This is a genomic window from Streptomyces sp. NPDC051677, assembly GCF_044453465.1.
Classification (GTDB): Bacteria; Actinomycetota; Actinomycetes; order Streptomycetales; family Streptomycetaceae; genus Streptomyces.
In genome coordinates, this window is record NZ_JBITCT010000005.1 from 195,609 (window position 1) to 250,164 (window position 54,556).

Below are 54,556 nucleotides of genomic sequence, written 5' to 3' on the forward strand. Positions count from 1 at the left end.
GCGTCGCGAGCCGGTGTCGCGGGCCCGCGTGGCCAGCCGGTGCCGCGAGCCCGCGTGGCCAGCCGGTGCCGCGAGCCGGTGTCGCGGGGGCGGTGTCGCGAGCCGGTGTCGCGAGCCGGTGTCGCGAGCCGGCGTGGCGAACCGGTGTCGTAGGCCGGTGTGGCGAACCGGTGTCGCAGGCCGCGTCGCGGGACGGCGTGACGAGCAGGCGTCGCAGGACGGCGTCGCAGGACGGCGTCGCGAGCCGGTGTCGCGGGCCCGCGTGGCCAGCCGGTGCCGCGAGCCCGCGTGGCCAGCCGGTGCCGCGAGCCGGTGTCGCGGGGGCGGTGTGGTGGACGCCTCATGGGGTGGTTGGCGGGGTTCGTCGTCGCAGGTCATGCGCGGCCGGGGGGCCGTGGCGGGCAGGCGGGGCCGGGGTTCGGGCCGCTGTCGGGGGGTGGGCCGGAACCGATCGTGCCGGGGGGCGCGTCTTGGGGGGCGTGCAGCGTCAAGGCTCCATCGGCGGCAGCGCCGCGATCCGCATCCGCGCGACCGGGATTGTTCTCCTGGCCGCCCACCTCGTGTTCGTCGCCTGGGTCGCGCTGCGCCCGCTGAACGTCCCTTGGGTGATGCCCGCCAACCTGCACCCGTTCGACGGTATCCGCGCCGACCTGAAGCTGGGCTGGCCCGAGGCGGCCCGGCGGATCGGCGAGGGGCTGGGGCTGCTCGCCCCGCTGGGCGTCCTGCTGCCGCTGGCGCACGGCAGGCTCCGGGTCTCGCCGCTCGCCTCCCTGGTCCGTACGGTCACCGCGGGCGCCCTGCTGTCGCTGTGCATCGAGCTGTTGCAGACCGGGGTGCCGGGGCAGGTCGTGGACGTCGACTCGATGCTGCTGAACACCGTGGGCGTGGCCCTCGCGCACGTCGCCGTGGTGCCGGCGGCACGTGCGTGGCTGCGGCGCAGGGCGGAGCACCAGGGGTGGGGCGCGGTGCGCCAGGAGGAGACGGCTCAGGGTCGGACCCCGAGGATTCCCAGGGTCGGGATCGCCCCGTAGAGCGACGCTTCGTCCCCCTTCGTCACCGTAGCGTTGACGTCAGACGGGGCAGCCGCCAAGGGGCCGCCTCCAACAGACGCTCGCGAAGGAGCCGCAGATGTCCAGCCTCGCCCGCCCCACCCACGGCCGCATGATCGGCGGAGTGTGCGCCGCGCTGGCCGGCCGCTTCCGCACTTCCCCGACCACGATGCGCGTGCTCTTCGTGCTCTCCTGCCTGCTGCCCGGCCCGCAGTTCCTGCTCTACATAGCGCTGTGGATCCTGCTCCCCTCGGAGGACAAGGCCCGCACCGCCTGGTGACGCCCGGTCCGGCGGCGGCCTGCCCGGTGGCGGCCGTGGCGCGGCAACGCCGTTGGGGCGCGCCCGGTGGTTCCGGGTGCGCCCCAACGGCGTGGTGTGTGACGGGAGGGGGCGGGCGGCGCCGCTCAGCCCACCGGGAGACCGTTCACCGGCAGGCCGTGCGTGGGCAGGCCCTGCAGCGGCAGACCGCCGAGGAGACCGGCGACGGGCGCGGTCGGGCCCTCGGCGAGCAGCTTCTCGGCGACCAGCTTCTCGGCGACCGGCTGGGCGGCGGCCAGACCCGCGCCGACCGCCGGCTGGGCCTGCGACCGGGCCTCACCGGCACCGGGCAGCGCCTGGGCGACGTTCTCCGCCGGCAGCGTCCTGGTGATGCCGTCCAGAGCCTGCGTGGCGTCCGGAACGGCGGGGGCGGCGTTCGCGGCGCCCGCACCGACGGCGGCGAAGGCGGCACCGAGAGCGGCGACACCGAGGGTCTTGGCAGCAGACTGCTTCATGATGAATGCGTCCTCGAATGGGATAACGGTGAGCTGAGCGGTTCTCGACCGTAAACACGTGGAGGGGTCGGCGGCAAACATCGAAATGCGGACGGATTGTGAACACCCGCCCGCATTCCGCACCCCCGAAATCTCTGCGCTCAGCCTTCCCTGACCACAGAACCGCTGGTGGAAGCGGTCTGCTGGAACAGCCATTCGGACTTCAGTTCCGCATAGCCGGGCTTGATCACGTCATTGATCATGGCGAGTCGTTCATCGAAAGGAATGAATGCTGACTTCATAGCATTGACCGAGAACCACTGCACATCGTCGAGCGTATAGCCGAACGCGTCGACAAGGTGCTCGAATTCCCGGCTCATGCTGGTGCCGGACATCAGCCGGTTGTCGGTGTTCACGGTGGCCCGGAAGTGCAGCCGGCGCAGCAGTCCGATGGGGTGCTCGGCGTAGGAGGCGGCGGCGCCGGTCTGGAGGTTGGAGCTGGGGCACATCTCCAACGGGATGCGCTTGTCGCGGACGTAGGAGGCGAGCCGCCCGAGCTTCACGCTGCCGTCCGCGGCGACCTCGATGTCGTCGATGATGCGCACGCCGTGCCCGAGCCGGTCGGCGCCGCACCACTGCAGGGCCTGCCAGATCGACGGCAGCCCGAAGGCCTCACCGGCGTGAATGGTGAAATGGTTGTTCTCCCGCTTCAGGTACTCGAAGGCGTCGAGGTGCCGGGTGGGCGGGTAACCGGCCTCCGCGCCCGCGATGTCGAAGCCGACGACGCCCAAGTCCCGGTAGCGGTTGGCGAGTTCGGCGATCTCCAGGGCGCGGGCCGCGTGCCGCATCGCGGTGAGCAGGGCGCCGACGCGGATGCGGCGACCGTTCTCGCGGGCCGTCCGCTCCCCTTCCCGGAAGCCCTCGTTGACGGCCTCGACGACCTCTTCGAGGCTCAGCCCGCCGTCGAGGTGCTGCTCGGGGGCGTAGCGCACCTCGGCGTAGACGACGCCGTCCTCTGCCAGGTCTTCGGCGCACTCGCGGGCGACCCGGACGAGCGCCGCACGGGTCTGCATCACTCCGACGGTGTGCGAGAAGGTCTCCAAGTACCGTTCCAGGGAACCGGAGTCGGCGGCCTCCCGGAACCAGATGCCGAGCTTGTCGGCGTCGGTCTCGGGGAGTTGGGCGTACCCGGTGTCCCGGGCGAGGTCGACGATCGTGCCGGGGCGCAGCCCGCCGTCGAGATGGTCGTGCAGCAGAACCTTGGGCGCCCGCCGGATCTGGTCCGAGCTCGGGGTCATGCCCACCTGGATGCTCTGGCTCGTCATGCCCGCACCCTAACTCCTACGCGCGTAGATCACCTGTTGCCCCACGCCGCCGATACCCAACGGTGACCGCACGGACGGGTGGAGTACACGCGTGCTTCTGACACTGTTCTGTCATGGGACAGGAAGTATGGGACAGGAAGTGACGCCGGTTCGGACTCCCCGGCTGGGAAGGGCGCTCGGCCCGGAGCCGACGGCGGTGAGCGGGGCGGTGGTGCTGCTCCCGGGGGGCGAGGAGGTCTCCAGTCGCAGGCCGGCCCCCGTCTGGCCGGCCGCCTCCGTCCGCGGCCTCGGCCGAAGACTCGAGCGCGCCGGTCGTGCGCAGGGCGGTCTGGCCATCCACGCCGTGCACTACCGCTACCGGGGCTGGAACGGCAGCGAGGCACACCTCGCGGCCGACGCGACCTGGGCGGCCGACGAGGTCGTACGGCGTTACGGAGACGTTCCCGTGTGTCTGGCCGGCGTCGGCATGGGGGCGCGGGCCGCGCTGCGCGCCGGGGGGCACGAGGCCGTCAACTCCGTGCTGGCGGTGGCTCCCTGGCTGCCGGAGGAGGACATGGCCGCGCCACCCGAACCGGTGAAGCAGCTCGCGGGGCGGCGGGTGCTGATCGTGCACGGCACGAACGACGAGCGCTGCGACCCCGAGCTGTCGTTCCGGCTCGCGGCGCGGGCGAAGAAGGCGAACCGGGACGTGTGCCGGTTCGAGGTGCACTCCGACGGACATCGGCTGCACCAGTACCGGGGTGAAGTCCTCGCGCTGGCCGAGGACTTCGTGATGGGCGCGTTGTTCGGGCGGACGCTTTCCCGGCCGGTGGAGGACGCGTTGGCGGCTCCGCCGCCGTTGGGACTGCGGATGCCGTTGGCCGCGGGGTTCGGCAAGTCGTTACGCCGGTGAGGCGGGGGCCTGGGTGCCTGGGAGGCCTGGGGGGGCGGGGGCCTTCAGGTCGGCAGCAGGTTCCCGCGCCTCGACAGCAGGAACTTCTTGAAGGCGGCCACCGGCGGGGTGTCCGGGTGGCCGTCCAGCCAGGCGACGCCGATCTCGCGGGCCGCTCTCGGGGCCGTGACCGTCAGTTCCACCACGCCGGGGCGGGCGAATGCCGGCGGCGGGAGGAGGGCCACCCCGAGGCCCGCCGCCACCAGCCCCCGCAGCGTCTCCGCCTCCTCGCCCTCGAAGGCGATCCGGGGGCGGAAACCCGCTTCCTTGCAGAGGTCGTCGGTGATGCGGCGCAGGCCGTAGCCGGGTTCCAGGGTCACGAAGGTCTCGTCGGCGGCCTCGGCGAGCCGGACGCGTCTGCGGGCGGCGAGGCGATGGTCGGCGGGGACGACCAGCCGCAGCTTCTGCTCGTCGAGGCGGCGGGCGACGAGGTCGGGGGCGTCCGGCACCGGAGAGGTCAGACACAGGTCCAGCTCGCCCGCCCGCAGCCGCTCGATCATGGCCTCGCCGTAGTTCTGGACAAGGCTGAAGCGGACGCGCGGATGCTCGGCGCGGAAGGCGTGGATCAGGCCGGGGACGGTCTCGGCGCCCATCGTGTGCAGGAAGCCGAAGGCGACCTTGCCGGTGGCCGCGTCGGCGTCCGCCCGGACCTCGTCGGCGGCCCGCTCGATCTCGGCGAGGGCGCGTTCGACCGAGGCGAGGAAGGTGCGGCCGGCCGGGGTGAGGGAGACCGTGCGGCCGCGGCGGGCGAACAGGTCGACGCCCAGGTCCTGTTCGAGGCGGACCATGGCCCGGGACAGCGTGGACTGGGGGACGTTCATCTCCTGCGCGGCCCGCGTGACGTGCTCGGTACGGGCGACGCCGGCGAAGTACGCGAGCCGTGGGGCCAACGACATCGCCATGTCTTCTGTGTCACTGGACGGTGACAGGTGAGCCTGTGACCTCTGTTGATGCACCATGGGAACGATTATGACGATTCCATGCATTGGACGGATGAGCGGGCCGTACGTAGGTTCGAGGCATGTCTCCCGCCAGTACCGGGGCGTCCACGATCGTGGGCGCCGCACCCTCCGTCCCCGTCTCCTCCGCCTCCTCCGCCTCCTCCGCCTCCTCCGATTCCCGTATGGCGCCCGGCGGTCCCGGCTACCGCCGGATGAGCTTCGCGCTCTTCCTCGCCGGGGTGGCGACCTTCGCCCTGCTGTACTCCACGCAGGCGCTGCTGCCGCTGATCTCCAGTGACTTCGGGGTGGCGGCGAGCCAGGCGAGCTGGACCGTGGCGGCGGCGACCGGCGGACTGGCGCTGTTCGTCCTGCCGATGAGCGCCCTCTCCGAGCGCTACGGCCGCCGTACGGTGATGACGGCCTCGCTGGCGGTCGCGGTGGGCGTGGGCCTGCTGGTCCCCTTCGCCCCCTCCCTGGGCACGCTGGTCGTGCTGCGGGCGGTGCAGGGCGCGGCACTGGCCGGGCTCCCGGCGTCGGCGACGGCGTATCTCGCGGAGGAGGTCCGGCCGAAGGCGCTGGTCACCGCGATCGGTCTGTTCGTCGCGGGCAACAGCGTCGGCGGGATGAGCGGCCGGGTCATCACCGGCTGGGTCGCGCAGGAGTGGGGCTGGCGGGTCGCGGTCGGCGTGATCGGCGCGCTGGCGGTGGCCTGCGCGATCGCCTTCCGGCTGCTGCTCCCGGCGCCGAAGCACTTCAGGACGGGTTCGCTGGCGCCCCGCGTCCTGGCCCGCACCGTCCGCGACCACCTCGCGAACCCGCTGCTGCGTCGGCTGTACGCGATCGGCGCGCTGTTCATGACCGTCTTCGGCGGCGTGTACACGGTCATCGGCTACCGGCTGACGGAGGCGCCGTTCTCCCTCCCGCAGGGCATCGTCGGCTCGATCTTCCTGGTGTACCTGGTGGGCACGGTGTCGGCGTCGACGGCGGGCCGGCTGGTCGGCCGGCTGGGACGGCGCGGGGCGCTGTACCTGGCGGGCGGCACTACGGCCGCGGGCCTGCTGCTGTCGCTCGCGGACTCGCTTGCCCTGGTGCTCCTGGGCCTGGTCCTGATCACGGCCGGCTTCTTCGCGGGGCACGCGGTGGCGTCCTCGGCGGTCAGCAAGACGGCGACGACCGGCCGCGCCCAGGCCTCCGCCCTCTACCAGTCCGCGTACTACATCGGCTCCAGCACCGGCTCCACGGTCGGCGCGATGGCCTTCCACTCGGGCGGCTGGGCCGGCACGGTCGGCGTGGGCGTCCTGGCGGTGCTCGGCGTCGTGACGATCACGGTGTTCGGGACGCGGGCGGCCCGCCGGGAGACGCTGGTCGCGGCCTGATTCGTCTGGCGCATTCCCCCTGCTCAGGGCCGGTTGTCAGTGGTGGCGCGTAGCCTCCGCGCGACAACTGGTGCGAGCAGGGGGTTTGTTGATGGAGTTCCGGATCGACCGCGGTGACCTCGTCGAGGCGGTGGGCTGGGCGGCCCGCGCACTGCCCGCCCGTACGCCGGTGCCGGTGCTGGGCGGGCTGCTGCTGGACGCGGCGGCCGGACGGCTGAGCGTGGCGGGGTTCGACTTCGAGACGGCGGCGCGGATCGAGACGGACGCGGAGGTCGGCGTCGACGGGCAGGTCCTCGTCCTCGGACGCAGGCTTCTCGACATCTGCAAGGTGCTGCCGGACGGGCCGGTGAGCTGTTCCCTGGAGGGGACGCGGTTCACGGTCGAGGCGGGCGGCACCAGCTTCGGCCTGTCGACCCTCCCGCGCGAGGAGTACCCCGCCCCGCCCGCACCGCCCCAGGCCTACGGCACCGTGGACGCGGCCGCGTTCGCCACCGCCGTCGCCCAGGTCGCGCCGGCGGCGGGCCGCGACGACACGCTGCCGGTACTGACGGGCGTCCAACTGCGCCTGGACGGCGAGGAGATGACGCTGTCGGCGTCGGACCGCTACCGGTATGCGGTACGCCGACTGGAGTGGAAGCCGGAGACGGGCGCGGGGGATGCGGCGGAGGCGCTCGTGCCGGCGCGGCGGCTGCTGGACGTGGCCCGGTCGCTGGCGCGCTGCGGGGTCGTGCGGATCGGTCTGGACGGGGCCCAGGGGGCCTCGGGGGGCGGGCCGATCGGGTTCGAGGGCGGGCGGATGCGGTCGGTGGTACGGCCGCTGGACGGGCGGCTGCCGTCGTACGGGAAGCTGTTCGACATGGCGGGGGCCGCGGTCGCCGAGGTGGAGTGCGGGGCGCTGACGGAGGCCGTGCGCAGGGTCGCGGTGGTGGCGGAGGCGAACAGTCCGGTGCGGCTGGACTTCTCGGCGGAGTCCGTCCTGCTGCGCGCCGGGTACGGCGACGACGTGGCCACGCAGCGGCTGCCCGCCGGGCTGACCGGCGCCGACGAGGTGAGCGTGGCGTTCAACCCGGCGTACCTGCTGGACGCGCTGGCCTCCTTCGAGGCGCCGAGGCTGCGGGTGGACCTGCTGGGGACGGGGCAGCGGGCGCTGCTGGGCGCGGCGGACGCGCCCGAGACGCACCGGCATCTGCTGATGTCCGTGAAGCAACTGGTGTGAGAGATGCCTGAGCAGGCGTGTGACCTGCGCGTTTGCTGACTCGGCGGGCCATTGTCAGTGGGCTGCGGTAGCTTCCGAAGTGCTGGGCGCAAAGGCGCGTGACAGGACGGCCACAGGGGTGGGTGGACGATGGGCAACAGCACGGCGACGACGACGGATCTCGACGTCGCACTGGAGAAACACCGGACAGAACTGACCGGCTACTGCTACCGCATGCTGGGCTCCTCATTCGAGGCGGAGGACGCGGTGCAGGACACCCTGGTGCGCGCCTGGCGGAGCTACGACAAGTTCGAGGGCCGCTCCAGCCTGCGCTCGTGGCTGTACCGGATCGCGACGAACGTGTGTCTGGACATGCTGACGGCCGGCAACAAGCGGGCCAGGCCCATGGACCTGTCCGACTCCACCCCCCTCGCTCAGGCGGCGCTCTCCCCCCGCCCCGACAACACCTGGCTGGAGCCGATGCCGGACGCCCGTGTGCTGCCGACGGTGGAGGACCCCGCGGAGGCGGCGGTCGCGAAGGAGTCGGTGCGCCTGGCCTTCATGGCCGCGCTGCAGCAGCTCCCGCCGAAGCAGCGGGCGGTGCTGATCCTGCGGGAGGTGCTGGCGTGGAAGGCGAGCGAGGTCGCCGAGCTGCTCGGCACGACGGTCGCCTCGGTCAACAGCGCGCTGCAGCGGGCGCGGGCGACGCTCTCCGAGCGGGAGGCGTCCGGGGCGGACGCGGCGGTGTCGGACCCGCTGGACGAGGAGCAGAAGAAGCTCCTCGACCGCTATGTGGCGGCCTTCGAGGGCTACGACATGACGGCGCTGACGGCCCTCCTCCACGAGGACGCGGTCATGACGATGCCGCCGTTCGACCTGTGGCTGACCGGGCACGACGACATCACCGGCTTCATGACCACGCTCGGCTCCGCCTGCGAGGGCTCGCGCCTGCTGCCGGTCCAGGTCAACGGCCTGCCGGGCTTCGCCCAGTACAAGCCGGACCCGGAGAAGGGCGGCTACACCCCCTGGGCGATCCAGATACTGGAGATCTCAGACGGCCGTCTCACCGGATTCCACTTCTACCTCGACACGCAACGCTGGTTCCCCCTCTTCGACCTCCCCCTCCACCTCGACGGGCACGCCGACGAGGTCGAGCAGGGCGCGTAGGGCAGGGTCGGGGGCGCGCAGCCGTATCCGTCCCCCGGCCCGCCGTGCGGCCAGCTGAAGCCGCGCCAGCAGTTCGACGGCGGCCAGCCCCGGCGGCCCGATTCCGGCGCAGTCACAGACGACGATCCCGGCGCCGCCGGCCTCCAGCAGCCTGCGCACATCGTCGGCCGGCCCTGCCACCTGCTCCCGGGTGACGGGGCCGATCAGGGTGAGTACGGGGGGTGTCGTCGCTTCCACGATCGGTAGACCGTGCGGACGGGCGCAACTCATCGGGACGGCGAGGCAGGTGTCTACTCGGCCGGGAACTCGCTGGTGTCGATGACGAGGTCGAAGGGCGCAGGGAGCTTGAGGGCCTCGCCGAACTTCGCGGTACTGAGCGGACGGTAGACATCGCCCTTCGGCTCTCCGTAGAGCGTCGCGGTGGGGCCTTCGGGGGCCCACCTGTCGACGAGGAGGTAGAGCGAGATGCCCGCTGTGGCGTAGGCGGCGGGTTTGCTGACGCGGTCGTGCCGAGCGTTGGACTTCGAGGTGACCTCGACGACGAGTTCGGCCAGTGCGGCCGGAATGTAGGTATCCGCCTCCGTGTCTTCTCGCACGGGGGCCACCACGATGTCCGGGATGAGCATGCCCAGGCGGGAGGGCACCGCGATGGCCAGTGTCTGGAAGATTTCCCAGTCTTCTGGGATCACGGAGTAAAGGCGACGCTGAATACGTGCCGCGATCAGGTTGTGGCGGAACGCGGGAGCAGGTGACACGGTGATGATCCCCTCAATGATCTCCACCTTGCTGCCCTCGGGCCATTCCATCTCCTCCCAGAACCGGACGAGGTCGTCCCAGCTCTGCTCGGGGTCCTGGCTCACGGTGAGTGCGCTCATGCCGGTCTCCTATCGGTGCGTCGCCGAGTCCAGCATGCCGAACGGGACCGGCGGCGGTCCACCGATCCCGTTCACCCGAAAGGGGAAAGTGCAGGTCAGGCGATACGTTCCAGCACCACGGGCGACGCCGTGAAGGTCGTGCCCGGGGCGCTGACGTCGTACGAGCCCTCCAGCGCCTGCAGGGCGTAGTCGAAGCGCTCCGGGGTGTCCGTGTGGAGGGTGAGGAGGGGCTGGCCCTCGGTCACCGTGTCGCCGGGCTTGGCGTGCAGTTCCACGCCCGCGCCCGCCTGCACCGGGTCCTCCTTGCGGGCGCGGCCCGCGCCCAGGCGCCAGGCGGCGATGCCGATGTCGTAGGCGTCGAGGCGGGTCAGGACGCCGGAGGCGCCCGCCTTCACCACGTGCTGTTCCTTCGCCGTCGGAAGCGCCGCGTCCGGGTCGCCGCCCTGGGCCGTGATCATGCGGCGCCAGACGTCCATGGCCGAGCCGTCGGCCAGGGCCTTCGCCGGGTCGGCGTCCTTCACGCCCGCCGCGTCCAGCATCTCGCGGGCCAGGGCGAGGGTCAGTTCCACCACGTCGGAGGGGCCTCCGCCCGCCAGGACCTCCACCGACTCCCGGACCTCCAGGGCGTTGCCCGCCGTCAGGCCCAGGGGGGTCGACATGTCGGTCAGCAGCGCGACCGTCTTCACGCCGTGGTCGGTGCCGAGGCCCACCATCGTGGACGCCAGCTCGCGCGCGTCCTCGATCGTCTTCATGAAGGCGCCCGTGCCCACCTTCACGTCCAGGACGAGGGAGCCGGTGCCCTCCGCGATCTTCTTCGACATGATCGAGGACGCGATCAGGGGGATCGCCTCGACCGTGCCCGTCACGTCCCGGAGCGCGTACAGCTCCTTGTCGGCGGGGGCCAGACCGTCGCCCGCCGCGCAGATCACCGCGCCGGTGCCGTCCAGCACCGACAGCATCTCCTCGTTCGACAACAGCGCGCGCCAGCCCGGGATCGACTCCAGCTTGTCCAGGGTGCCGCCGGTGTGGCCGAGGCCGCGGCCCGACAACTGCGGGACGGCCGCGCCGCAGGCCGCCACCAGGGGGGCCAGCGGCAGGGTGATCTTGTCGCCGACGCCGCCCGTGGAGTGCTTGTCGGCCGTCGGGCGGGACAGCGACGAGAAGTCCATGCGCTCGCCTGAGGCGATCATCGCGGCCGTCCAGCGGGCGATCTCGCGGCGGTTCATGCCGTTGAGCAGGATGGCCATGTTGAGGGCGGCCATCTGGTAGTCGGCGACCTCGCCGCGGGTGTACGCGTCGATGACCCAGTCGATCTGCTCGTCGCTGAGCTGACCGCGGTCCCGCTTGGTGCGGATGACGGAGACGGCGTCCATGGCCATGGCTTTCCTTCCGACGTTCACAAAGTGCGCGGCCCCTCTGCGCCAGTCAGAGGGGCCTCGCGGGAGTCACTTGTTCAGATGGTCCGGGCCGAAGGCCTGCGGGAGCATCTCCGACAGGGGGAGGATCCCCTCCGGGGTCTCCAGCAGCAGCTCCGGGCCGCCGAACTCGTACAGCAGCTGGCGGCAGCGGCCGCACGGGACGAGGATCTCGCCCCGGCCGTCCACACAGGTGAAGTGGGTGAGCCGGCCGCCGCCGGTCCGCTGCAGCTCCGAGACCAGCCCGCACTCGGCGCACAGGCCGAGCCCGTAGGAGGCGTTCTCGACGTTGCAGCCGGAGATCGTGCGGCCGTCGTCCACCAGGGCCGCGACCCCGACCGGGTAGCCCGAGTAGGGGGCGTACGCGTGGGACATGGCCTCGCGGGCCAGCTCGCGCAGCGCGTCCCAGTCGGCCGTGGCGGCCGACGCCGCGGCCGGGGTCACTTGCCCTGCCCCTTCCGGTACGGCATGCCGTCCGCCTTCGGCATCCGCAGGGACTGCGCGGACAGCGACAGCACCAGCAGGGTGACGACGTACGGCGCGGCCGTCACGACCTGGCGCGGGACCTCGTCCGTGCCGACGTACCAGATGAACATCAGGGCCGAGACGAGCGCGGTGACGACGGCGGGGACGTACTTCTTCTGCCACGCCAGGTAGGCCGCGCCGAACACCAGCAGTATCGCCAGCAGCAGGATCAGCGCGTGGACGTTGGTGGTGCCGCCGCGCAGGTTGAGGCTGTCGGTGTAGCCGAACAGGCCCGCGCCCAGCGCCAGTCCGCCCGGCATCCAGTTGCCGAAGATCATCGCGGCGAGGCCGATGTAGCCGCGGCCGGCCGTCTGGCCGTCCAGGTACACGTTGGACGCCACGATGGACAGGAACGCGCCGCCGAGGCCGGCGAAGCCGCCGCTGATGATCACGGCGATGTACTTGTACTTGTAGACGTTGACGCCGAGGGACTCGGCGGCGATCGGGTTCTCGCCGCAGGAGCGCAGCCGCAGACCGAACGCGGTGCGCCACAGCACCCACCAGGTGGCCGGGACGAGGGCGACGGCGACGACGGTCAGCGGCGACAGGTCGGTGATCAGACCGCCGACCAGGCCGGCGAGGTCGGAGATCAGGAACCAGTGCTTCTCGTTGAGCGTGTCCAGCCAGCTGGACAGCCCGGGGACGTCGAAGGTGCCCAGCGAGTCGATCGGCGGGGACTGCTTGGAGGAGCCGCCCTGGACTCCCTCGAAGGTGAACTTCGACAGATAGCGGGTGGTGCCCAGCGCCAGGATGTTGATGGCCACACCGGAGACGATGTGGTTCACGTTGAAGGTGACGGTCGCGATGGCGTGCAGGACGGCGCCGAGCGCGCCGCCGATGATGCCGAAGACGACGCCCGTCCACGGGCCCCACTGGTAGCCGGCCCAGGCGCCGAACCAGGTGCCGAGGATCATCATGCCTTCGAGGCCGATGTTGACGACGCCCGCGCGCTCCGCCCACAGGCCGCCGAGACCGGCGAGGCCGATCGGGACGGCGAGGCGCAGTGCCGTGGACATCTGGCCGGTGGAGGTGATGCCGTCCGCGCCGGTGATGAGGCGGACGATCGAGGTCAGCACCAGGACGCCCGCGATGATCAGCAGGAGGACCGGGAGCGAGAAACGGCGGCCGCCCTTGCCGGGCTGCTTCGCCTTCGGCTTGGCGATGGTCGTGGTGCTCATCAGACCGTCACCTCCTTCTTGGTGTTCTGGGCGGCTGCGGCGAGCTCGGCGCCGACGCGCTTCTGCTGGCGGCGCAGACCCCACTGGCGTACGGCCTCGTACGAGATGACGACCGCGAAGACGATCAGGCCCTGCATGATCGTGGCGATCTCCTTCTCGTACGCCACCGGGGTCGCGTAGTCGAGGGCGGGAGAGGCCTTGTCGAGGAAGGCGATCAGGAGCGCGGCGAAGGCGATGCCGACCGGGTTGTTGCGGCCGAGCAGGGCGATGGTGATGCCGGTGAAGCCGAGACCGGTGGGGAAGCTCAGGCTGTAGGTGTGGGCGTCGCCGAGCAGCAGGGGCAGGCCGGAGAGGCCCGCGATGCCGCCGGAGATCAGCATGGCGGTGAGGACCATCTTCTTCGCGTCGACGCCGGAGGCCGCGGCGGCGGTCTCGGACTCGCCGGTGGCGCGCAGGTCGAAGCCGAACCGGGTGCGGTTGAGGACGACCCAGTAGACGACGCCGAGGGCGACGGCGAGGAAGACCAGGCCGTAGATCTCGCCGACGTCGGAGCCCAGATCGATGCCGGGGACCCAGCCGGAGTCCTTCATGATGCCGGTCGTGTTGTTGTTGCCGACCTGCACGCCCCAGATGTTGTCGAGGGTGAGGTAGCCGATGACGCTGGTGGCGATCGCGTTCAGCATGATCGTCGCGACGACCTCGCTGACGCCCCGGGTGACCTTCAGGACGCCCGCGATGCCGGCCCAGAAGGCGCCGGTGAGAACGCCGACGAGGAGCAGCAGCGGGATCTGCAGGCCGGCCGGCAGGGCGACGTGGGCGCCGACGACGGCGGTCATCATCGCGGCGAGGCGGTACTGGCCGTCGACGCCGATGTTGAACAGGTTCATGCGGAAGCCGATGGCGACCGCGAGGGCGGCGACGTAGTACATCGAGGCCTGGTTGAGGATCAGGACCTGGACGTCGGAGTAGCCGGCCTGCTCCAGCATGAGCGTGTACGGCTCGATCGGGCTCTTGCCGGAGGCGACCAGCACGACCGAGGTCAGCAGGATCGCCGCGACGAGCGCGATGACCGGGCCGGCCACCGCGAGGAGCACGCGCTCCTTGTCGAACTTCTTCATCGGGCCTCGTCCTCCGGACCGGCGGCTGCGTCGTTGTCGGCAGGCGTCTCTACGTGTTCCAGGTGACCGGTCGCGGCGCCGGTCATGGCGGAGCCGAGCTCCTCCGGGGTGACGGTGGCGGGGTCGGCGTCCGCGACCAGCCTGCCGTTGTAGATCACGCGCAGGGTGTCCGACAGGCCGATGAGCTCGTCGAGGTCGGCGGAGATCAGCAGCACGGCCAGGCCCTCGCGGCGGGCCTCGCGGATGCGGTCCCAGATCTGGGCCTGCGCGCCGACGTCCACACCGCGGGTGGGGTGGGCGGCGATCAGGAACTTCGGGTTGTGGCTCATCTCGCGGCCGACGATCAGCTTCTGCTGGTTGCCGCCGGAGAGGGAGGCGGCGGTGACGTCGATGCCGGGGGTGCGGACGTCGAACTCCTCGACGATCCGGCGGGTGTCGGCCTGCGCGCCCTTGGGGTTGAGCCAGAAGCCCTTGGCGTTGGGGGCCTCGGTGACATGGCCGAGGATGCGGTTCTCCCAGAGGGGGGCCTCCAGGAGCAGTCCCTGGCGGTGGCGGTCCTCGGGGATGTAGCCGACGCCGGACTCGCGCCGCCTGCGGGTGGGCCAGGGGGTGATGTCCTCGCCGAGGAAGGCGATGGCGCCGGAGTCGGCGTTCTTGGTGCCGATCAGCGCGTCGATGAGCTCGGTCTGGCCGTTGCCCTCGACGCCGGCGATGCCCATGACCTCACCGGCGTGGATGGTGAAGCTGACGTCGTCGAGGACCCTCTTGACCTCGCCGCTCTCCGGGGCGAGCGTGATGCCGCCGGTGGGCTCGGCGTCGGCGCCCAGGGACGCGCCGCCGGTGGCGTAGACGGTGAGGTTCGAGACCTGGATCACCGGCTTGTCGGTGACCGTGGACTCGGCGGTCTCCGGGGTGGGCAGCTCGCTGCCGACCATCATCTCGGCGAGCTGACGCGGGGTGGTCTTGGAGGGCACCGCGGTGCCGACGGTGGTTCCGCGCCGGATGACCGTGATCTCGTCGGCGACGGAGAGGACCTCGCCCAGCTTGTGGGAGATGAAGATGACGGACAGGCCCTCGGACTTCAGCTCACGCAGGTTGTCGAAGAGCGCGTCGACCTCCTGCGGGACGAGGACGGCGGTCGGCTCGTCGAGGATGAGGGTGCGGGCGCCGCGGAAGAGGACCTTGAGGATCTCCACGCGCTGCCGTTCGGCGACACCGAGGTCCTCGACCAGGGCGTCCGGGCGGACGTTCAGGCCGTACCGGTCGGAGATCTCCTTGATCTTCTTACGGGCGTTGCCGCCGATGCCGTACAGCTTCTCGCTGCCCAGCACCACGTTCTCCAGGACGGTCAGGTTGTCGGCCAGCATGAAGTGCTGGTGGACCATGCCGATGCCGCGGGCGATGGCGTCGGCGGGGCTGGAGAAGCTCACCTGTTCGCCGTCGATCGCGATGGTGCCCTCGTCCGGCTTCTGCATGCCGTAGAGGATCTTCATCAGGGTCGACTTGCCGGCGCCGTTCTCGCCGACGAGGGCGTGCACGGTGCCCTTGCGGACCGCGAGGTGGATGTCGTGGTTGGCGACGACACCGGGGAAGCGCTTGGTGATCCCCGCCAGCTCTACCGCGATCGTCGACTGTGCGGTGAGCGGAGGGCTGCTGGACGCGTCGATGGCGCACTCTCCTTGGGAAAGGGGCCGCTCTACGCGCGTAGCGCCCCTGCTTTAAATAGTGCCCGGATCGAATCGACTTTGATGATCTTGAACGCCGTTCTGTGAGCGATCCCGATCAAGTCCCGATCCGTTCCGAGCATTCTGCCGCGCGAACGGGGCGCGGGGAGGACATCCTTCCCGCGCCCGGTTCCGTGGCCGTAACGCTGCCATTACAGCGCTTCCTTGGCCAAGGCTTCTGACCGGTTCAGCACCGCGGGGTCAGGAGGTCTTCACCTTGATGGTGCCGCTCTTGATGCCCTCTTCGGCCTTCTTGATCGCGGCCTGGATGTCGGCGTTGCCCGCGAAGGCCGGGTTGGAGTTCGACACGCTCACGCCGCCGTTGGCGAGGGAGCCGCGGACGACGCCGGTGGCCGGCTTGCCGTCGTGGACGGACTTGGCCAGCGTGTAGACCGCGCCCTCGACGTTCTTCATCGCCGAGGTCAGGATCGACGCCTTGTACGCCTTCAGCGCGTCCTGCTTGTACTGGTCGGAGTCGACGCCGATGGCCCAGATCTTGTGGGCGTTGGCGGCCTTGATGACGCCCTGGCCGGACAGGCCGGCGGCGGCGTAGACGACGTCCGCGCCGGCGTCGATCTGGCCCTCGGCGGCGCTCTCGCCCTTGTCGGGGCTGGAGAAGCCGCCCTCGGCGGCGGTCTCGGTCAGGTACTGCGACTTGACCGTGACGCCCTTCTTGGTGTCCGTGACGCCCTGCTTGAAGCCGGCCTCGAACTTGTGGATCAGCGGCACGTCCACGCCGCCGACGAAGCCGACGGTGTTGGTCTTGGTGGCCTTGGCGGCGGCGACGCCGGCGAGGTAGGAGGCCTCCTCCTCGTGGAAGACGAGGTCGGCGACGTTGGCGGCCTTGATCTGCTCGTCGTCCACGATGCCGAAGGTGGTCTTCGGGTACTTGGCCGCGACCTCCTTGACGGCCGGCGCGTAGGCGAAGCCGACGCCGATCACCGGGTTGTAGCCCTGCTTGGCCAGGCTCTCCAGGCGCTGCACCTTGTCCGCGTCGGACTCGCCGTCCTGCGGCTCGACGGCGGTCGACTTGTAGCCGAACTCCTTGTCGGCCTTGGTGAGGCCGGCGGTCGCGGCGTCGTTGAAGGACTGGTCGCCCTTGCCGCCGACGTCGTACGCGAGCGCGAGGCCCAGGTTCTTGTCGCTGCTGTTGGAGGAGGAGGACGACGTGGACGAGCTTCCACAAGCGGAAACGGTCACGGCGAGAGCTGCGGTGGCTACACCCGCAGCCGCGATTCGGGACACCCGGCGCATGGAACTTGACTCCTTTGTGCAAGCGCCCAAACCAGGCGCTGGTTCCGCCGCAGCGTAACGCGCGTAGACCAGACGGAAAAACCCTTCTGTCCGGTCCGTTACCGAGCTGTGGCCACAGATGGATCCCAGGTTACGGACAGCGAAACGCCCCTTGCGGGAAGCGGGCCCGGTCGCCGAGCACCCGGCGTCCGCCCGGAGGGCGGGCCCCGCGGCGGCGATGGGGGTCCCCCGCGCGAGCGAAGTCGAGCGTGGGGGAGCGTGCGATCGCAAGGCACCGGAAGGCCCTGGTAGCGGAGCTACCAGGGCCTTCCGGCAACGCAGCGAGCGTGCGTGCCAGGCGTCGCGGGGCAGGCGGGTGTTCGGCGACCGGGCCCCGGGCGCTTGCCCGTAAGGGCGCAGCCCGGGGCCGCCGGGGGCCCGGGAGGGGCGTTACTCGTCCCTTCCGGCAACGCAGCGAGCGTGCGTGCCAGGCGTCGCGGGGCAGGCGGGTGCTCGGCGACCGGGCCCCGGGCGCTTGCCCGTAAGGGCGCAGCCCGGGGCCGCCGGGGGCCCGGGAGGGGCGTTACTCGTCGGTTACTTGGTGTTGACCGTGATCGTGCCGGCGATGATGTCCTTCTTGGCCTTGTCGACGGCCGCGACGACATCGGTCATCGCCTTGTACTTCGGGTTGGTGTCGGCGAAGCCGACGCCGTCGTTGGAGAGGCTGCCGCGGACCACGCCGGACAGGGGCTTGCCCTGGTAGACGGACTTCACGAGGTCGTAGACGGCGCCGCCGACGTTCTTCAGCGCCGAACCGAGGATGTAGTCCTTGTACGCCTTCAGCGCGCTCTGGCTGTACTGGTCGGAGTCGACGCCGATGGCCCACACCTTCTTGGCGGCGGCCTCGGTGATGACGCCCTGCCCGGAGAGGCCGGCCGCGTGGTAGATGACGTCGGCGCCGGCCTCGATCTGGCCGCTGGCCGCGTCCTTGCCCTTGTCGGGGCTGGAGAAGCCGCCCTCCTGGGCCGTCTCCGTCAGGTACTGCGACTCGATCTTGATGTTCGGGTTGATCGACTTGGCGCCCTGGACGTACCCGGCCTCGAACTTGTGGATCAGCGGGATGTCCACGCCGCCGATGAAGCCGATGTGCGCCTTCTTGGAGGCCTTGGCGGCGGCGACGCCGGCCAGGTACGAGGCCTGCTCCTCGTGGAAGACCAGGTCGGCGACGTTCTTGGCCTGGACCTGCTCGTCGTCGATGATCCCGAAGGTGATCTTCGGGAACTTGGCGGCGACCTCCTTGACGGCCGGCGCGTAGACGAAGCCGACGCCTATCACCGGGTTGTAGCCGGCCTGGGCGAGCTGGGTCAGGCGCTGCACCTTGTCCGCGTCGGACTCGCCGTCCTGCGGCTCGATGTCCTGGCCGCCGAGCTTGAACTCCTTCTCGGCCTTCTGGAAACCGGCGTAGGCGGCGTCGTTGAAGGACTGGTCGCCCTTGCCGCCGATGTCGTACGCGAGGCCGATGCCCTTGCCCGTGTAGCTGCCGGACTCCGTGTCACCGGAGGACTTGGAGTCGCTGCTGGACTTGCCGCAGCCGGCGGCGGCGAGTGCGACGACCGCGACGGTCACCGCTGCCCGGGAGAATCTCGTCCTTCGAGAGATAAGACGCATAGCAAGCACCCCTTCGTCCCCACGGCGCCGTGACCGGCCCGCTTTCCCCTTGGTGGCGCCGTTCCGGAAGGGCTTCCCCGACGAGCCGTTCCGGTGGCGATTCCGGCGCACAGTAACGCGCGTAGAAGGGGAGGGGAACGGGGTTTCTCGCGGCCGTTATCGATTCGTGCCGGGGTTGGGTTACAAGCGCGGCCTGGGCGTTACAGGTGGGTGACACAAGGGGACGAAGGGGTGCCTTTCGGCCACCCCTTCGTCCCCTTGTGCGGGGCCTTCTCAGCCGGCGCGGGTCGCCGCGTCGAGCAGGGCGGCCGCCGTGAACAGCTCCACGCCGACCGTGATCGCCGACTCGTCGGCGTCGAAGTCGCCCTGGTGCAGATCGCGCACGGTGCGCTCGCCGGGCGTGCGGACGCCGAGCCGGGCCATCGCGCCGGGCACCCGCTCCAGGTACCAGGAGAAGTCCTCGCCGCCGAGGCTCTGCTCGGTGCCCTCCACGGCCGCCTCGCCGCGCCGGGCGACCATGGCGTCCCGCAGCAGCCCGGTCACGTCGGCGTCGTTGACGACGGGCGGGACGCCGCGCACGTAGTTGATCTCCGACTTGGCCCGGTGCAGGTTGGCGACCTCGTCGATCGCCGCGACGACGATGTCCGGGGCCTGCCGCCAGGCGTCGATGTCCAGGCAGCGGACGGTGCCGGACAGCTCGGCGTGCTGCGGGATGACGTTCGGCGCGTGCCCGCTCTCGATCCGGCCCCAGGTGACGGCGAGCCCGGCGCGCGTGTCCACCCGCCGGCCGACCAGCGCGGGCACGTCGGTGACGACCCGGGCGGCGGCGGTGACGAGGTCGGTGGTCAGGTGCGGGCGGGCGGTGTGGCCGCCGGGCCCGTCCAGCGCGATCTCCAGCCGGTCGCAGGCGGAGGTGATGGCGCCTTCGCGCAGCCCGACCCGGCCCGCGTCGACGCGGGGGTCGCAGTGCACGGCGATGATCCGGCCGACGCCGTCCAGCGCCCCGCACTCGATGGCGTCGGCGGCGCCGCCGGGCAGCACCTCCTCGGCGGGCTGGAAGATCAGCCGCACGGGCCGCGGCAGGCGCCCCTGACGGTGCAGTTCCGCGAGGACGAGACCGGCGCCGAGGACGACGGTGGTGTGCACGTCGTGGCCGCAGGCGTGCGCGCGGTCGGGCACGGTCGAGCGGTAGGCGCACTCGGTCTTCATGTCCGGGATGGGCAGCGCGTCGATGTCGGCGCGCATCGCGAGGACGGGAACGCCGTCGCTCTCTCCGTCCGCCGCCCCGATGTCGCAGATGAGGCCGGTCCCGATGGCGAGCACGCGGGGCCTCAGCCCCGCCTTCTCCAGCCGGGCCTTGATCGCGGCCGTCGTACGGAACTCCTGGTTGCCGAGCTCGGGGTGCATGTGCAGGTCGCGGCGGAAGGCCACGAGCTCTGCGCGCAGCGCCTCCGGCAGGGCGCCGGGAAGGACCTCCGGCTCGGCGGCGGGGAGCGCGTCTTCCCCAGAAGGATCGGCCTCGGACTCTCGGGACATCAGTTGCTTCACCCTCTGAAGGGTAGGACGCCGAAGCGGTCAACCGACCTACGATCAACAAAACTTCAACCCGTCAGGCGAAGAAAAGTCGGCCGCGCGGCGCATGGCTGCTGTGGGGGGTGGGTAAACTCCGCCGTTTTCACGGTCGGCGCCCACCTTTCTTCCTTCCTTTCACGGATACCACGGACCACTCATGGCACGCCGTGCCTGTCCACGAAGCGGACCGATCCCGGACGATCCCGGAATCATCACCGCCACGCGGCGATTCCGCCACGCAGCGCGACGAACGGGCGTACGACGGGCACGGTGCCCCCATGGAGACCATGACGTGCGGCTGTGGCGAGGAGCACATCCCGGGGCTTCTCGCGAAGGGCATGGCGGCGCTGGTGCTGACCGGGCTCGCGGTGATGGCCGTCACGGCGTGTGTGCTCGTGGGTGTGGTCTGGGCGTTCCTCCGGTGGCGGGACCGGGGGCGCGCCGAGAGTGAGCAGAGCTTCTTCGACGGGTTCGGCCGTTGGGAGGAGGAGGAAGACGGCGAGCTGTAGCGGCAAGGGGTGGGGGTGGTGCGTGGGGGGGGTGCGGGCAGGGGTCGCCGCCTGCTCTCAGATGGGGGTCACCGCCGCCAGTCGGTGGACGTCCGTCGCCGTGCCCGTCACGCCGGACAGGAAGTCCTGGGCTCTCGGTGAGGCGTGTTCCGTCAGCCAGGTCGGGTGGATGTCGCAGACCGCCACCCGTACGGGAGTCCCGGAGAGGGCCAGGGGCAGCGTGTGGACGACCGTGGACGGGAAGCTGAGCACCGTCCGGCCTATCGGGCCTCTGCGGGCGATCAGCTCCAGGGGGAGATCGGGGCGGACCACCTCCAGGCCCGTCTCGACCGCCAGTCGGTGGAGTTTCTCCGCGCTCTCGCGGCGGTGCGCGAAGTAGCGGGTGGCGCCGTGGGCTCCGGCCAGGGCCTTGACCGCCGACAGGTAGCGGTCGGCGTCCACCACTCCGGTCTCGACCAGCGAGGTGCCCACCAGGTCCGCGGTCTTCGTCACGCGGGGCGGGCCGAAGCGGTCGCGGGTCCAGGCGAAGTCGTTGGCCGTGATCGTGACGCCGTCGGGGGCGTCCTTGATCGGCATGGCGGAGAAGACCTCGACGCGGTGGTCCGCGCTCGGGGTGAGGCGGCGGCGGGCCGCGCCGGAGACCGGGGCGAACAGCACGTCGCGGAAGCCGGACCGGCCGCCCTTGCGATGCCAGCGCACGAGGCGTTCCCCGCGGGCGAGCTGGCCGACGAACTCCATCGTGGCCGTGCCGTCGTCCACCACGACCAGCTCGTCGGCCCGGGTGATCGTCAGCAGCAGTTGGACGTAACGGGAGAACGGGTCGCCCATCACCATGCGTTCCGCGCGCCGCAGCAGCCGGGTGAGGCCGCCGATCGTGCGGAAGGGGGCCATGGGGCCGCCGCGGGCCTCCTCCCAGCGGACGGTGTGGCCCTCCCGGCGGGCCAGTTCCGCCATGCGGCGCAGCTGGCCGCGGGTCATCGGATCGGTCGGGGACAGGACGACGAGCGTGAACCCCGCGCCGGGCTCCTTCCGGTGGAGTTGCCGGGCGTGCGCCCACTCCAGGACGTTCAGGAGCTGCACCGGGCTCTCGACGAAGGCGAGGGTGTGCGGAGTGGGGCCGGGGTTCTTCCCGGCGCGAGGACTCATCGTCGGACGACCATCCCGTAGGGCATCGGAGGGGTACTTCAGGTCACACCGCGATCGGTTCGCCCGCCGCCGCCGCGATCTCCGCCTCTGCGACGACGCCCGACACGCGGCGCAGCTTCTTCATGGGGCCGAGCTCGGAGTCGTAGACCTTCTTGACGCCGTCGCCGAGGGAGGCCTCGATGGTGCGGATGTCGCGGACGAGGCGGTTGAGGCCGCCCGGCTCGACGGAGGCCGCCTGGTCGGAGCCCCACATCGCGCGGTCGAGGGTGATGTGGCGCTCGACGAAGACGGCGCCGAGGGCGACGGCGGCGAGGGAGGTCTGCAGGCCCGTCTCGTGGCCGGAGTAGCCGATCGGGACGTTGGGGTACTCCCGCTCCAGCGTGTTGATCACGCGGAGGTTGAGCTCCTCGGCCTTCGCCGGGTAGGTGGAGGTGGCGTGGCAGAGCAGGATGTTCTCCGAGCCGAGGACCTCGACGGCGTGACGGATCTGCTTCGGGGTGGACATGCCGGTGGAGAGGATGATCGTGCGGCCCGTGCCGCGCAGGGCGCGCAGCAGTTCGTCGTCCGTGAGGGAGGCGGAGGCCACCTTGTGGGCGGGGACGTCGAACTTCTCCAGGAAGGCGACCGCCTCGGTGTCCCACGGGGACGCGAACCAGGCGAGGCCCTTCTCCTTGCAGTACGCGTCGATCTGCCGGTACTCGTGCTCGCCGAACTCGACGCGGTGGCGGTAGTCGATGTACGTCATCCGGCCCCAGGGCGTGTCGCGCTCGATGTCCCACTGGTCGCGCGGGGTGCAGATCTCAGGGGTGCGCTTCTGGAACTTGACGGCGTCGCATCCGGCGTCGGCCGCGGCGTCGATCAGCTTGAAGGCGTTGTCGAGGTCGCCGTTGTGGTTGATGCCGATCTCGCCGGTGACGTAGACGGGGTGACCGGGGCCGACGGGGCGCGAACCGAGGAACCGCAGGCGGGAGTTGATGCTGGTGGGGGTGCTGACGGGGGTGTGGGCACTGGTGCTCATGGCGGGACGTTCCTTACCGGGTGAGGGGAGCGGGAGAGGCGAGGGAGGGGCCGAGGATCCAGCCGGCGATCTCCCGGATCGCGCCGTCGCCACCGGGGACGGTGGTGACCGCGCGGGCGGCGCCGCGTACGACGTCGTGGGCGCTCGCGACCGCCACCGGCCAGCCGACGAGGGCGAAGCAGGGGAGGTCGTTGACGTCGTTGCCGACGTAGAGCACGCGTTCGGGCGCGACGCCCTGTTCCTCGCACCACTGCTTGAGGGCGAGGTCCTTGCGGTCGATGCCGTGCAGGACCGGGAGCTTGAGCTTCCGGGCGCGGGCGGCGACGACGGGGTTCTGCTCGGTGGACAGGATCAGCATCCGCAGGCCGCTGCGGCGCAGGGCGGCGATGCCGAGGCCGTCGCCGCGGTGGACGGAGACGAACTCCCGTCCGTCGGAGTCGATCAGCACCCGGTCGTCGGTCTGGGTGCCGTCGAAGTCGAGGACGACGGCGTCGATGTCGTCGGCGGTGGGCAGGGCGCCGGGCCGGTCGGCGTCGAAGTGGGGCGCCAACGCCCTGGCGCGGGCCAGGTCGTGCGGGTCGTCGATCTCCAGCACGCGGGCGGGGTCGGTGCGGACGAGTTCGGTGCGGCCGAAGAAGCGGTGCCTGTGCTTGCGGAAGCCGGCCGCGTCCATCGCGTAGGCCGCGCCGGTCTCCAGGAAGTCCTGGGGGCGGTCCTGGCGGCGGGGGCGGTAGGACTTGTCGTGGTTGACGCCGAAGCCGCCCTCGCTCACCTCGTCCGAGTGGCGCCAGACGAAGCCGTGGAAGGGGGCGACGGTGACGGCGGTGTCCGCGCCCTGCTCGACGACGGCGCCGGCGACCTCGTCGACGTCCTCGCGGACGAGGAAGGGGCTGGTGCACTGGACGAGCAGGACGACGTCGACGGGCGCCCCGTGCAGGGCCTCGTGGACGTCCAGGGCGTGCAGGACGGCGGCCTCGGAGGTGGCGGTGTCGCCGGCGATGGCGGCCGGGCGCAGCACGACCTCGGCGCCGGCCTCGCGCGCCGCGGCGGCGATGGCGTGGTCGTCGGTGGAGACGACCACGTCCGTGACGAGCCGGGCGGCCCGGCACTCGCGGACCGCCCGGGCGACCAGCGGTACACCGCCCACGGGGGCGAGGTTCTTCGCGGGGACGCCCTTGGAGCCGCCGCGCGCGGGGATCACGGCGAGGACGCGGCGCGCCCGCACGGGTGAGTCGGACATGGACACTTCTCCTTGAACGGTCGCAGCGGTCACGGAGGGCGCAGCCGTCACCGAGGTCACAGCTCCCCCATGCGTCGGATCACCGGGGCGACGCGCTGGACTCCGTGCCGGTAGGCGCCGCGGGCGGCTCGGCGGACCATCTGGCGGACCGGGCCCGGGGCCTCGTCGGTGGACGGGGCGCCGGGGAGGGGGCTGCCGTCGGGGCCGAGGTGGTGGCGGGCGAGGATGCCGGGGAGGTAGCCGGGGGCGGTGACGGGTGTGTAGTAGGGGGTCAGGGGCGGGAGGCCGCCGGGCTGGTCGAGCAGCTCGGCGATGCGGTCGCGGGCCGGGGCGAAGGCGGTCGCGTAGGAGCCTCCCCCAGCGGGGGCGCCCCCGGGGACGACGCCCTGGCGGGCCACCCAGTCCTCGTCGGGGGCGGGGCGGTGCCCGGCGTCGAGCTGGTCCCAGGAGGCGAGGCAGCCGGAGCCGACGAAGTGGTGGTTGCCGAGCGCCTCGCGCACCCCGAGGTCGGTGAGGACGACGGTGGGGATGCGGCGGTGCAGGGACTCCAGGGCGGCCGTCGAGCTGACGGTGACCATGAGGTCGGTGCGGTCGAGGACCTCGCCCATGTTTCCGTACACCAGGCGGAAGTTGGGCGGCAGGCCGTGCTTCTGCGCCAGCTTCTGGTAGGGCAACTCCTCGATGTGGGTGGTGTGTTCACCCGGCTTCGAGCGGAGCTTCAGCAACACCTCGCGCCCGGGGTGCAGCCGCGCGTGCTGCACCAGCCGGTTCAGCAGGTAGGCGCGGTCCCCGCGGTGCTCCGGCACGGAGGGCTGCGCGGCGAAGACGACGGTGTAGGGGTCGTGTTCGCCCGGGTACGGGGCGCCGCCCAGGAAGGGCAGGGCGACCTCGGTCACGGCTGAGGCGTCGGCGCCGACCCCCTCGTACACGGCGCGGAAACGCTCCGCGTCCTGGCGTGAGTTGGCGAGGACGAGGTCGGCGCCGTGTCGCAGCAGCAGACCGTCGGCGAGCTTCTCGTAGACGACGCCGACATAGCCGGTGACGACGACGGGGCGCGCGCGAGAGTCCTGTGCGTCGTCCTCCCAGATCCGCTTGAGGCCGTGCAGGATCGCCTGGACGCCGCCGCCGACGAGCGCGAGGACGAGGACGTCGTACGAGGTCCGCGTCATCGCGCGCAGGAACTCGACGGCGGTGACCTCGCGCAGGGAGTCGGCGTGCACGCCCACTTCGGCCAGCTGGCGCGGGGTGGGGGTGGCCCGGCCGCGCAGCAGGAAACCGTCGAGGACGGGGGCGGGTCGCGCCTGGCTTCCGGCTCCGGTTCCGGTTTCGGTTCCAGTTCCGGTTCCGGTTCCGGTTCCGGTTCCGGTGGACGGTGCGATACGGGTCGCGGTCAGCGCACCCCATTTCCATCGGGTGTCGGAGTCCGCGAGGACGGCAATCCGTGGAGGGTTCGCAGTACTTGCTGGCACGGCGACGACGCTAGAAAGCAAATCCCTGGCTTTGCCCAACCTCTACTCAACGAGAAGTTAACAACGCACCACCGAACACCGAACTGGCCCGTCAACCGCCCTTGAGAACATGGGGTGCACTATTCCGACACATTCAGTTCACCCCCTGTCTCCGCGACGGAAAGTTGCGCCGCCGCAGGCCCTTCTAGGGTTTCTCAGGTGCCAAAGCTTTCTGTGATCGTGCCGTTCTACAACGTCCGCCAATACGCTCCGGACATGCTGAGAAGTCTCCATCTGAACGCCCGTCATGATTTCGAGTTCGTACTGGTCGATGATCATTCTAAAGATGAGACTCCCGCTATTCTCGAACAGGCTGTCGAGGGACTTTCGAAGGTCGCCCAGGTGCGTTATGTCCGCCACGAGGAGAACGGCGGTCTGGCCACCGCACGCAATACTGGACTCGACGCCTCCCAGGGCGAATACCTGACTTTTCTGGACGGCGACGACTGGCTCGCCCGAGGTCACCTGGGCCGGCTGGTCGCCGCGATCGAGGAGCTGGGCTGCGACTTCGTGCGCACGGACCACGTCCAGGCCACCGGCCGCACCCGCACGGTCGTCCGCCACCCGCACGGGCTGCGCGGCGAGGTCCTCGACCCGCGCGCGGCGATCCTGCCCGCCGACCGCTCCACGTCCGTCGACTACGCCTACGCCTGGGCCGGCGCCTACCACCGCCGCCTCCTCGACCGCGGTCTGCTGCACTTCACCGACGGGCTGCGCACCGCCGAGGACCGGCCCTGGATCTGGAAGCTGCACCGGCAGGCGGAGTCCTTCGCCGTGGTGAACCTGCACGGCGTCTTCTACCGCCGCGGCGTCGCCTCCTCCCTCACCCAGATCGGCGACGTCCGCCAACTGGACTTCATCCGCGCCTTCGACCAGGTCATCGAGGAGACGGCCGCCGACCCGGACGCGGAGAGGCTGCTGCCGAAGGCGGTGCGCACGTACTGCGCGATCATCGCCCACCACCTCGCGGAGACCGACAAGTTCGAGCCGGCCGTCGCCAAGCAGCTGCGCACGATGAGCGCGGCCGCGATCAAGCGGATGCCGCAGGAACTCCTCACGGACGTCCTCGGCCGCATGGACCTGCGCCGTTCCTCCAAGCTGCGGCGACTGCGCCGTCAGATCACCTCCGCCAAGGCGGCCGCCTGATGACCCTCAAGCCCTCCACCGCGCCCTCCCTCACGTCCTCCATCACGCCCTCCACCGCGAGCCGTACGACCCAGCTCTTCTGCGCCTCGACCCTCTACGGCGCAGCCACCCTCGCCGCCGCGCTCGACGCGGGCTGCTTCCCGGCGGCGGACCGGCGGCTGCTGCTGGTGTGCAACACCGCGACGACGCCGGAGACCGCCCCGGCGCTCGACGAGATGGCCGGCTTCGAGCCGCTGCGGGACCGCTTCGACGAGGTGCTCTCCTGGAACGAGGCCATCAGCCCCTTCCATCCGAGCGCCTGGTCGCCGCGCCCCGACGACGTCCCCCTCCTGGAGCGCTACCTGCGGCTGCTGTGGGGCCTGGGCGACGACCGGGTCGAGATCGTCCTGGAGTCCGTCCAGGTCAACCCCGCCCAGGCCGTCGCCCAGCTGTTCCCGGGAGCGCCCGTCGAGGTCTACGCCGACGGACTGATGAGCTACGGGCCCACCCGCAACAAGCTCGACCCGCTGATCGGCACCCGGGTGCGGCGGCTGCTCCACCTGGACCTGGTGCCGGGCCTCGTGCCGCTGCTGCTCACCGAGTTCGGGACGCCCGCGCGGATCGTGCCGGCGGCCGCGTTCCTGAAGGTGCTGGGCCAGGTCGCCGACGCCGTGCCCGACCTGCCGCCGCTGCCCGACGACTGCGCGCTGCTGCTCGGCCAGTACCTGTCCGCGCTGGAGATCCTCTCCCCGAAGGAGGAGGAGGACCTGCATGTGCGGATGCTGCGGGGCGCCGTGGCCCGCGGTCACCGCGCGGTCGTCTTCAAACCGCATCCGAGCGCCCCGGCCCGCTACAGCCGCGCCCTGGAGACCGAGGCGGAGCGGCTCGGCGTGCGGCTGACGGTCCTGGAGCTGCCGGTGCTCGCCGAGGTGCTGTTCGTCAGGGCGCGGCCCGCACTGGTCGTCGGCTGCTTCTCCACCGCCCTGTTCACCGCGTCCGCCCTGTACGAGCTTCCGGTCGCCCGCACGGGCACCGAGTCGCTGCTGGAGCGGCTCACCCCGTATCAGAACAGCAACCGGGTGCCGCTCGTGCTGGCCGACGCGCTGCTGGCCGACCTGGAGGACCGCGAGGACGAGCTGCCCGTGCCGCCGCAGACGCTGACCGAGCTGGTCCAGGCGGTGGGCTTCGTGATGCAGGCTCAGCTCCACCCCGGTCTGCGCCCGGTCGCCGAGCGGTACCTGCGCTCCCAGCTGGGGCCGCGCACCAAGCGGTACTTCAAGCGCAGGCGGCTGACCTCGCTGGGACTGCCGGGCGGCATCCCGGAACGGCTCGCTTTCCTGCCGCACAACTCCACCGCGCGCCGGGTGGCGCAGCGGGCGAGAGCCCTGCGCAGGACTGTCCGTCGGATGAAATGACATCTACGCGGGACGTTCATCGGGTGTTCTTTTTGGATTCCACGCTTTGGGTACACGGTCGTATTTCATTCACAAAAGAAGGGCGTCTTCCCGCTGCCCCAAGTACCCGGAGTGGACTGGTAGATCGATGCGCATCGCCGTGTTTGTCGAGAACCGAAACGGTGTCGGCCTCGCCTCTGAGATCATGCGTGCTCAGGGGGCCGATGCCCACTCGTTCCTGCTGGTCACCGCCGACCGGGACGGAAACGTCGCGGGATGGATCGAAGAGGAGGCCAGGGCCCGTTTCGACGATCTTCCGGCACACAATCTCTTCACGGTGGACGAGCCGCTCAGCGACGCGGAGTTCCTGGAGGAACTCGGGCGCCGAATACGAGCGTTCGCAGCTGCAGAGGGCATCGACCGGCTGGTGTTCTTCAACGACCAGTCGCAGCGCGGCCGCCGGGTCGCCGCCACGCTCGGCCGCACCGTGCCGCTGGTCCTCGTCCAGGACGGCCACCTCGACTTCCACTTCAAGAAGACCGACGCCGGACTCCACGACCAGAACTGGTACTACGGCTCCTCCTCCCCCGCCGCCGTCTGCGTCTGGGGCCCGGCGACCGCGCACCACCTGCTGTTCCGCTCCGCCGACGCCGACCCGCCCGTCCACATCACCGGCGCCCTCGGACACAGCGACGACCCGGCCCTGCTGCGGGCGGCCCGCTCCACCACCCACCGGCACGCCAAGGACCCCGGCGAGCCGCTGCGCGTCGTGGTGCTCGACCAGCCGCTGAGCAACCAGAACAAGCTCTCCCGCGACGACCACCGCGAACAGCTCACCGAACTGTGCGCCGCGCTCACCGCGTTCGGCGAGGTGGAGATCAAGCCCCACCCCTCCACCCTCGACGGCCACCTCGCCTGGCTGCGCACCCTCCCGGACGTGACGGTCCTGGACGAGAAGGCGCTGCTGGACGCCGAGGGGCTCGACGGCTACGACCTCGCCGTCACCTTCTTCTCCACGACCTACCTGCAGACCCTGCGCGCGGGCACCCCGCTGATCCTGTTCAGCCCGCCCCCGCTCAACATCGTCTTCCCGACGGTCAACCACCCGCTGCTGCGCAACGTGGGCACGGTCGGAGAACTCGTCGACGTGGTCGCCGACCTCCAGCGCTCGGGCAAGTTCCCGGCCAACGTGCACGGTGAGCCCGTCGAGCACTTCATCGCCTTCCAGGACGACGTCCCCGAGCGCGTCCTGCGCCTCGTCGAGCGGGCCGCCGTGCCCGCCGAACCGCCCGCCCCGCGCTGGGCGTCCGCCGACGACGGCGGACGCGCCGGCCTCACCCGGGCCGAGCGGGCGCTGCGCGCCGTGCAGGGCCGCATGGACCGGCCGCGCTCGCTGGCCGTACTGGGCCTCGGCTTCTCCTACGTCACCGGCGTGGCGATCCCCGTCCTCACCTACACGCAGGCGCTGCTCGCGCAGAGCCCGGTCGACGTCCGCTACTTCGACCTCGGGGCCTACAGCCGCGCCGAGGACGTCCTGGCGGACCTGGCGGGCGCCGAGGTCGTCCTGGTCAACAGCCTGGCCCCGTTCTGGCGTTCCGCGCTCGCGAACGAGCTGGTGCAGGCGCTGCAGGACCAGGGGAAGTCCGTGGTGCTGTACGCCCACGAGACCGAGTACGTCATGAACTTCGAGGGCGGGCAGCACACGCTGCGCCACCAGGAGATGCTCAGCCTGCTGCCGCGGCTGAAGGTGCTGTGCGTCTCGACCGCGCAGGCCGACATGTTCCGCCAGCTGGGCGTGAGCGATCCGGTCGTGGTCTACAACACGGTCCCGCGCGACACCCACCGCGCGCGGGCGAGACGCACGCCCGGTGAGCGGCCGCGGATCGTGATGGTCGGCTCCATGCAGGACCGCAAGGGCCTCGACCTGTTCTCCCGGGTCGCCGAACTGGCCTACGGGCAGGGCCTGCCGTGGCGGTTCGCCTGGATCGGCCACAAGACCTGGCGCATCGGCGCCTCCACCCTCCTGTCGGACCGCGTCGAGTGGATGGGCGCGCTCTCCCGCGACCGGGTGCGCGAGGAGCTGGCCGCCTCCGACGTCTTCTTCCTGTCCAGCGTCGACGACCCGATGCCGCTGTCGGTGGTCGAGGCCGTGCAGCAACGGCTGCGTACCGTCACCTACCACCGGGTCGGGTCCCGGGAGGTGCTGGAGGGCGTCCCCGGCTACCGCTCCTTCGCCGAGTACACGCCCGACGCCGCGCTCGACGCGCTGCGCCGGGTGCTGGACGAGGAGATCTCGGAGACCGAGTACGCGGACGTCGAGGAGCTGTTCGACATCCCCGCCTTCGCCGCCCGGATGACGACCGCGCTGGGCCTGCCCGGGCCGGGCGAGCCCGTGCGGCGCGCGGACGCCGACGGCGAGGAGGCCGGGGACGGTTCACCCGAGGCGCGGTTCTCCGCCGTACTCGCCCGGCACGGCAGGTACCTCGCCGAGGACTTCGCCCGGCACTTCGACGCGGGCAGGCACGACGACGCGCTGCGCGTGGGCACCGAGATCCTGCGCCGCAGACAGCCGGTGGACGTCCTCATCGGCATGGCGGAGATACAGGCCGGGCGCGGCGAGCCGGAGGAGGCGTGCCGGCTGCTGTCCGCCGCGGCGATCGCGGGCGGCGACCGCGCCCGGGTCTGGAGCGAGGTCGCGCGGGTCGCGAACCTGCTCGGCCCGCGCGGCCGGTCGATCCGGCAGCTCGCCCGCAAGGAAGCCGTCCGCGTCCAGCTCGGCAACCAGTCGGCCCGGCTCCTGAAGTCGGACTGAGCACACAAGACGGCCCACGGGCCACTGCGAGGGGTACCCAGCATGACCGAGACGGTCGTGACCACGTCCGAGACACAGGCACGACCCGCCGCGGCCGTGCCGTCGCCGAGGCGCCGGGAAGGCCCGGAAGGCCCGGAAGGCAGGGCAGGCCGGGAAGGCAGGCTCCGGGCCCTGGACGGGCTGCGGCTGGTCGCCGCGCTGATGGTGGCGGTGTACCACTACGCGGGGCGCGGCGGTGACGTCACCCGGGCGTGGGGGAGCTCGCCGAAGCTGCAGTTCCCCACGCTGCACCAGTTCGCCGCCTACGGCTGCCTCGGCGTCCAGGTCTTCTTCGTGATCAGCGGGTTCGTGATCTGCATGAGCGGCTGGGGCCGGCCCCTGCAGTCGTTCGTCGCCTCCCGGGTGTCCCGGCTGATGCCGGCGTACTGGGTCGCCGTCCTGCTGGTGACGGCGGTGTTCGCCCTGCCGTCGGTCGTCTACGAGGCCGTCTCGCCGAGCGACGCGCTGGTCAACCTGACCCTGCTGCAGCAGCCGCTGGGCGTCGACCGGGTGCTCGGCGTGTGCTGGACGCTGTGGGTGGAGGTCCGCTTCTACGCGCTGTTCGCGGTGTGCGTCGTCCTGCCGGGGGCGAACCGGCGGCGCGTCGTGACGTTCTGCGCGGGCTGGACGCTGGCCGTCGCGCTCGCGCAGGCGGCGCACCAGCCGCTGCTCGACCTGGTGGTGATGCCCGAGTACGCGGCGTTCTTCGTCGGCGGCATCGGCCTCTACCTCGTCCACCGCGACCGGCGGGACGCCTACGCCTGGGGCATCGTCGCCGTCGGCTTCCTGATCGGCCAGCACTACGCGGTGCGCGCGCTGTGGAACGCCTCGGACCCGAACGCCTTCGCCCACCGCACCACGGCCGGCATCGTCCTCGTGGTCGCCTTCGGCTTCGTGGCCGTCGCGGCGATCGCGCTGGGCCTGCTGAACTGGGCGAACTGGCGCTGGCTGACGGTGGCCGGGGCGCTGACGTACCCGTTCTACCTGGTCCACGAGCATCTCGGCTGGGTGGTCATCCGCTTCCTGCACCGCGGGCTGCACGTGCCGTCGGCGGCGACCTTCGCGCTGACCCTCGCCTCGATGCTGGTCCTGGCCTGGCTGCTGAACCGCTTCGTCGAGAAGCCGCTGACGCCGAGGCTGCGCACGGCGTTGGCCAAGGCTCGCTGAGAGGTTGTCGAGCTTGTTCACCGGACGTTCAGCGCGGGGAAAGTTGGCCGCGCGAGCACCGAGCAAGCATGTCTCATGGCCAACGCACAGCAGACGCAGACCCCCGCACACCCCGGTGTGCTCGAGGACGTACGGGGCTGGTTCCCGCCCCTCGACCAGGTCCTGTTCACCTGGTTCCTCGACCGGCAGCGGACGAAGGGGGTACGCGGCGACCTGCTGGAACTCGGCGCGTACCTGGGCAAGAGCGCGATCCTCCTGGGCCGGCACCTCGGGGACGGCGAGCGGTTCACCGTCTGCGACCTGTTCGGGAGCGAGGCCCCCGACGGGGCCAACCGGGCCGAGACGGCGAAGTCGTACGCGTCCCTGACCCGGCAGGCCTTCGAGCGGAACTATCTCTCCTTCCACGACACCCTGCCGAGGGTGATCGAGGCCCCGAGCTCCGTCATCTCCACCGAGGTGGACCCCGGCAGCTGCCGCTTCGTCCACATCGACGCCTCGCACCTGTACGAGCACGTCCGCGACGACATCGCGGCGGCGCGCGAGCTCCTGCGGCCCGACGGCATCGTGGTCCTCGACGACTTCCGGTCCGAGCACACGCCGGGCGTCTCCGTCGCCGTATGGGAGGCGGTGCTCAACGGCGGGCTGCGCCCGGTCTGCCTCAGCACCCAGAAGCTGTACGGCACCTGGGGCGACCCCGAGCTCCTCCAGGAGGAGCTGATCGACCTGCTCACGGAGCGCGCGGACTGCGGGCTGAGCGTGCAGTCGGCCGCCGGTCACCGCCTGGTCCGCGCCCGCGCCCAGGGCATGAAGCCGCCGCCCTTCCCCCACTCCCGGCACTACATGGAGCCCGCGCCGCGCCCCGCCGCCGCGGCCCCCGCGCGCCGGTCCTCCCGCGCCCGCCGGCTCGCCGCGGACCTGCTGCCGCCGATCGTCGCCCGCGCCGTACGACGGCGTCTGCGGGCCGCGTCCTAGCGACGGGCGCACCGGACGGCTCAGTCGGCTCTCAGTCGGCTCTCAGTCGGCTCTCAATCGACTCCGTAGCGCGCCTCGATGCCCGCGATCACCAGCGTCAGGCCCTCCTCGAAGTGCCGGTCGTAGTCGGCGAAGATCTCCGCGCCCGCCTGGGCCGCCAGCGGGAAGTCGGCCATCAGGCGTGCGCGTTCCCCGACGTCGTATCCCTCGCGCCGCTCGTCCGGCAGCGGCTCGACGCCCTGCTCCTCGGTGACGAAGCCGAGCGTGTACAGGTACGTCGTCGAGGTCGCGCGGACCGCCTGGGCGAGGGTGAAGCCGGCGGCCGTGAACAGGCGCAGGGTGTCCTCCATCTGCTCGGCGTGCTCGATGCCGGTGAAGCGTGAGCCGCTGAAGACCTTCGCGCCGTCGCGGTAGCCGAGCAGCGCGGCGCGCAGTCCGCGGTTGGACTCCAGCAGCCGTGCCTGCCAGGTGTCGCCGGGATCGAGGGCGGTCCCGGCGACCATCCGCCGGTACATCTCCGTCGCCATCTCGTCGAGCAGCGCCTGCTTGTCCTTGAAGTGCCAGTACAGGGCGGGCGCCTTGACGTCCAGCTCACGGGCGATGGCCCGCAGGGTCAGGCCTTCGAGGCCCACCTCGTTGAGGAGTCTCAGGGCGGTGTCCGCGACCCGTTTGCGGTCGAGGGGCGCGCGTCGTTCGGTGCTCACACTTGACAGCTTAACGCCGTTAAGGGCACTGTCATGACCGACGGCACTTAACAGCGTTAAGGAGAGTGGGCGCATGAGGACTCACATGGACGTACTGATCGTGGGCGCGGGCCCGACCGGCCTCGCCCTGGGGATCGACCTGGCGCGGCGCGGAGTGGACGCGCTGGTGGTGGAACGGGGCGCGGGCCTCGCCCCGGGCTCCCGCGGCAAGGGCCTCCAGCCCCGCACGCTGGAGATCTACGAGGACCTCGGCGTCCTCGACGAGATCCTCGCCGCCGGCGGCCCCTACCCGGTCGGCATGATCTGGCAGGACGGCAGGCAGGCCGGCGAACACCGGATGTTCGACCCGGCGGAGGACGGCGAGGAGGGCTCCCGCTTCAGCGGCCCCTGGATGGTCACGCAGTGGCGCAACCAGGAGATCCTGCGGGCGCGGCTGGAGGAACTCGGCGGCACGGTGGCCTTCGGCCGCGAACTGGTGAGGATCGAACAGGACGCGGACGGCGTGACGGCGCGCTTCGCCTCCGGCGAGACGGTCCGCGCCCGGTACGCCGTCGCCGCCGACGGGGGCCGCTCCACGATCCGCCGCGCGCTCGGCATCGGCATGACGGGCGAGACTGTCGACCCGGACCCGTTCCTGGTGGCGGACGTACGCATCCCGGGTCTCGACCGGGACTGGTGGCACATCTTCCCGCCGAGCGGCGAAGGCGCCGGTTTCGTGGCGCTCTGCCCGCTGGCGGGCACGGAGGACTTCCAGCTGGTGGCCCAGTTCCCCGAGGCCACGGACATCGACCTCTCCCTGGACGGCATCCGCACGGTGCTCGCCGAGCGCACCCACCTCAGGCCCGAGGCCGTCACCGAGGTCCGCTGGGCCTCGAACTTCCGCCCCCGCGCGGCCCTGGCGGACCGCTTCCGCGACGGCCGGATCTTCCTCGCCGGTGACGCGGCGCACGTCCACTCTCCCGCCGGCGGCCAGGGCCTCAACACCAGCGTCCAGGACGCGTACAACCTGGGCTGGAAGCTGGGCGCGGTACTGGGCGGCCGGGCGCCGGAGACACTGCTGGACAGCTACGAGGAGGAACGCCGGCCGGTCGCCGAGCACGTCCTCGGCCTGTCGACGGCGATCCACCGGGCCGAGGCGAAACGCGGCGCGACCACTCGCCAACTGGGCCTGAACTACCGCCACTCGTCCCTGACCGAGGAGACCAGGCCGGCCCCGGGCGCCCTACGAGCGGGCGACCGCGTCCCCGACCTGACGGTGAACGACGTCCGCCTCTTCGACCGCCTCAAGGGCCCGGAGTGGACATTGCTGAAGCTGGAGGAGGGGGTGTTCCTCGTCCGACCGGACGGCCACGTGGGCTGGGCAGGCGAGTCGACGCAGGGGCTGGAGAGCTACCGGGCGCGGGTGGGCGCCTGAACCACGGGTCAGTCTTCGCCGTCGAGGAGGGTGTCCACGGAGAGGTCGAGGCTGACCCCGACGGATTCCGGGACGGGGACGGTCTGGCCCCGCTTGAAACGCTGCGGGTCGGGGTACTTGCCGTCGGCCGGGCCGGTGTAGAGGAGGACCTCGTCGTGCTTGCGGTCGACCACGACGTAGACGGGGACGCCGGCCTCGGCGTAGACGTCGGGCTTGCTGAGCGTGTCGTCGGACCAGTTGGAGGAGGTCACCTCCAATACCAGTCGGAAGACGTGCGGGGCGTAACAGTTCTTCCGGACAAGCGCGTCACCGATGTCAGCCTCGACGATCGACAGGTCCGGAATCGCGTAATCCGCCGGCCCTGTCGGCAACCACAGGCCGATGCCAGGGCGAACCTTGAGACCGGCCTCCTTTGCTCCGGCCCGCCGGAACTCGTAGCCGACCTCGAACACCGTTCCCTGATGCGGCTCATCCGGCGGCGGTGACGCGATGATGCTCCCTCGAATGATCTCCACGCGGTGTCCGGGCAGCCAGCTGGAGACACGGTCGGCAGCTTCAGCGATCGTCATCTCGCGCTCTATCACAACCACGGCAACCTCCTTTTGGGAGCACTCTTCACGAGAGTAACCGGGAACAGGCGAATTCCGCCCCCGATCACCCGTTCGGAGGAATCACCAGCTCAGAACGCATCCGAAGGCACATACGTCCCCCACACCCCCCGCAGCGCGTTGCACACCTCGCCCACCGTCGCCCGGGCCCGCAGGGCGTCCTTCATCGGGTAGAGGACGTTGTCCTCGCCCTCCGCCGCCTTCTTCAGGGCGTCCAGGGCCGAGTCCACCGCGCTCTGGTCGCGTTCGGCGCGCAGCTTCGCGAGCCGGTCCGCCTGCTGGGCCTCGATGGCCGGGTCGACGCGCAGCGGCTCGTAGGGCTCCTCGGCGTCGAGCTGGTAGCGGTTGACGCCGACGACGACCCGCTCGCCGGAGTCGGTCTCCTGGGCGATCCGGTAGGCGGAGCGCTCGATCTCGGACTTCTGGAAGCCGTGCTCGATGGCGGCGACCGCGCCGCCGAGGTCCTCGACCTTCCGCATGAGCTCGACGGCCGCCGCCTCGACGTCGTCGGTCATCTTCTCCACGACGTACGACCCGGCGAAGGGGTCGACGGTCGCCGTCACGTCCGTCTCGTAGGCGAGCACCTGCTGGGTGCGCAGGGCGAGGCGCGCGCTCTTGTCCGTGGGCAGCGCGATGGCCTCGTCGAAGGAGTTCGTGTGCAGGGACTGGGTGCCGCCGAGGACCGCCGCGAGGCCCTGGACGGCGACCCGCACCAGGTTCACCTCCGGCTGCTGGGCCGTCAGCTGGACGCCCGCCGTCTGCGTGTGGAACCGCAGCATCAGCGACTTGGGGTTCTTCGCGCCGAACTCGTCCCTCATCACCCGCGCCCAGATCCGGCGCGCGGCACGGAACTTCGCGACCTCTTCGAGGATCGTCGTACGCGCCACGAAGAAGAAGGAGAGCCGCGGGGCGAAGTCGTCGACGTCCATGCCCGCGGCCACCGCCGTACGGACGTACTCGATGCCGTCCGCCAGCGTGAAGGCGATCTCCTGCGCCGGGGACGCGCCCGCCTCCGCCATGTGGTAGCCGGAGATCGAGATCGTGTTCCACTTCGGGATCTCGGCCTTGCAGTACTTGAAGATGTCGGCGATGAGGCGGAGCGAGGGCTTGGGCGGGAAGATGTACGTCCCGCGCGCGATGTACTCCTTCAGGACGTCGTTCTGGATCGTGCCCGTGAGCCGGTCCGCCGGAACGCCCTGCTCCTCGCCGACCAGCTGGTACATGAGCAGCAGCAGGGCCGCGGGCGCGTTGATCGTCATCGACGTCGACACCTTGTCCAGCGGGATCCCGCCGAACAGCACCCGCATGTCCTCGACGGAGTCGATGGCGACGCCGACCTTGCCGACCTCGCCGGACGCGATCGGCGCGTCGGAGTCGTGGCCCATCTGGGTGGGCAGGTCGAAGGCGACCGACAGGCCCATCGTGCCGTTGGCGATCAGCTGCTTGTAGCGGGCGTTGGACTCCACCGCCGTGCCGAAGCCCGCGTACTGGCGCATCGTCCAGGGGCGGCCGGTGTACATCGACGGGTAGACGCCCCGGGTGAAGGGGTACGAGCCGGGCTCGCCCAGCTGCTCGGCCGGGTCCCAGCCCGCCAGGTCCTCAGGCCCGTAGACCGGCTCGATGGGCAGTCCGGACTCCGACTCACGCGCCATTGGTGTGATGCCTCCCGCTGAGCAATTACCCGTCAGTACAGTCCGACCCTTCGACGGACTGTATCGGCGTGCGTGCACCCGGTGGAGGGGAGCACGCTGGGAGCTTCCTCACAGAGTGATTGCGGTCCCGGTCACAACCATGCCGGTCCGTTCGCGAGACGTCATCCGGGGGGAACATCTCAGGCATGCGGATGCGGAGATCGATCGCCGTCATGGCCGCCGCGGCGGCCCTGGTGACGGTGTGCGGCGGCTGTAGCGTGCAGTCCCCGAAGACGGACACCGGCGCGGACGGGGGCGTGCGCTCGCCCGTCCCCGCCGACGCCGGCCGGACGACGCCCCCCTCGGCCCGGGCCTCGACCCCGGCCGGGACCACCACCGACGACGACAAGCCGAGCCCCCCGGCCGGCGGCGCCCCGCCCCCCGCCGTCCTGTGGTCGCACGGCGACACCGGGCGCGCGGTGCGCGAGCTCCAGGCCCGGCTGCGGCAGGTCGCCTGGCTCTACGACGGCCCGACGGGCGCCTACGACGACCGCACCGAGGAGGCGGTGAAGGGCTTCCAGGGCAAGCGCGGGCTGCCGAGGACCGGGAAGACGGACACCGTCACGTGGCAGCGGCTGCTGGGCATGACGCGGGAGCCGGGCCGGTGGGACCTGTATCCGATGGGCGGTCAGCCGGCCGCCGCGCCCGATCCCCGGTGCCTGACCGGGCGGGTGCTGTGCATCGACAAGACGACCCGCACCCTGCGCTGGATGATCGACGGCCGGACCGAGTCGACGGTGTCGGTCCGCTTCGGCTCGCAGTACACGCCCACCCGGGAGGGCGTGTTCCACGTCTACTGGAAGTCCCGCGACCATGTGTCCACGCTCTACCACTCGCCGATGCCGTACGCGATGTTCTTCAGCGGCGGGCAGGCGGTGCACTACTCGGCCGACTTCGCGGCCCGCGGTTACGCCGGCGCCTCGCACGGCTGCGTCAACGTCCGGGACGAGGCGGCGATCGCGGATCTCTTCGCGCAGGTGAGGAACGGCGACAAGGTCGTCGTGTCCTGGTAGGCGTTGGGGGCGCGAGCGGGACCGGGGGAACGTGTCCCGCCCGCGCCGAGCGCACGAGCCGAAGGTACGGGGGGAACCCCGGCTCAGTGCAAGGGCCGATGACCAGTCGGCTCACTTGTTACTGCGCCCCGGCCCCCGAAAACGTCACACCCCTCGCGAAAAAACTTCTGTGATCTACAAAACCGCAGGTCAGATGGAGTGTGAGGGGGCTCACTCGTCGGGGCAGCTGCCGCTCGTGGAGGAGAAGAGAGCCGGGAAACCCTTCCGCGAGGCCTCTCGGTTGGCGATGCTCACGAGCTGGTTGACGGTGATGACGGCCCCGTTGAGGTCGGGAGCGTGGATGATCCTCGACTCCTGCGGGCGTCCGTCGTAGCGGATGCAGAAGGGGAACGGGAACATCTGGACGTCGCCGGTGGACGATGCCCCGTCGGACGACAGAGCCTCCGCCAACTCACTGGACTCCGCGGCGAGTTCACCGATCGTGGGCGTCACTTCGGTCTCTTCTCCCATGACGGCTCTCCTCGGTGCGTGGGATAGGACCTTGCACTTCCCGATGGTTCCCGAGGTCCCCCCGGCCCGCAAACGGGCACCGAGTTGCAGCCGCCACGGGGCTGCGACACCGTCGGAGAGGAAGCCTGTCGAGCTCGAACCCTGTCAACCCTGTCAAGGAGGCAGCGTCATGGCCACAGTCTCGGTCGACCTGGCATCGTTCGTGACGGTTCAGGAAGTCAGCGGCACCAGTTCCACCGGCATCGGATCCACCTCCAACGTCGGGAGCCAGGCGCCGGTGACCAAAACGCCGATGGCGACTCCCGGTACGTTGCTCACCGTCGACATCCAGGCCGAGAACACCAAGGGGCTGGCCAACACGCTGACCGCCACCGTGACGGACCCGTCCGGGAGCAGCGGCTTCGCCGGGCAGGCGACGATCACCTGGGACGAGGGGGACAGCGGCGTCGCCTGGATCCAGTTCACCGGCTTCCCGCGCCAGGCGGACCAGTCGACGGAAACCGGTGAGTGCACGCTGTCCATGCAGTCCTCGGGCGAGGACGTCTCCGTGCGGTGGTTCACCGTATGACGGCGATCAGCTGATCAGCGTGCCGGAGCCGCCGTCCTGACGATGGTCGTCTCAGCCGCGGCCACGGCCGTGGCCGCCGCCTCCGCGACCGTGGCCATGGCCACCGCCTCTGTGACCGCCGTCGTCTTCGTCGTCGGACGTGCCACCGCCCCGGCCGGACTTGTCGTCCGTGCCGCTCCCGCGGGTCGATCCGCCCTGGCCGTCGCGGTCCCCCTGGCCCTGTCCGGTGTCCCGGCCGGCGGTGCCGTTTCCTGTGCGGGCGTCGCCGCGGGGGCTTCCGGCGGCGGGGTTGTCGAGGACGCCCGCGCAGTACTTCCGTATGCGCTTCGAGCCGCCCGCCAGGTTCTCCAGGATCCGGCGGCGGTCGGGGTCCAGGGTCTTGCCGGCGCTCAGATCGCGGCAGGACGAGGTCACGCCGCTCGGCCAGGCGCCGCGCAGGTCCGGGGCGGCGGTGGCGTCGTCGTCCGCGGTCCCGTTCCCGGCGTCCTCGCCGGCCTCGTTGCCGGTGTCGCCCGTGCCGCCTTCCGGTGTCGCCGAGGGCGCTGCGCCGCCCGAGCCGTCCGGGGACGGCGAGACGAGCGGGCGGTCGGGGAACGCGGGGGCCGAGACCGAGGGGCGCGCCGGTTCCGCGCCGTCGAACGGGGTCGGCAGGACGCCGGTCCCGACCGCGACCCCGCCGAGCACCCCTGCGGTCAGCGCCGCGGCCAGTCCCAGCCGCGCGGGCCGGATCCGGCGGGGCCGGCGACCGGCCTCGCGGACACCGCCGGCGATGCGCACCAGCCCGACGTCGACCGCGTGCGCCTCACCGGCGGCCCGGGCGAGGTCGGCGCGGTCCGCGTGGGTCTTGCGGAAGGCGGCCAGGGCCGCGGCCTCGCCGGGGAGTTCCTCGTCGGCGGGCAGGGGCTCGGCGGCCAGCGCGGACAACGCGCCCAGCGTCCTCGCGAGCCGTTCGGCCTGCTCCTCGGCCGGGCCGTCGAGAGGGCGGCCGGGTGACTCACCGCGCAGCAGACGCTCCGCCGTTTCGCGGTCGAGCCACCTGTCCTGCTTGTCGGCCATCACATGTCCTTCTGCGTCCGCGTGCGCACTTGCGTCACACTTGCGGACGTCACCGCGCGCGAGCGCGTTCCACGCTGAGGCGGCAGCGCGTCGAGCGCGCCGGCCGTCTCCGGATCCTCGCCGAGCAGTTCGGCGAGCTTCTTCAGACCGCGGTGCGCGGCCGTGCGGACCGCGCCGGGCCGTTTGCCGAGCGTCTCGGCGGCCGTCTTGGCGTCCAGTCCCATGACGACCCGCAGGACGACGGCCTCGGCCTGGTCCTGCGGCAGCCGGGCGATGAGACCGAGGGTGCGGCCGGTGGCGAGCGCCTCGATGGCCTCGCCCGCGGTGTCGGACTCGGCGGCGCGACCGGTCAGCTCGGTCTCGTCGCCGCCGATCGCGGGACGCCGTCCGCGCATGCGTATGTGGTCCAGCGCGCGGTTGCGGGCGATCCGGGCGGCCCAGCCGCGGAACCGGTCCGCGTCGCCGCTGAACCGCTCCAGGTCACGAGCGATCTGCAGCCAGGCCTCGGAGGTGACGTCCTCGGCGTCGAGGTCGCCGACGAGCGTGCGCACGTACCCGAGCAGCCGCGGGTGCACCGTGCGGTACACAGTCCGGAACGCGCTCTCGTCCCCGTTCTGTGCCGCGAGCACCGCGGCTGTCAACTCCGCGTCGTCCCCCACGTCGTGGTTCCTCGGTCGATGGTTCGCGGTCCGTGGACCGCAGGTCGTTGCGGTGGTCTGCCGCTTGGCCGTCCGGCGCGAAAGGCACGTTACGACCTGAAACCGCCGCACGTCCACGACCGTAGAACATGCAACTGACTCGTGACGCGAGGGGGTGCGCTCGGGGGTGTGACACAAAACGCACTCATGGCGCTGTAGAGAGTACGGGCCGCCGCGCGGCCCGTGCCGCGCGACGGCCGGGGCCTCTCCTGTGGGGGGTGGCGGCCCCGGCCGTTGCCTTGGCGGCGACGACTCATCCGCCGTTCGCGGCCCTGGTCTTCCCGGTGTTCCCGGCGTTCGCGCTCTTCTCGGGCGTCACCGTGTTCTCGGGGTTCGCGGTCTTCTCCGCCTTGGCGCTCTTCTCGGCCTTCGGCGTCTTCTCTGCCTTGGGGCTCTTCTGCGGCTTCGGATCCGTGCCGGCCTTCTGCTGACCGTGGGCCGCGCAGTACGCGGCGACGTTCTCCTCGCCGCCCGCCGCCGTCACGAGCCGCTGCCAGGCGGTGGAGTCCATCGCCTGGCCCCGCCCCTGGACCTTCTCGTAGGCGCGGCAGTGGGCCTCGGTGTCCTTGGCGTTCGCGGGACGGTCCCGCTCGGCGTCGTCCGTCGCGGACGGGGCGCCGGAGGGCGCGTCGGACCGACCGGACGCCGCGCTCGCCGACCGCTGCGGACGCCCCGCGCCGCCGTCGTCGCCGCCGTCCGTGACGGAGCCGATCGCGGCGTACGCGACGCCGCCCAGCGTGAGGCCGGCGATCAGCGCGGAGAGCGTGACCCGCAGCGAGCGGGCGGCGGGCCGCCGGGCGGCCCGGGGCCGCCAGTCGTCGCGGCGCCGGGGACGCGCCCGGTGCGCGCCGGTGTCCCGGGCGGCCCGGAACGCGGCGACGGCCCGCAGCTCGCCCTCGCTGCCCGTGCCCATGCCCTTGCCCGTGCCCTCGTCCGGGCGGTCGCCGGGCCCGCGCAGGGCGTGGGCGAGCAGCGCCTCCAGCCCCGACGGGTCGGCGACGGCGTCGTCAGGGTGCGCGCGCCGACGGCCGTGGCCCGCGCCGTCGTTCAGCCGTTCACCCATGTTCGTTTCCGCCTCTGTCCCATCCGTCCGATCGGGCCGTGCCAACGGGCGGCCGCGCCCACCATTGATCCATACGGTCCGCGGCCGTCGCCGTTCACGTCGACTCCCCCAGCGTCCGGGGCCCGCCATCCGTCACACCCGCGCCGCTCTCGCCGTTCGCGTCCGCGACGCCCAGCTGGCGGGCCAGCCGCTTCAGACCGCGGTGCGCGGCCGTACGCACGGCGCCGGGCCGCTTGCCGAGAACGCGGGCCGCGGCCGGGCCGTCCAGTCCTACGACGACCCGCAGCAGCACGGCCTCCGCCTGGTCCTGCGGCAGCCCGCGGACCAGCTCCAGGGCGTGCGCGGTGGAGAGGGACTCCAGCGCCTGGTCGTGGGTGCTGTGCGGCCCGGGCAGGTCGAGGACGACGTCCTGGTCCAGCACCGCCGACCGCGGTCTCACCCGCAGCCGGCGCAGGTGGTCGAGGGCCCGGTGCCGGGCGATGGTCGCGGTCCAGCCCCGGAAACCCGCGCCGTCGCCGCGGAATCTTCCCAGGTCGCGGGAGATCTCCAGCCAGGCGTCGGAGGCCACGTCCTCGGCGTCGTCGCCGACGATCCCGCGCAGGTAGCCGAGCAGTCCGGGCTGCACGATCCGGTACGCCACGGCGAACGCGCTCTCGTCGCCCTCCTGGGCCCGTGCCACGGCCGCGCCCAGTTCCCCGTCGTACGCGTGCGCGCGCCGGGGTTCCCCTCCCTGGCCCAAGACTGTCCTCGTTCGTACGGAGTCCGTTGCGGGCGCGCGGCCCTCCCGCCGGACACCTGGTCCGGACGCGGCCGCGCCCCCACGGTCATCAGCGTCGGGCCGCACAGAAGTGTCACAGCGCACGGATGTGACACATCGCACGGAAGTGTCCCACTGCACGGTTGTGTCGCCGGATGCGGCAGGCGCTTCCACGGTCAGGCCGCCGCCCGCCGGGCGCGCCCGTGCAGGGTCAGATAGAAGGTCCGCAGGGATTCCTCCGGGCTCCCGGTCTCGAACCGGTTGACGACCTTCCCGAGCGGGTTCCACACGCGTCCGTCCGGCATCCGCACCCCGACCGCCTGTCCGAACCAGGCACGCTGGTCGCCGTCGAGATCCACCCACACCCCGCCGGCCCGCCGCACCAGCACCTCACCGACGTACGCCCCGAGCCCGACGAGCGTGTCGTGCGCCCGCTGCCGGTCGGCGCCGCCCTTGCGCAACCCGTCGACGAGGAAGTCGACGACCCGCAGACTGGCGACGGAGTAGTCGAGCGGCAGCCGCTGCCGAGCGGTGACCCGTGCGACGAATCCCGCGGCACACCCCCGCATCCCTGGCGCGTCCGGCGCCCCCGCGTCCACTCCGCTGCTCATGGGTCCCCACCCCTCCACTCGGTCCGAGGAACCGGATCGGCTCCCCGCTGTCCCAGCGGACGGACGCCCCCGAACATCACGGGTCACAGAGGTGTCACTCGTCACATGGCCACGGAGCAGCCGGATTACGGGACAGTCCTCAGCGCCGCCCCCGCATCGCGTCCCGGCACAGCAGCCGGAGGGAGCCGTGGCCGCCGAAGCAGCGACGGGCCTCGTCGAGGGGCTCCCACAGGCGTCCGTCGGCGGTGCGGACCCAGTGGTCGCCGCCGGCCGCCCACCACTCGGCGCCGGTCTGCCGGACGACCACCTCACCGGCGTACGCCCCGAAGCCGCGCAGAACGCTCTCCGCGGCCAAAGGCTCCGTGCCCGCTCGTCGCAGTTCCTCGATCAGCCGGTCGACGCGCCACAGACTCTGTGCGGAGAAGTCGAGATGCTCGCGCACGCCCTCCCGCACGGCGGCCACCGCCTCCGCCGCCCATCGCACCGGTTTCACGGCGGCGGAGGGCCGGGCCGGCTGTCGTGCGTGCTGGGGTCCCTGAGCCGCGTGCGCCGTCTGGGTCGCTTGAGTTGTCCACGTCACATAGGGAAGAGCGGCGCCGGGCCGTGATCCGTCACGCGAATCCGGGCCCTCCCCGAGACCGGCGCAGGACCGCCGCGCCTCCCCCGCGGATCGGGCACAGGAGTGATACTTCCGCGCTCCCGCACGCTCCTTGAGTGATGAGCGCGTACCTCCGGCTCCGCGCCGTGCCCCCATCGGCCCTGCGCAACAGCGCGACCTGGCTGCGGAAGCTGTTCGACGATGACCATGACCACCTGCACCGCGCGTCGACCCTGGACGGCCGTTACGGGGGCGACCACCAGGTGCTCTACGCCGACGCCCACGTGGTGCTCGGCGGTGAGCGCGTGTACCCGGCCGGTTCGAAGGAGCCGCCGTTCGTGGTGCTGACCGTCGCCCAGACGGCCCGGGTCGCCGCCTTCCTGACGGAGAGCGACTTCGACGACCTGTGGCGGCCCGCCCGTGCCGAACTCCTGCCCCGCTACGGCGGCACGGCCGAGGAAACCCGCACCCGGGCCGCGTTCGCCTCGGCGCACCGGGACCTGACGGCCTTCTACACCGCGACCGCCCGGCACCGGGACGCGGTCGTCAAATGGCCGTCGGACACGTCCGGCTGCTCACCTGCGTTTCCGAGCTCGCCGTGACACCACCGCGCGCAGCACCCGGCGGCCCTCCGTGGACACCTCCAGCGCCCGGCGCAGTCCGCCCGCGCCATGGCCGGCCAGCACTTCCAGGACGGTGACCTGGCGGCGCAGTTCGGCGGCGACGAGGGGCGACATGCCCTCCGTACGGCCCTCGCGGCGGGAGTCGACCGGGGCGGCGTCCTCGGCCGGGTCGAGGAGGCGGTGTATCTGGAGGGAGGCGACGGAGCAGGCGTCGGCCCAGAGCCGCACCTCGCCGGCGAAGCGGTCGGCCGGGGCGGCGGCCAGCATCCGGCGGGCCAGGAGCACGGCCTCGTCGCCGCCGCCCTGCGCCGTGTCGCCGTCGCCGTCCGTCGCGTCGCCGGACTCCAGCTTGCCGCGCGCCTGTTCCAGGAGCTCGCCCCAGTCGGCGGCGCCGGAGGCCTCGGTGAGGTTGCCCCACAGCGGTCGCAGAATGTCGTCGTCACCCCCGAGCAGGGGCACGCACCGATCCAAACAGGCCAACCCGCTGGCGGCCAGTCCGCGTTCGTCGGCCTGAGAGATCAGTTCCACCAGGCTCATCCACGCCTCCCTCGCCAGGGCGCCTACCTTACGGAGCCCGCACTTCCCCTTACTGCGTGCGACGGGGCAGGAGTGTCACAGGAGGGACAGGAGGGGCAGGAGGTGAGACCGAGGCGAGACCGGGGGGAACTATTTCAGCCAACCTTCCGACCGTGCCGTGGGCCGGCGGCGGACTCAGCCCAGCCGGTTCGCCAGGGCCCTGAACTGCGTCCAGGTCAGCGTCGGCGTCCTCGCGTCCCACAGCTTCTGGGAGGTCGCCCGCAGCGGCATCCGGATGCCCGCCGCGACCTGGGCCTGCGTCTGCGAGTTCGCGAGGTCGCACCACACCGAGAAGGAACCGCCGAGTATCCGGGCGTCGTACTGCGCGGCCACCGACGTCGTGCCGCGCAGGACGCGCGGGGTCCACTGCTCGTATATGCGCTGCCCGGTCGGATAGACGAAGGTCTGCGGCTCCCCGAGGACGTAGTACAGGTACTCGTCGTTGTAGTTGAGCACCTTGCGCCCCGCGCTCAGGTACTCCACCGGCTTGCGCGCCCCGATCTCCTTGCCCGTCCAGTACGCGACCACGAGATCGGAGGCCGGCTTGACCGACGTCCCCCGGAAGAAGCCGTCGTTCCACACCCGCATGGTGCGCTCGTGGGCGCGGACGGTGTCGGCGCGGTCGTTCAGCCAGCCGGTGGCGAGGTCGGCGACGCTCGCGCCGGCGCCGTACCGGGCCACGGCGGCGGAGGCGAGCTGCGGGTAGGAGGCCGCAGGGTTCGACTTGGTCAGGGCCTGGTACTCGTCGCCGCCGAGGTGCCAGTAGGCGCCGGGGAACAGGCCGGCGTACTCGTTGAGCAGGTCGTCGAGGAGGTTCGCGGAGGCGTCCTTGGAGATGTCGATCGCCCCGCGGGTCGCCACCCCGCTCACGTTGCGCAGCTGCAGCTCGGGGTGGGCGGCGAGAACGGCGCCCAGGTGCCCCGGCGAGTCGATCTCGGGCACGACGGTGATGTGCCGGCTCGCCGCGAGGTCGACGATCTTCCTCACCTCGGCCTTGGTGAGGTGCCGGCCGGCCACGATCTCCGGGTGGGTGTCGGACTCGATCCGGAAGGACTGGTCGTCGGAGAAGTGCAGCCCGATCTGGTTGAACTTCAGATCGCCGAGCTCACGGACCCGGTCCTCGATCCAGGCGGGGCTGAAGTACTTGCGCGCGATGTCCAGCGTGAACCCGCGCTGCGGCTTGGCCGGCTGGTCGCGGACGACGCCCTCGGACGCCGTACCGCCGCCGTGCACCTCCTGCTTGAGGGTGCGGGTGCCGTAGAAGACGCCGGCGTCGGAGGGTCCGCTGACGGTGACCCGCCCGCCGCGCACGGTCATGGTGTACGACTCCGGGTTCGCGCCTTCGTCGTCGTTCAGCGCCAGCCGCAGGTCCCCGGCGCGGACGTCGTCCTTCTCCCCGGCGTACGTCAGCCCCAGCTCACCGGCGACGAGCCGCCCCTCGTCGGCGAGGTCGGCGTCGCTCACCACCACACGGCGCCCGGCCGCCGGACGCCAGCCCGGGCCGCGCGCCGGGGTGTGGGAGCGGACGGCGGGGATGGTACGGGGGGTGGTGGAGAGGGGGTAGGCACGGGTGGGCGTCGGGCTCGCGGGCGGTGCAGCGACATCGGCGCCGTCACCGGTGGAGGTCCCCGCGGAGGCGCCGACGGCGGCCTGCTGGGAGGTGGCCGACCCGGCGGGCGTCCCGCCGCCGTCCCCCGACGAGGCCCACAGCCCAAGCCCCGCCCCGAGCGCGGCGACCAGCCCACCCGCCGTCAGCGCCCGCAGCACCACCTGCTGCTGCGGCGTGCGCCGTGACGTGCGGCGTGGCTTCCTCTGCGGCGCGCGGCGCCGATGACTGTGCCTGCTCACTCGGCCAACCGTACGACGCCCGTCCACTTCCAGCGCGCCGAAAACCCCGCGTTGGTGTCCACGACACCTTCTGAAACTCTCTCGTTCGAGTGAAATTCGGGCATCCGTCAGACAGGTACTGACCACTCTCGATAACGTGGCGACACATCCTTCACTGCCTCCCCTGCCACACCACACGTGACGCGAGGATCCACGCTGCCTGCGCACCGTCTTTCCCACCTCTCCGGCCGCCTCGCCATACCGGCGCAGACCCGGACCTCACCCGCACCCCTGCTGGACGGCTTCAACACCGCGACCGCCGAAGAGGCCCGTCGCACCCTCCTCACCTGCCTGCGCAGCCTGCGCTGGGCCCGCCGCCTCGCCGACCACCGTCCCTACCCGACCCTCGACGCCCTCCTGGCCGCGTCGGACGAGGCCGCGTACGACCTGACGGCGGCAGATCTGGCGGAGGCCCTGGCCGGCGAGACCCTCCCGCCCCTCCCGGCCGACGCGTACGGCGCGGCCCACATGGCCCTGAGCGCGGCCCACGCGGCCTACGAGGCGAGATTCGGACATGCGTTCGTCATCTGCCTGGACGGCGTGCCGGCGGACGAGGCCCTGGACTACGTCCTGGAAGCCATCCGGTCACGTTTGACGAACGATCCGGAGGACGAACGGGTGGTGGCAGCAGAGGAACTCCGGCGCCTTGGAAAGGCACGACTGGTGAGCTGCCTAAGGGGCGCGGGGAACTGCGCGACCAGCCACGACGAACCCGCACACGGCACATAACCGCACAACCCGCCCCAGATGCCGGGGACGCTAACCCAAACGCGTGCCACTTTGATCACACCGATAGGCCCCGTGTAAGCGCCAAGCCAGCGGCTAGCTACCATGCTGGGGGCCGGTGGACCGTACCCGGCCGGGCCCGTCCGACACCCAAGCCGGCAGGCTCCAATCCCCGCTCCCGGAGGGTTCTTCCGTGCCGGCTGGAACGCTGTACCGCGGCCGGGAAGGAATGTGGTCGTGGGTGGCTCACCGAGTCACCGGCGTCCTCATCTTCTTCTTCCTGTTCGTCCACGTGCTCGACACCGCGCTCGTGCGTGTCTCCCCCGAGGACTACGACAAGGTCGTAGCCACCTACAAGACCCCGATCGTCGCGCTGCTGGAGTACGGCCTCGTCGCCGCCATCCTCTTCCACGCGCTCAACGGTCTGCGCGTCATCGCCGTCGACTTCTGGTCGAAGGGCCCGCGGTACCAGAAGCAGATGCTCTGGAGCGTCGTGGGCCTGTGGCTCGTGCTGATGCTCGGGGCCGTCTACCCCGTCCTCGGGCACGCCGCTCGTGAACTGTTCGGGAGCTGACACCGATGGCCACCACTGAAACCACCGCTGCCGGGATCGGCCCCGTCGAGGGCGGCTCGATCTACAACGTCGACAACCCGGCGCCCCTCATCGAGGCCCCGCGCAAGCGCACCAAGAAGACCCCGAAGTCCACCCGGGGCAACTTCGAGATGGCCGCGTGGCTGTTCATGCGGCTGTCCGGCGTCGTCCTGGTCGTGCTGGTCCTGGGCCACCTGCTGATCCAGCTGGTGCTGGACGGCGGCGTGTCCAAGATCGGCTTCGCCTTCGTGGCCGGCCGCTGGGCCTCCCCGTTCTGGCAGGTCTGGGACCTGCTGATGCTGTGGCTCGCGATGCTGCACGGGGCCAACGGCCTGCGTACGGTCATCAACGACTACGCGGAGCGCGCGAACACCCGGCTGTGGCTGAAGGGCCTGCTCTACACCGCCACGGTGTTCACCATCCTGCTGGGCACGCTGGTGATCTTCACCTTCGACCCGAACATCCGCTAGGCGCACGGGACCGAGGGACTGAGAGAACCACTCATGAAGATCCACAAGTACGACACAGTCATCGTCGGCGCCGGCGGCGCGGGCATGCGCGCGGCCATCGAGTCGACGAAGCGCAGCCGCACGGCGGTCCTGACCAAGCTCTACCCCACCCGCTCCCACACGGGCGCCGCGCAGGGCGGCATGGCCGCCGCGCTCGCCAACGTGGAGGAGGACAACTGGGAGTGGCACACCTTCGACACGGTCAAGGGCGGTGACTACCTGGTCGACCAGGACGCCGCCGAGATCCTGGCGAAGGAGGCCATCGACTCGGTCCTCGACCTGGAGAAGATGGGCCTGCCGTTCAACCGGACGCCCAACGGGACGATCGACCAGCGCCGCTTCGGCGGTCACAGCCGCAACCACGGCGAGGCCCCGGTCCGCCGCTCCTGCTACGCGGCCGACCGCACCGGCCACATGATCCTCCAGACGCTGTACCAGAACTGCGTGAAGGAGGGCGTGGAGTTCTTCAACGAGTTCTACGTCCTGGACCAGCTGATCACCGAGGTCGACGGCGTGAAGCGGTCGGCCGGCGTGGTCGCGTACGAGCTCGCCACCGGCGAGATCCACGTCTTCCAGGCGAAGGCCGTGATCTACGCGTCCGGCGGCTGCGGCAAGTTCTTCAAGGTGACGTCGAACGCGCACACGCTGACCGGCGACGGCCAGGCCGCCGTCTACCGTCGCGGGCTGCCGCTGGAGGACATGGAGTTCTTCCAGTTCCACCCGACCGGCATCTGGCGCATGGGCATCCTGCTGACGGAGGGCGCCCGCGGTGAGGGCGGCATCCTCCGCAACAAGGACGGCGAGCGCTTCATGGAGAAGTACGCGCCGGTCATGAAGGACCTCGCGTCCCGTGACGTCGTGTCCCGCTCCATCTACACGGAGATCCGGGAAGGCCGCGGCTGCGGCCCCGAGGGCGACCACGTCTACCTCGACCTCACGCACCTCCCGCCGGAGCAGCTGGACGCCAAGCTGCCCGACATCACCGAGTTCGCGCGTACCTACCTGGGCATCGAGCCGTACACGGACCCGATCCCGATCCAGCCCACCGCGCACTACGCGATGGGCGGCATCCCGACGAACGTCGAGGGTGAGGTGCTGTCCGACAACACCACGGTCGTCCCGGGCCTGTACGCCGCCGGCGAGGTCGCCTGCGTCTCGGTGCACGGCGCGAACCGCCTGGGCACGAACAGCCTTCTGGACATCAACGTGTTCGGCAAGCGTGCGGGCATCGCCGCCGCCGAGTACTCCCAGAAGGCGGACTTCGTCGAGCTGCCGGAGAACCCGGCGGAGCTCGTCGTCTCCCAGGTGGAGCAGCTGCGGTCGGCGACGGGCACCGAGCGTGTGGCGGTCCTGCGCCGCGAGCTGCAGGAGACCATGGACGCGAACGTCATGGTGTTCCGCACGGAGCAGACGATCAAGACGGCGGTCGAGAAGATCGCGGAACTCCGCGAGCGCTACAAGAACGTCTCGATCCAGGACAAGGGCAAGCGGTTCAACACGGACCTGCTGGAGGCCATCGAGCTCGGCAACCTCCTGGACCTCGCCGAGGTCATGGCGGTCTCCGCCCTCGCCCGCAAGGAGTCCCGCGGCGGTCACTACCGCGAGGACTACCCCAACCGCGACGACGTCAACTTCATGCGCCACACCATGGCGTACCGCGAGGTGGGCGACGACGGCGCCGAGTCCATCCGTCTCGACTACAAGCCGGTCGTCCAGACCCGCTACCAGCCGATGGAGCGTAAGTACTGATGGCAACCCCGACCCTGGACAAGGCGGACGCGGCCGGCACGCCCGAGCCCGGCTTCGCCGACTCGCCGTACATCACGGCCACCTTCCGCATCCGCCGCTTCAACTCCGAGGTCTCGGGGGAAGCGGTCTGGGAAGACTTCCAGCTGGAGATCGACCCGAAGGAGCGCGTCCTCGACGCCCTCCACAAGATCAAGTGGGACCAGGACGGCACCCTGACCTTCCGCCGTTCCTGCGCCCACGGGATCTGCGGTTCGGACGCGATGCGGATCAACGGCAAGAACCGCCTCGCGTGCAAGACGCTGATCAAGGACCTCAACCCCGCGAAGCCGATCACGGTCGAGCCCATCAAGGGCCTGACGGTCCTGAAGGACCTGGTCGTCGACATGGAGCCGTTCTTCCAGGCGTACCGCGACGTGATGCCGTTCCTGATCACCAAGGACACGAACGAGCCCACGCGCGAACGCCTGCAGACGGCGGAGGACCGCGAGCGCTTCGACGACACGACGAAGTGCATCCTGTGCGCGGCCTGCACCTCGTCCTGCCCGGTGTTCTGGAACGACGGCCAGTACTTCGGCCCGGCCGCCATCGTGAACGCCCACCGCTTCATCTTCGACAGCCGTGACGAAGCGGGCGAGCAGCGCCTGGAGATCCTGAACGACAAGGACGGCGTCTGGCGCTGCCGCACCACGTTCAACTGCACGGACGCCTGCCCGCGCGGCATCGAGGTGACGAAGGCGATCGCCGAGGTGAAGAAGGCACTGATCACGCGCCGCTTCTAGGTTCTCTGCAGTACGCCCATGAGGGCCCCGTTCCCGGTTTGCCGCCGGGGGCGGGGCCTTCGCCGTGCCGGCTGGATGTCACCGGCCTCCCCAAGGCAGGCCGGTCGAGGACGACCGACCGAGCCGCTCTCACCACGACGCGTACCACTCGGGATCACCGCTGCCGAGCCGGCGCCGAAGGTAGTCCTCCAGGCTGCTCGCCACCCAGCGGCGGCTGTCGCTCTCGTGATCCCAGACGAAGACGTCCGGCCGCCCGGGCTTGACGACGAAGGCGAACAGGTCACCGCCGCCGCTCTCCCCGAACAGCAACAGCGGATCGAACGGCATGTAGAGCCCCCGGAAGTCGGCCGAGCTCCTGAACTCCAGGTTCCGGTCCACGACTTCACCGACCGAGCCCACGACGCCGGCCCCGTACTTGTCGCGGGCGCCGTCCGCCACCCGCCAGAAATCCTTGAGCGCGGCAGGCAGAGGATGCCCCAACACCACCTCAGCCACCCGCATTTCCTGCTCACAACCGGGCCCGCCAAGATCCACGTCCCCCGCGAGCGAGGAGATCAGCTCTGTCCACATGCGGTCATCTTTCACGGATCCACGCCAGGCGCAACCCATCCAGGCGTGACGAGACGGGCGAGCAGCGCCTGGAGATCCTGAACGACAGATCAGGTCACCCCATCGGGTGACCGTCCTCGGTTCGCTCCGCACGAATGCCATCAGTACAGCAACGTACTAGTATGGCTACGTACTACAGGCTGGTCGTTCGTGACCTGGCATCTTGAAATGACCGGAGAGGTACTCGACTGGCTGCACACGCTGCGCAAGGACGATCGCCTCACAGCGCGCCTCGTGGGACAGGCGATCCAGGCCCTGGTGGAGGAAGGCCCTGACCTCGGACGCCCTCTGGTCGACCGGATCAAGGGTTCAGCTCTGCATCACCTCAAAGAGCTACGCCCCGGATCGGGCGGGAGCACGGAAATCCGCGTCCTGTTCGCCTTTGATCCGGAGCGCAACGCCGTCCTGCTTGTCGCGGGTGACAAGTCGGGGCAGTGGACAGAGTGGTACCGGCGTGCGATCCCGCTCGCCGAAGAGCGCTACGCCCTGTGGCTGGATCATCTGGCCCAACGCCACGGGAAGGAGACGCAGAAGTGACCAGCTTCCACTCCTGGGACGAGGCCAAACAGGAGATCTTCGACACCGATGACCTCGAAGAGATCACTTCCGGAGCCCAGCGCATGGTGGCCGAGGCCCGCGCACATCGCCTCGCCGAGATGCGCCGGCAGCTCGGTCTGACACAGCGCGAGGTGGCCGACCGTATGCATGTGAGGCAGGAGCGGGTGTCCGCCATCGAGCGTGGCAGGACGGCGTCGACGGAGCTGGGGACCGTGGCGGCCTATGTCGCGGCGCTCGGCGGAGAGTTGGAGATCGTCGCCAACTTCAACGGGACTCGGGTGATCGTCGCCTAACCTCGGGCGGGGCACGGTCCCAGCCGAACCCGACATCGGGAAGCCGACTGCTCGGTTAGCCACAGAACTCCCCAGCTCAGTCCCACCAACACGTCCACACGGTCGAACGGATCTCTCCGTCAGCAAGCACGGGCAGGTCCGGCGCGCCGTCGCTGGAGTAGGCGAACAGCTCGACGGCGGCTTGTGCGGCAGCCAACGGCGTCAGGGGAGGGCGGCTCACAGCCAACCGCAGATTGCCGCCGTCGAGGTAGAAGAGTTCGGCGCCGAAGCGCCTCTGCCAACTACACAAAACGCCAGGTGATCTGCGGGCTCCAGTCCTCGTTGCGCCTTGTCGACCCACCAGTTGGGGGTATGGGGAAGGCCCTGCAACAGCACTGGAATCTCATACCCGTGCCGCGCCTCCACCAGGCACATCCAGACTTCCGACTCTCCGGCCAGAAAACCCGCCCACGGGTCACCTGGCAGGGGTGCCTCAACCGGTCCGGCCAAGGATTCGGCCAAAAGCCGTGGCGTCAGCATCTCCAACCACCCACGCATGGCTTCGTCGTCCGGGCTCTTGTCGAGCGAGTCCACGACAAAAGCGGCCACCATCTCGGCAATGACTTCATCCGGGTCACGAGCCACTGCCGCAGCGACGGCCTCCCGGCCGGCTGCGGGAACTTCGCCGGGAAAACTCTGGACCAAGGCCCTGGGATCCACCACCGACAGAACCGGATACCAGCCCGAACCGATGGAATGCCACTCATGCAGCCGACGCCATACATCCCAGGCTTGAGCGCGCGACACAATGAAGCCGCGAGATCGGACGCCATCGGTGGAGACGGCCGCCATCACTGCATCGGGCAGAACAGAGACCCCCCCTGAGTAGCGAGAGCACTCACCTCTTCGCCATCAAACCTATCGCTCGGCATCAAGTATCTGGACATTATGAGTTGCATCACCATTAACGGTCTGGACGATTTGAATACGATCGACGGCTTCGCGAATCCCATTGGTGCAAAGCGAGTTGTCCCGACTCGGGGTGACGGTAAGAACGCTGTCACCGATCCTGCCGGCTTATTCCATGCCCGGCGCGACTGGGGGCTCGTTGGTCAGGACAGCAGCGGCCGTCTTGGCGTTCCCGGTCGCGGGTGGGGTGTGGAATGTCGATGCAGCCAAGGCCGTGGCCGACGGTCCCCGAGCTGACTGCGCAGGTGGCGAGGGCGGTGGCGGCACGGGGCGCGTACCCGTTGGCGATGCGGGTCCGTGACGAGCTGGGCGAGTTGTTCGCTGACGCCGAGTTCGCCGAGGCGTTCGGAGCCAGAGGGCGGCCGGGCTGGTCACCGGGCCAGCTCGCGCTGGTGACGGTGTTGCAGTTCGCCGAGAACCTCACCGACCGGACGGCAGCGC

At 71.0% G+C, this 54,556-nt stretch carries 55 protein-coding genes and 1 pseudogene (1 of these 56 running past the window's edge); 24 read left to right on the forward strand and 32 right to left on the reverse strand.

Annotated features, from left to right (window positions below):
* Window positions 1–479: 479 nt before the first annotated feature.
* Together ACIBAF_RS08025 and ACIBAF_RS08030 are read left to right on the forward strand one after the other, a co-directional pair.
* A complete protein-coding gene (locus ACIBAF_RS08025) occupies window positions 480–1,031 on the forward strand; it encodes a VanZ family protein (RefSeq protein ID WP_399462284.1) in 552 nt (183 codons plus the stop codon).
* A gap of 97 nt (window positions 1,032–1,128) precedes the next feature.
* Window positions 1,129–1,329: a PspC domain-containing protein gene (locus tag ACIBAF_RS08030; RefSeq protein ID WP_079660186.1), complete on the forward strand. Its 201-nt coding sequence runs from the start codon at window positions 1,129–1,131 to the stop codon at window positions 1,327–1,329.
* 125 nt (window positions 1,330–1,454) lie between these two features.
* Here the strand turns inward: ACIBAF_RS08030 and ACIBAF_RS08035 are convergent, their stop codons facing one another.
* Both ACIBAF_RS08035 and ACIBAF_RS08040 read right to left on the reverse strand, forming a co-directional pair.
* Entirely contained in the window at window positions 1,455–1,823 is a 369-nt protein-coding gene (locus ACIBAF_RS08035; RefSeq protein ID WP_399462285.1) for an ATP-binding protein, read from the reverse strand.
* Between the two features lie 140 nt (window positions 1,824–1,963).
* Window positions 1,964–3,127, reverse strand: coding sequence for an adenosine deaminase (locus ACIBAF_RS08040; protein ID WP_399462286.1), 1,164 nt, complete (start codon window positions 3,125–3,127; stop codon window positions 1,964–1,966).
* A 127-nt stretch (window positions 3,128–3,254) separates the two neighbouring features.
* Between ACIBAF_RS08040 and ACIBAF_RS08045 the strand changes: the two genes are divergently transcribed.
* Window positions 3,255–4,019, forward strand: coding sequence for an alpha/beta hydrolase (locus ACIBAF_RS08045; protein WP_399462287.1), 765 nt, complete (start codon window positions 3,255–3,257; stop codon window positions 4,017–4,019).
* A gap of 44 nt (window positions 4,020–4,063) precedes the next feature.
* Here the strand turns inward: ACIBAF_RS08045 and ACIBAF_RS08050 are convergent, their stop codons facing one another.
* Window positions 4,064–5,017, reverse strand: a complete 954-nt coding sequence (locus ACIBAF_RS08050) for a LysR substrate-binding domain-containing protein (protein ID WP_399462288.1) — start codon at window positions 5,015–5,017, stop codon at window positions 4,064–4,066.
* Between the two features lie 62 nt (window positions 5,018–5,079).
* On the opposite strand from ACIBAF_RS08050, the gene ACIBAF_RS08055 reads away from it, so the two are divergent.
* The 3 genes from ACIBAF_RS08055 (at window position 5,080) to ACIBAF_RS08065 (ending at window position 8,737) form a co-directional block, all read left to right on the forward strand.
* Window positions 5,080–6,375: an MFS transporter gene (locus ACIBAF_RS08055; protein WP_399462289.1), complete on the forward strand. Its 1,296-nt coding sequence runs from the start codon at window positions 5,080–5,082 to the stop codon at window positions 6,373–6,375.
* 91 nt (window positions 6,376–6,466) lie between these two features.
* Window positions 6,467–7,591, forward strand: coding sequence for a DNA polymerase III subunit beta (dnaN, locus tag ACIBAF_RS08060; protein ID WP_399462290.1), 1,125 nt, complete (start codon window positions 6,467–6,469; stop codon window positions 7,589–7,591).
* Between the two features lie 129 nt (window positions 7,592–7,720).
* Window positions 7,721–8,737, forward strand: a complete 1,017-nt coding sequence (locus tag ACIBAF_RS08065) for a sigma-70 family RNA polymerase sigma factor (RefSeq protein WP_399462291.1) — start codon at window positions 7,721–7,723, stop codon at window positions 8,735–8,737.
* On the opposite strand, the gene ACIBAF_RS08070 is transcribed toward ACIBAF_RS08065, so the two are convergent.
* The 10 genes from ACIBAF_RS08070 to ACIBAF_RS08115 form a co-directional block, all read right to left on the reverse strand.
* On the reverse strand, window positions 8,621–9,007 hold the full coding sequence (locus ACIBAF_RS08070; RefSeq protein ID WP_399462292.1) for an STAS domain-containing protein: 387 nt from the start codon (window positions 9,005–9,007) through the stop codon (window positions 8,621–8,623). The genes ACIBAF_RS08065 and ACIBAF_RS08070 overlap by 117 nt on opposite strands.
* Window positions 9,008–9,027: 20 nt before the next feature.
* On the reverse strand, window positions 9,028–9,612 hold the full coding sequence (locus tag ACIBAF_RS08075) for a Uma2 family endonuclease (RefSeq protein WP_399462294.1): 585 nt from the start codon (window positions 9,610–9,612) through the stop codon (window positions 9,028–9,030).
* 95 nt (window positions 9,613–9,707) lie between these two features.
* Window positions 9,708–10,985: a thymidine phosphorylase gene (locus tag ACIBAF_RS08080; protein WP_399462391.1), complete on the reverse strand. Its 1,278-nt coding sequence runs from the start codon at window positions 10,983–10,985 to the stop codon at window positions 9,708–9,710.
* 72 nt (window positions 10,986–11,057) lie between these two features.
* Window positions 11,058–11,471: a cytidine deaminase gene (locus tag ACIBAF_RS08085; protein WP_399462295.1), complete on the reverse strand. Its 414-nt coding sequence runs from the start codon at window positions 11,469–11,471 to the stop codon at window positions 11,058–11,060.
* On the reverse strand, window positions 11,468–12,730 hold the full coding sequence (locus ACIBAF_RS08090) for an ABC transporter permease (protein ID WP_399462296.1): 1,263 nt from the start codon (window positions 12,728–12,730) through the stop codon (window positions 11,468–11,470). The genes ACIBAF_RS08085 and ACIBAF_RS08090 overlap by 4 nt, the downstream gene beginning before the upstream one ends.
* The gene (locus ACIBAF_RS08095) at window positions 12,730–13,848 is read right to left on the reverse strand and encodes an ABC transporter permease (protein ID WP_399462297.1); all 1,119 of its coding nucleotides are present in this window, start codon (window positions 13,846–13,848) and stop codon (window positions 12,730–12,732) included. Before ACIBAF_RS08095 ends, ACIBAF_RS08090 begins: the two co-directional genes overlap by 1 nt.
* A complete protein-coding gene (locus ACIBAF_RS08100; protein WP_399462392.1) occupies window positions 13,845–15,473 on the reverse strand; it encodes an ABC transporter ATP-binding protein in 1,629 nt (542 codons plus the stop codon). The genes ACIBAF_RS08095 and ACIBAF_RS08100 overlap by 4 nt, the downstream gene beginning before the upstream one ends.
* A gap of 300 nt (window positions 15,474–15,773) precedes the next feature.
* Entirely contained in the window at window positions 15,774–16,826 is a 1,053-nt protein-coding gene (locus ACIBAF_RS08105; protein ID WP_399462298.1) for a BMP family protein, read from the reverse strand.
* Between the two features lie 573 nt (window positions 16,827–17,399).
* Window positions 17,400–18,431 (reverse strand): BMP family protein, encoded by a 1,032-nt coding sequence (locus ACIBAF_RS08110; protein WP_399462299.1) that lies wholly within the window; start codon window positions 18,429–18,431, stop codon window positions 17,400–17,402.
* 315 nt (window positions 18,432–18,746) lie between these two features.
* Window positions 18,747–20,009: an amidohydrolase gene (locus ACIBAF_RS08115; protein WP_399462300.1), complete on the reverse strand. Its 1,263-nt coding sequence runs from the start codon at window positions 20,007–20,009 to the stop codon at window positions 18,747–18,749.
* Window positions 20,010–20,323: 314 nt separating this feature from the next.
* On the opposite strand from ACIBAF_RS08115, the gene ACIBAF_RS08120 reads away from it, so the two are divergent.
* On the forward strand, window positions 20,324–20,554 hold the full coding sequence (locus tag ACIBAF_RS08120) for a hypothetical protein (protein ID WP_399462301.1): 231 nt from the start codon (window positions 20,324–20,326) through the stop codon (window positions 20,552–20,554).
* A 57-nt stretch (window positions 20,555–20,611) separates the two neighbouring features.
* Here the strand turns inward: ACIBAF_RS08120 and ACIBAF_RS08125 are convergent, their stop codons facing one another.
* The 4 genes from ACIBAF_RS08125 to ACIBAF_RS08140 are packed head-to-tail and all read right to left on the reverse strand — an operon-like array spanning window position 20,612 to window position 25,427.
* Window positions 20,612–21,700, reverse strand: coding sequence for a hypothetical protein (locus tag ACIBAF_RS08125; protein WP_399462302.1), 1,089 nt, complete (start codon window positions 21,698–21,700; stop codon window positions 20,612–20,614).
* A 43-nt stretch (window positions 21,701–21,743) separates the two neighbouring features.
* Window positions 21,744–22,718 (reverse strand): N-acetylneuraminate synthase family protein, encoded by a 975-nt coding sequence (locus ACIBAF_RS08130; RefSeq protein WP_399462303.1) that lies wholly within the window; start codon window positions 22,716–22,718, stop codon window positions 21,744–21,746.
* Between the two features lie 13 nt (window positions 22,719–22,731).
* A complete protein-coding gene (locus ACIBAF_RS08135) occupies window positions 22,732–23,958 on the reverse strand; it encodes a cytidylyltransferase domain-containing protein (RefSeq protein ID WP_399462304.1) in 1,227 nt (408 codons plus the stop codon).
* A 56-nt stretch (window positions 23,959–24,014) separates the two neighbouring features.
* Window positions 24,015–25,427 (reverse strand): DUF6716 putative glycosyltransferase, encoded by a 1,413-nt coding sequence (locus ACIBAF_RS08140; RefSeq protein ID WP_399462305.1) that lies wholly within the window; start codon window positions 25,425–25,427, stop codon window positions 24,015–24,017.
* A 198-nt stretch (window positions 25,428–25,625) separates the two neighbouring features.
* Between ACIBAF_RS08140 and ACIBAF_RS08145 the strand changes: the two genes are divergently transcribed.
* From ACIBAF_RS08145 to ACIBAF_RS08165, 5 genes are all read left to right on the forward strand, one after another.
* On the forward strand, window positions 25,626–26,612 hold the full coding sequence (locus ACIBAF_RS08145) for a glycosyltransferase family 2 protein (RefSeq protein ID WP_399462306.1): 987 nt from the start codon (window positions 25,626–25,628) through the stop codon (window positions 26,610–26,612).
* Window positions 26,612–28,006 (forward strand): polysialyltransferase family glycosyltransferase, encoded by a 1,395-nt coding sequence (locus ACIBAF_RS08150; RefSeq protein ID WP_399462307.1) that lies wholly within the window; start codon window positions 26,612–26,614, stop codon window positions 28,004–28,006. Before ACIBAF_RS08145 ends, ACIBAF_RS08150 begins: the two co-directional genes overlap by 1 nt.
* A gap of 184 nt (window positions 28,007–28,190) precedes the next feature.
* A complete protein-coding gene (locus tag ACIBAF_RS08155) occupies window positions 28,191–30,797 on the forward strand; it encodes a glycosyltransferase family 4 protein (protein WP_399462308.1) in 2,607 nt (868 codons plus the stop codon).
* A 42-nt stretch (window positions 30,798–30,839) separates the two neighbouring features.
* Window positions 30,840–32,003, forward strand: a complete 1,164-nt coding sequence (locus tag ACIBAF_RS08160; RefSeq protein WP_399462309.1) for an acyltransferase family protein — start codon at window positions 30,840–30,842, stop codon at window positions 32,001–32,003.
* 75 nt (window positions 32,004–32,078) lie between these two features.
* Entirely contained in the window at window positions 32,079–32,975 is an 897-nt protein-coding gene (locus ACIBAF_RS08165; RefSeq protein ID WP_399462310.1) for a class I SAM-dependent methyltransferase, read from the forward strand.
* A 53-nt stretch (window positions 32,976–33,028) separates the two neighbouring features.
* Here the strand turns inward: ACIBAF_RS08165 and ACIBAF_RS08170 are convergent, their stop codons facing one another.
* Window positions 33,029–33,679 (reverse strand): TetR/AcrR family transcriptional regulator C-terminal domain-containing protein, encoded by a 651-nt coding sequence (locus tag ACIBAF_RS08170; protein ID WP_399462312.1) that lies wholly within the window; start codon window positions 33,677–33,679, stop codon window positions 33,029–33,031.
* A 73-nt stretch (window positions 33,680–33,752) separates the two neighbouring features.
* Between ACIBAF_RS08170 and ACIBAF_RS08175 the strand changes: the two genes are divergently transcribed.
* The gene (locus tag ACIBAF_RS08175) at window positions 33,753–35,093 is read left to right on the forward strand and encodes an FAD-dependent monooxygenase (protein ID WP_399462313.1); all 1,341 of its coding nucleotides are present in this window, start codon (window positions 33,753–33,755) and stop codon (window positions 35,091–35,093) included.
* Between the two features lie 8 nt (window positions 35,094–35,101).
* Here ACIBAF_RS08175 and ACIBAF_RS08180 read toward each other — a convergent pair whose 3' ends face one another.
* Window positions 35,102–35,683, reverse strand: coding sequence for a Uma2 family endonuclease (locus ACIBAF_RS08180; protein ID WP_399462314.1), 582 nt, complete (start codon window positions 35,681–35,683; stop codon window positions 35,102–35,104).
* 89 nt (window positions 35,684–35,772) lie between these two features.
* Window positions 35,773–37,353: a methylmalonyl-CoA mutase gene (locus ACIBAF_RS08185; RefSeq protein ID WP_399462315.1), complete on the reverse strand. Its 1,581-nt coding sequence runs from the start codon at window positions 37,351–37,353 to the stop codon at window positions 35,773–35,775.
* A gap of 185 nt (window positions 37,354–37,538) precedes the next feature.
* On the opposite strand from ACIBAF_RS08185, the gene ACIBAF_RS08190 reads away from it, so the two are divergent.
* Window positions 37,539–38,405 carry a L,D-transpeptidase family protein gene (locus tag ACIBAF_RS08190; protein WP_399462316.1) on the forward strand — a complete coding sequence of 289 codons (867 nt, stop codon included), beginning with the start codon at window positions 37,539–37,541 and terminating at the stop codon, window positions 38,403–38,405.
* A 210-nt stretch (window positions 38,406–38,615) separates the two neighbouring features.
* On the opposite strand, the gene ACIBAF_RS08195 is transcribed toward ACIBAF_RS08190, so the two are convergent.
* Window positions 38,616–38,915 (reverse strand): hypothetical protein, encoded by a 300-nt coding sequence (locus ACIBAF_RS08195; RefSeq protein ID WP_399462317.1) that lies wholly within the window; start codon window positions 38,913–38,915, stop codon window positions 38,616–38,618.
* A 169-nt stretch (window positions 38,916–39,084) separates the two neighbouring features.
* Between ACIBAF_RS08195 and ACIBAF_RS08200 the strand changes: the two genes are divergently transcribed.
* Window positions 39,085–39,483, forward strand: a complete 399-nt coding sequence (locus ACIBAF_RS08200; protein ID WP_399462318.1) for a hypothetical protein — start codon at window positions 39,085–39,087, stop codon at window positions 39,481–39,483.
* A 51-nt stretch (window positions 39,484–39,534) separates the two neighbouring features.
* On the opposite strand, the gene ACIBAF_RS08205 is transcribed toward ACIBAF_RS08200, so the two are convergent.
* The 6 genes from ACIBAF_RS08205 to ACIBAF_RS08230 all read right to left on the reverse strand — a co-directional run bounded on the left by ACIBAF_RS08205 (window position 39,535) and on the right by ACIBAF_RS08230 (window position 44,161).
* Window positions 39,535–40,539 carry a hypothetical protein gene (locus ACIBAF_RS08205; RefSeq protein ID WP_399462319.1) on the reverse strand — a complete coding sequence of 335 codons (1,005 nt, stop codon included), beginning with the start codon at window positions 40,537–40,539 and terminating at the stop codon, window positions 39,535–39,537.
* Window positions 40,539–41,198: an RNA polymerase sigma factor gene (locus ACIBAF_RS08210; RefSeq protein ID WP_399462320.1), complete on the reverse strand. Its 660-nt coding sequence runs from the start codon at window positions 41,196–41,198 to the stop codon at window positions 40,539–40,541. Before ACIBAF_RS08210 ends, ACIBAF_RS08205 begins: the two co-directional genes overlap by 1 nt.
* Window positions 41,199–41,490: 292 nt before the next feature.
* A complete protein-coding gene (locus tag ACIBAF_RS08215; protein WP_399462321.1) occupies window positions 41,491–42,300 on the reverse strand; it encodes a hypothetical protein in 810 nt (269 codons plus the stop codon).
* Between the two features lie 94 nt (window positions 42,301–42,394).
* Window positions 42,395–43,039 (reverse strand): RNA polymerase sigma factor, encoded by a 645-nt coding sequence (locus tag ACIBAF_RS08220; protein WP_399462322.1) that lies wholly within the window; start codon window positions 43,037–43,039, stop codon window positions 42,395–42,397.
* A 194-nt stretch (window positions 43,040–43,233) separates the two neighbouring features.
* Complete coding sequence (locus ACIBAF_RS08225; protein ID WP_399462323.1) at window positions 43,234–43,668, reverse strand: hypothetical protein; 435 nt, start codon at window positions 43,666–43,668, stop codon at window positions 43,234–43,236.
* Between the two features lie 139 nt (window positions 43,669–43,807).
* Complete coding sequence (locus ACIBAF_RS08230) at window positions 43,808–44,161, reverse strand: hypothetical protein (RefSeq protein WP_399462324.1); 354 nt, start codon at window positions 44,159–44,161, stop codon at window positions 43,808–43,810.
* A 224-nt stretch (window positions 44,162–44,385) separates the two neighbouring features.
* Between ACIBAF_RS08230 and ACIBAF_RS08235 the strand changes: the two genes are divergently transcribed.
* Window positions 44,386–44,868 (forward strand): DUF1877 family protein, encoded by a 483-nt coding sequence (locus ACIBAF_RS08235; RefSeq protein WP_399462325.1) that lies wholly within the window; start codon window positions 44,386–44,388, stop codon window positions 44,866–44,868.
* Here ACIBAF_RS08235 and ACIBAF_RS08240 read toward each other — a convergent pair.
* Together ACIBAF_RS08240 and ACIBAF_RS08245 are read right to left on the reverse strand one after the other, a co-directional pair.
* A complete protein-coding gene (locus tag ACIBAF_RS08240) occupies window positions 44,842–45,426 on the reverse strand; it encodes a hypothetical protein (protein WP_399462326.1) in 585 nt (194 codons plus the stop codon). The two genes, ACIBAF_RS08235 and ACIBAF_RS08240, sit on opposite strands and share 27 nt — an antisense overlap.
* Window positions 45,427–45,600: 174 nt before the next feature.
* Window positions 45,601–47,313, reverse strand: coding sequence for a family 20 glycosylhydrolase (locus tag ACIBAF_RS08245; RefSeq protein WP_399462327.1), 1,713 nt, complete (start codon window positions 47,311–47,313; stop codon window positions 45,601–45,603).
* Between the two features lie 177 nt (window positions 47,314–47,490).
* Between ACIBAF_RS08245 and ACIBAF_RS08250 the strand changes: the two genes are divergently transcribed.
* The 5 genes from ACIBAF_RS08250 (at window position 47,491) to ACIBAF_RS08270 (ending at window position 51,707) form a co-directional block, all read left to right on the forward strand.
* Window positions 47,491–48,081: a 2-oxo-4-hydroxy-4-carboxy-5-ureidoimidazoline decarboxylase gene (locus ACIBAF_RS08250; RefSeq protein ID WP_399462328.1), complete on the forward strand. Its 591-nt coding sequence runs from the start codon at window positions 47,491–47,493 to the stop codon at window positions 48,079–48,081.
* Between the two features lie 190 nt (window positions 48,082–48,271).
* Entirely contained in the window at window positions 48,272–48,652 is a 381-nt protein-coding gene (gene sdhC, locus ACIBAF_RS08255) for a succinate dehydrogenase, cytochrome b556 subunit (RefSeq protein ID WP_393346387.1), read from the forward strand.
* A gap of 5 nt (window positions 48,653–48,657) precedes the next feature.
* The gene (locus ACIBAF_RS08260; protein WP_079660229.1) at window positions 48,658–49,140 is read left to right on the forward strand and encodes a succinate dehydrogenase hydrophobic membrane anchor subunit; all 483 of its coding nucleotides are present in this window, start codon (window positions 48,658–48,660) and stop codon (window positions 49,138–49,140) included.
* Window positions 49,141–49,173: 33 nt separating this feature from the next.
* Window positions 49,174–50,928 (forward strand): succinate dehydrogenase flavoprotein subunit, encoded by a 1,755-nt coding sequence (gene sdhA, locus ACIBAF_RS08265; RefSeq protein ID WP_399462329.1) that lies wholly within the window; start codon window positions 49,174–49,176, stop codon window positions 50,926–50,928.
* On the forward strand, window positions 50,928–51,707 hold the full coding sequence (locus tag ACIBAF_RS08270; protein ID WP_399462330.1) for a succinate dehydrogenase iron-sulfur subunit: 780 nt from the start codon (window positions 50,928–50,930) through the stop codon (window positions 51,705–51,707). Before sdhA ends, ACIBAF_RS08270 begins: the two co-directional genes overlap by 1 nt.
* Window positions 51,708–51,836: 129 nt before the next feature.
* On the opposite strand, the gene ACIBAF_RS08275 is transcribed toward ACIBAF_RS08270, so the two are convergent.
* Entirely contained in the window at window positions 51,837–52,316 is a 480-nt protein-coding gene (locus tag ACIBAF_RS08275) for an SMI1/KNR4 family protein (RefSeq protein ID WP_399462331.1), read from the reverse strand.
* A gap of 168 nt (window positions 52,317–52,484) precedes the next feature.
* Here ACIBAF_RS08275 and ACIBAF_RS08280 point away from each other — a divergent pair, with 168 nt between their 5' ends.
* Window positions 52,485–52,853, forward strand: coding sequence for a type II toxin-antitoxin system RelE/ParE family toxin (locus tag ACIBAF_RS08280; RefSeq protein ID WP_399462393.1), 369 nt, complete (start codon window positions 52,485–52,487; stop codon window positions 52,851–52,853).
* Window positions 52,850–53,167, forward strand: a complete 318-nt coding sequence (locus ACIBAF_RS08285; protein WP_399462332.1) for a helix-turn-helix domain-containing protein — start codon at window positions 52,850–52,852, stop codon at window positions 53,165–53,167. Before ACIBAF_RS08280 ends, ACIBAF_RS08285 begins: the two co-directional genes overlap by 4 nt.
* Before the next feature lie 76 nt (window positions 53,168–53,243).
* Here ACIBAF_RS08285 and ACIBAF_RS08290 read toward each other — a convergent pair whose 3' ends face one another.
* A complete protein-coding gene (locus tag ACIBAF_RS08290) occupies window positions 53,244–53,456 on the reverse strand; it encodes a DUF4253 domain-containing protein (RefSeq protein WP_399462333.1) in 213 nt (70 codons plus the stop codon).
* Window positions 53,384–53,998 carry a hypothetical protein gene (locus ACIBAF_RS08295; RefSeq protein WP_399462401.1) on the reverse strand — a complete coding sequence of 205 codons (615 nt, stop codon included), beginning with the start codon at window positions 53,996–53,998 and terminating at the stop codon, window positions 53,384–53,386. Before ACIBAF_RS08295 ends, ACIBAF_RS08290 begins: the two co-directional genes overlap by 73 nt.
* Before the next feature lie 311 nt (window positions 53,999–54,309).
* Here ACIBAF_RS08295 and ACIBAF_RS08300 point away from each other — a divergent pair.
* A pseudogene (locus ACIBAF_RS08300) lies at window positions 54,310–54,556 on the forward strand (transposase) (its annotated part continues 122 nt past the right edge of the window); the annotation flags it as partial.

What these genes read in the sequence shown, in the direction of transcription:
- ACIBAF_RS08030 (WP_079660186.1), top strand. Translation starts at nt 1,129, where the DNA reads ATGTCCAGCCTCGCCCGCCCCACCCACGGCCGCATGATCGGCGGAGTG.
- ACIBAF_RS08035 (WP_399462285.1), bottom strand. Translation starts at nt 1,823, where the DNA reads ATGAAGCAGTCTGCTGCCAAGACCCTCGGTGTCGCCGCTCTCGGTGCC.
- ACIBAF_RS08040 (WP_399462286.1), bottom strand. Translation starts at nt 3,127, where the DNA reads ATGACGAGCCAGAGCATCCAGGTGGGCATGACCCCGAGCTCGGACCAG.
- ACIBAF_RS08045 (WP_399462287.1), top strand. Translation starts at nt 3,255, where the DNA reads ATGGGACAGGAAGTGACGCCGGTTCGGACTCCCCGGCTGGGAAGGGCG.
- ACIBAF_RS08050 (WP_399462288.1), bottom strand. Translation starts at nt 5,017, where the DNA reads ATGGTGCATCAACAGAGGTCACAGGCTCACCTGTCACCGTCCAGTGAC.
- ACIBAF_RS08055 (WP_399462289.1), top strand. Translation starts at nt 5,080, where the DNA reads ATGTCTCCCGCCAGTACCGGGGCGTCCACGATCGTGGGCGCCGCACCC.
- dnaN (WP_399462290.1), top strand. Translation starts at nt 6,467, where the DNA reads ATGGAGTTCCGGATCGACCGCGGTGACCTCGTCGAGGCGGTGGGCTGG.
- ACIBAF_RS08065 (WP_399462291.1), top strand. Translation starts at nt 7,721, where the DNA reads ATGGGCAACAGCACGGCGACGACGACGGATCTCGACGTCGCACTGGAG.
- ACIBAF_RS08070 (WP_399462292.1), bottom strand. Translation starts at nt 9,007, where the DNA reads ATGAGTTGCGCCCGTCCGCACGGTCTACCGATCGTGGAAGCGACGACA.
- ACIBAF_RS08075 (WP_399462294.1), bottom strand. Translation starts at nt 9,612, where the DNA reads ATGAGCGCACTCACCGTGAGCCAGGACCCCGAGCAGAGCTGGGACGAC.
- ACIBAF_RS08080 (WP_399462391.1), bottom strand. Translation starts at nt 10,985, where the DNA reads ATGGACGCCGTCTCCGTCATCCGCACCAAGCGGGACCGCGGTCAGCTC.
- ACIBAF_RS08090 (WP_399462296.1), bottom strand. Translation starts at nt 12,730, where the DNA reads ATGAGCACCACGACCATCGCCAAGCCGAAGGCGAAGCAGCCCGGCAAG.
- ACIBAF_RS08095 (WP_399462297.1), bottom strand. Translation starts at nt 13,848, where the DNA reads ATGAAGAAGTTCGACAAGGAGCGCGTGCTCCTCGCGGTGGCCGGCCCG.
- ACIBAF_RS08105 (WP_399462298.1), bottom strand. Translation starts at nt 16,826, where the DNA reads ATGCGCCGGGTGTCCCGAATCGCGGCTGCGGGTGTAGCCACCGCAGCT.
- ACIBAF_RS08115 (WP_399462300.1), bottom strand. Translation starts at nt 20,009, where the DNA reads ATGTCCCGAGAGTCCGAGGCCGATCCTTCTGGGGAAGACGCGCTCCCC.
- ACIBAF_RS08120 (WP_399462301.1), top strand. Translation starts at nt 20,324, where the DNA reads ATGGAGACCATGACGTGCGGCTGTGGCGAGGAGCACATCCCGGGGCTT.
- ACIBAF_RS08125 (WP_399462302.1), bottom strand. Translation starts at nt 21,700, where the DNA reads ATGAGTCCTCGCGCCGGGAAGAACCCCGGCCCCACTCCGCACACCCTC.
- ACIBAF_RS08130 (WP_399462303.1), bottom strand. Translation starts at nt 22,718, where the DNA reads ATGAGCACCAGTGCCCACACCCCCGTCAGCACCCCCACCAGCATCAAC.
- ACIBAF_RS08135 (WP_399462304.1), bottom strand. Translation starts at nt 23,958, where the DNA reads ATGTCCGACTCACCCGTGCGGGCGCGCCGCGTCCTCGCCGTGATCCCC.
- ACIBAF_RS08150 (WP_399462307.1), top strand. Translation starts at nt 26,612, where the DNA reads ATGACCCTCAAGCCCTCCACCGCGCCCTCCCTCACGTCCTCCATCACG.
- ACIBAF_RS08155 (WP_399462308.1), top strand. Translation starts at nt 28,191, where the DNA reads ATGCGTGCTCAGGGGGCCGATGCCCACTCGTTCCTGCTGGTCACCGCC.
- ACIBAF_RS08160 (WP_399462309.1), top strand. Translation starts at nt 30,840, where the DNA reads ATGACCGAGACGGTCGTGACCACGTCCGAGACACAGGCACGACCCGCC.
- ACIBAF_RS08165 (WP_399462310.1), top strand. Translation starts at nt 32,079, where the DNA reads ATGGCCAACGCACAGCAGACGCAGACCCCCGCACACCCCGGTGTGCTC.
- ACIBAF_RS08175 (WP_399462313.1), top strand. Translation starts at nt 33,753, where the DNA reads ATGAGGACTCACATGGACGTACTGATCGTGGGCGCGGGCCCGACCGGC.
- ACIBAF_RS08185 (WP_399462315.1), bottom strand. Translation starts at nt 37,353, where the DNA reads ATGGCGCGTGAGTCGGAGTCCGGACTGCCCATCGAGCCGGTCTACGGG.
- ACIBAF_RS08190 (WP_399462316.1), top strand. Translation starts at nt 37,539, where the DNA reads ATGCGGATGCGGAGATCGATCGCCGTCATGGCCGCCGCGGCGGCCCTG.
- ACIBAF_RS08195 (WP_399462317.1), bottom strand. Translation starts at nt 38,915, where the DNA reads ATGGGAGAAGAGACCGAAGTGACGCCCACGATCGGTGAACTCGCCGCG.
- ACIBAF_RS08200 (WP_399462318.1), top strand. Translation starts at nt 39,085, where the DNA reads ATGGCCACAGTCTCGGTCGACCTGGCATCGTTCGTGACGGTTCAGGAA.
- ACIBAF_RS08205 (WP_399462319.1), bottom strand. Translation starts at nt 40,539, where the DNA reads ATGGCCGACAAGCAGGACAGGTGGCTCGACCGCGAAACGGCGGAGCGT.
- ACIBAF_RS08215 (WP_399462321.1), bottom strand. Translation starts at nt 42,300, where the DNA reads ATGGGTGAACGGCTGAACGACGGCGCGGGCCACGGCCGTCGGCGCGCG.
- ACIBAF_RS08225 (WP_399462323.1), bottom strand. Translation starts at nt 43,668, where the DNA reads ATGAGCAGCGGAGTGGACGCGGGGGCGCCGGACGCGCCAGGGATGCGG.
- ACIBAF_RS08235 (WP_399462325.1), top strand. Translation starts at nt 44,386, where the DNA reads ATGAGCGCGTACCTCCGGCTCCGCGCCGTGCCCCCATCGGCCCTGCGC.
- ACIBAF_RS08240 (WP_399462326.1), bottom strand. Translation starts at nt 45,426, where the DNA reads ATGAGCCTGGTGGAACTGATCTCTCAGGCCGACGAACGCGGACTGGCC.
- ACIBAF_RS08260 (WP_079660229.1), top strand. Translation starts at nt 48,658, where the DNA reads ATGGCCACCACTGAAACCACCGCTGCCGGGATCGGCCCCGTCGAGGGC.
- sdhA (WP_399462329.1), top strand. Translation starts at nt 49,174, where the DNA reads ATGAAGATCCACAAGTACGACACAGTCATCGTCGGCGCCGGCGGCGCG.
- ACIBAF_RS08270 (WP_399462330.1), top strand. Translation starts at nt 50,928, where the DNA reads ATGGCAACCCCGACCCTGGACAAGGCGGACGCGGCCGGCACGCCCGAG.
- ACIBAF_RS08275 (WP_399462331.1), bottom strand. Translation starts at nt 52,316, where the DNA reads ATGGGTTGCGCCTGGCGTGGATCCGTGAAAGATGACCGCATGTGGACA.
- ACIBAF_RS08280 (WP_399462393.1), top strand. Translation starts at nt 52,485, where the DNA reads ATGACCGGAGAGGTACTCGACTGGCTGCACACGCTGCGCAAGGACGAT.
- ACIBAF_RS08295 (WP_399462401.1), bottom strand. Translation starts at nt 53,998, where the DNA reads ATGGCGGCCGTCTCCACCGATGGCGTCCGATCTCGCGGCTTCATTGTG.